The following is a 57671-nucleotide window of genomic DNA, read 5'->3' on the forward strand; positions in this document are numbered from 1 at the left end:
GGGGGGACCATCCTCCAAGGCTAAATACTACTGACCGACCGATAGTGAACCAGTACCGTGAGGGAAAGGCGAAAAGAACCCCGGAGGGGAGTGAAATAGAACCTGAAACCGTGTGCGTACAAGCAGTAGGAGCTCCGCAAGGAGTGACTGCGTACCTTTTGTATAATGGGTCAGCGACTTACTGTTCGTGGCAAGCTTAACCGTATAGGGGAGGCGAAGGGAAACCGAGTCTGATAAGGGCGCATAGTCGCGGGCAGTAGACCCGAAACCGGGTGATCTAGTCATGCCCAGGGTGAAGGTGCGGTAACACGCACTGGAGGCCCGAACCCACTCCCGTTGCAAAGGTAGGGGATGAGGTGTGATTAGGAGTGAAAAGCTAATCGAACCCGGAGATAGCTGGTTCTCCTCGAAAGCTATTTAGGTAGCGCCTCATATGTATCCTCTCGGGGGTAGAGCACTGTTATGGCTAGGGGGTCATCGCGACTTACCAAACCATTGCAAACTCCGAATACCGAGACGGACTGTATGGGAGACACACGGCGGGTGCTAACGTCCGTCGTGAAAAGGGAAACAACCCAGACCCACAGCTAAGGTCCCAAATTTTGTGCTAAGTGGAAAACCATGTGGAAAGGCACAGACAGCCAGGAGGTTGGCTTAGAAGCAGCCACCCTTTAAAGAAAGCGTAATAGCTCACTGGTCGAGTCGGTCTGCGGGGAAGATTAAACGGGGCTAAGCACAGAACCGAAGCTTGGGGTGCATACTTCGTATGCGCGGTAGAGGAGCGTTCCGTAAGCCGTTGAAGGTGGATTGAGAAGTCTGCTGGAGGTATCGGAAGTGCGAATGCTGACATGAGTAACGATAATGCGGGTGAAAAACCCGCACGCCGAAAGCCCAAGGTTTCCTTGCGCAACGTTAATCGGCGCAGGGTGAGTCGGCCCCTAAGGCGAGGACGAAAGTCGTAGTCGATGGGAAGCAGGTTAATATTCCTGCACCTCGCGTAAGTGCGATGGAGGGACGGAGAAGGTTAGGTGTACCAGGCGTTGGTTGTCCTGGGGAAAGGCGGTAGGTTTGGATCTTTGGCAAATCCGGGATCCTCTAAGACCGAGCACCGAGACGAGCCTTTATGGCAAAGTCACTGATACCACGCTTCCAGGAAAAGCTCCTAAGCTTCAGCTTACGCAGACCGTACCGTAAACCGACACAGGTGGGTAGGATGAGAATTCTCAGGCGCTTGAGGAACTCGGGTGAAGGAACTAGGCAACATGGCACCGTAACTTCGGGAGAAGGTGCACCTTTTTGGTGGCTCGTGCGAGCTATAGCTGAAGAGGGTCGCAGTAACCAGGCCGCTGCGACTGTTTATCAAAAACACAGCACTCTGCAAACACGAAAGTGGACGTATAGGGTGTGACGCCTGCCCGGTGCTGGAAGGTTAATTGATGGGGTCAGCCGCAAGGCGAAGCTCTTGATCGAAGCCCCAGTAAACGGCGGCCGTAACTATAACGGTCCTAAGGTAGCGAAATTCCTTGTCGGGTAAGTTCCGACCTGCACGAATGGCGTAACGACAGCGGCGCTGTCTCCACCCGAGACTCAGTGAAATTGAAATCGCTGTGAAGATGCAGCGTTCCCGTGGCAAGACGGAAAGACCCCGTGAACCTTTACTATAGCTTTACACTGAACGTTGAGTTCGTCTGTGTAGGATAGGTGGGAGGCTATGAAACCATGGCGCTAGCTGTGGCGGAGCCATCCTTGAAATACCACCCTGTCGTGCTTGACGTTCTAACCTGGAAATTTCATTATCTGGGTCGGGGACCGTGTATGGTGGGTAGTTTGACTGGGGCGGTCTCCTCCTAAAGAGTAACGGAGGAGCTCGAAGGTACGCTCAGCGCGGTCGGACATCGCGCACTGTGTGCAAAGGCATAAGCGTGCTTGACTGCAAGATCGACGGATCAAGCAGGTAGGAAACTAGGACTTAGTGATCCGGTGGTTCTGTATGGAAGGGCCATCGCTCAACGGATAAAAGGTACTCCGGGGATAACAGGCTGATACCGCCCAAGAGTTCATATCGACGGCGGTGTTTGGCACCTCGATGTCGGCTCATCACATCCTGGGGCTGTAGTCGGTCCCAAGGGTATGGCTGTTCGCCATTTAAAGTGGTACGCGAGCTGGGTTCAGAACGTCGTGAGACAGTTCGGTCCCTATCTGCCATGGGCGTTGGAGATTTGAGAGGGGCTGCTCCTAGTACGAGAGGACCGGAGTGGACGAACCTCTGGTGTTCCGGTTGTCACGCCAGTGGCATTGCCGGGTAGCTATGTTCGGAAGCGATAACCGCTGAAAGCATCTAAGCGGGAAGCGCGCCTCAAGATGAGATCTCCCGCAAGACAAGCCCCTGAAGGAACCATGTAGACTACGTGGTTGATAGGTCAGGTGTGTAAGTACAGCAATGTATTGAGCTAACTGATACTAATGATCCGTGCGGCTTGACCATATAACCTCAAGTTGCCTTGGCTTTACGACAGCGTCGTAAGAGCATCCAAGTGCACGCTACGTCACAAGAACTATGCGAGGCTGGCGCCTTGTCCCACAGGGACGAGTGCGACGCTCCAAAAGCCTCCCTGGTGAAATTAGCGCTGTGGAACCACCCGATCCCATCCCGAACTCGGAAGTGAAACGCAGCTGCGCCGATGGTAGTGTGGCTCAAGCCATGCGAGAGTAGGTCATCGCCAGGGTTTATACCCAAAACCCCGCTGCTGACGCAGCGGGGTTTTTCTTATTAAGTGAAGGCATTGCTTTTCTGGATACCTTCCGCCCATGGGCAAGATCGCGAAGCTGGCGCTGCAAGCGCTGCTGCAACCGTCTCCCTGGTGAAATTAGCGCTGTGGAACCACCCGATCCCATCCCGAACTCGGAAGTGAAACGCAGCTGCGCCGATGGTAGTGTGGCTCAAGCCATGCGAGAGTAGGTCATCGCCAGGGTTTACACCCAAAACCCCGCTGCTGACGCAGCGGGGTTTTTCTTTGGGCGCAGGAAACGTGGGTAGTGCCGGCCGCTGGCCGGCAACCCGATGGCGTTACATCGCCCGCTAGATCCACGCCCTGCGTGGATGCCGTCCACGAGGAAGCATGGCGCCAACCAAGGTTGGCCGCTACCAATCGATTGCCGGCCAGCGGCCGGCACTACCGGCAGATCCACACCAGCCGTGGATCTGCCGCCGACGGTACGCAAAAGAAAAGCGGCGCCCCGGGGGGCGCCGCTCTGCTCTCAACAGTCCTCAGTCGAGCATGACCCGACTTTACTTGGCCGAAGCCTTGTCCTTCATCATCGCGTCGCGGGCCGCCTTGAACGGGTTGCCTGCATACCAGTTCGGCCAACGATCACCACCGGCCAGTTCCTTGCCCACGCCGTACATCAGCTGCAGGTCTTCGACGGTGCCATCCAGCTTCCAGGTGGCGGCGTCGAACTCGTCCTTCGGGCCATGGTAGCGGTTGGCGCCGTAGTCCGCCGCGGCCTTGCGGCCCGCTTCCACGCCACCCTCGCGCAGGTCCTCGCCGCCATCGGCGTACAGGGCTGGCACACCGGCCTTGGCGAAGTTGAAGTGATCCGAGCGGAAGTAGAAGCCGCTTTGCACCGAGGTCTCACCGTGCAGCGTACGGTCCTGGGCGGCGGCCAACGGCTTGAGGATGTCCTCCAGCTCCGAGCTGCCGAACCCGGTGACGGTCACGTCCTTGGCACGGCCAGCCACCGACATGGCATCGATGTTGATCACGCCGGCGATCTTGTCCAGCGGGAAGGTCGGGTGGGCGACGTAGTACTTCGAACCCAGCAGGCCGGATTCTTCCAGGGTCACGGCCAGGAACACCACCGAACGCTCCGGCTTCGGGTCCTGGTGGGCCATGGCTTCGGCCACTTCGAGAATACCGGCGACGCCGGTCGCATTATCGACGGCGCCGTTGTAGATGTTGTCGCCGGTCTCGCCCTCATGCTTGCCCAGGTGATCCCAGTGCGCCATGTACAGCACCGCCTCGTCAGCGCGCTTGCTACCCGGCAGCACACCCACCACGTTGCGCGACTGCTTCTGTGCGATCTGGCTCTTCAGGTCGACCGCAGCGGTGGCCTTCAGCGGCACCGGCTTGAAACCGCGCTTGCTGGCGTCCTTGTAGGCCTGCGCCAGGTCCAGGCCGGCACCGGCGAACAGTGCCTTGGCCGCGTCGGCGCTCAGCCAGCCCTGCACCGGAATGCGCGCTTCCGGGTCATCCTTGGCCGGCAGGTCGTACTGCGGCCGCCCAGGAGTTCTTCACCACGTCCCAGCCGTAGGAGGCGCCGGCGGTGTCGTGCACGATCAGTGCAGCAGCGGCGCCCTTGCGCGCGGCTTCCTCGAACTTGTAGGTCCAGCGGCCGTAGTAGGTCATGCGCTTGCCGTCGAACAGCTTCTCGTCCTCGACGTGGAAGCCCGGGTCGTTGACGAACATGACGACCGTCTTGCCTTTCCAGTCCTGGCCGGCGTAATCGTTCCACTTCTGCTCCGGCGCATCGACGCCATAGCCGACGAACACCAGGTCGCTGGCATCGACCTTTACCTCGGCCTGGCCGGTGCGGGTACCCACCACCATGTCGGTGCCGAACTTCAGCTCGGTGGTCTTGCCGCCCTGGGTGATCTTCAGCACGGTCGATTCGTCGGCCGTGGTCTCGGTCATCGGCACATCCTGGAACCAGCTGTCGCCGTTGCCGGGCTGCAGGCCGATGCGCTGCATCTGGTCGCGGATGTAGTTGACCGTCAGCTCTTCGCCCTTGCTGCCCGGCGCGCGGCCTTCGAACTCATCCGAGGCCAGCGTCTTGACCATCTCGGCGAAGTCGCCGGCATTGATCTCCGGGGAGAACGAATGGGCGGCCGGCTTCGCCGCAGCGGTGTCGGTGGCCGGCGCGGCGGCGGGCGTGTTTTCGCCTTTGCAGGCACTGAGCGCGGCCGCGGCGGCCAGGCACAGGAGGAGTTTGCGGGGCATCGTCGATTCCTGGAGAACAAAGGGCGGCCGCACCTGATGCGCGACCGGTAACAGTGAGTATTACCGAACCGGCAGGTCCGGCGGGTTCAGTCCGCCGGGGCGGTATCGGTGTCGAACGGGATTGGCTCGGCACCGGTCACCGGGCCGATGCGAGCGGAGCGATGCACGTACAGCACCACTTCGCGTTCGAACTGCAGGGGGCCGGTGACCACCGCATTCGGGCCGATGATCACGCGCGGCTTGCGGCTGGCGGTCAGCGAGACACTGAAGTTCGGCTTGCGCACATGCACACCGCCGCTGACCTGCGAACCGATACCGACGGTGATGTCACCATTGACGGTCTCCACGTCCTTGCCGACGCGGCTCTCGACCAGGCCGATGCCGCCGTTGACGGTCTCGACGCCGCCTTCGATCTGGCTGCCGCGATCGGTGAAGATGCTGCCGTTGACGGTGCTGACGCCGCCACTGGCGATCACTTCACGACCCAGGCGCACACCACCGTTGACCGTTTCGATCTTGCCGGTGCGCGCGCGGTCGGCGACCTTCACCCCGCCGTTGACGGTGTCGATGCTGCCGGTCTCGACGCCCTCGCCGACGCGGATGCCGCCGTTGACGGTGTCCAGCTTGCCGTAGCGTTGCCCGGGTTCGGCGCTGATGCTGCCGTTGACCTTGCTGATGTTCTCCTGCGCACAGACCGGCCCGGTGGCCAGCAGTACGCCCAACAGCAGCGGAATGGAAAGAGTTTTCATGGCGACCTCGATGGATGTGCGGCTGGCAGGCCGCGTGCGGAGATGTCACCATTCCCCGGTAGCCCCCGCAACTGCCTGAAGTCACTGGAAAGCCCTTGCGCGACAACGCTCCCATCACGCCGACATCACATCGCCGCTGCCCGCGGCGGTCGCTGCCTGCTGCTGGGGCTGGCGTTGGCGCTGGCCCTGCCGCTGCCCAGCGGTGCGCAGACCACCCGCGAGACCGAGCGCAAGCTGCAGAAACTGCGTACCGAACTGAAGGGCGTGGCGCAGGAGCGACGGCAGATCGAGGGCCAGCGCGGGCAGGCGTCGCGGCAGCTGCGCGAGGCCGACGAGAAGGTAGCCCGCACCGGTCGTGCACTTGCGCAGACGGAAGCCGCGCTGCGCGAGCAGGGCCGCGCCCTCGCCGAAGCCGAGCAGCGCCGCAGCACGCTGCAGGGCAACCTGGCCCAGCAGCACCGCGAACTGGCCGGGCTGTTGCGCGCGGCGTATCAGCTGGGCAACCACGCACCGCTGAAGCTGCTGCTGTCGCAGGACACGGTGGCCGATGCCAACCGCGCCCTGGCCTACCATCGCTACCTGCAGCGCGAGCGTGCGCAGCGGATCACCACGCTGACCGCCGACCTGAAGGAACTGGAAGCGCTGCAGGCGCAGATCGCCGAGCGCAAGCAGAAGCTGCAGGGGACGCAGCAGGACCAGAAACAGCAGGCAGCCGCCCTGGAAGCGGACCGCCGCGATCGCGCAAAGACCGTTGCCTCGCTGGAAGAGCGCTTCAAGGACCAGCGCGAGAAGGAACAGGCATTGGGCCAGGACGCCAAAGCACTGGAAACGCTGCTGGCCAACCTGCGTGCCGCTGCCGCGCGGGCCGAAGCCGAGCGGCGCGCCGCTGCACGCCGGGCCGCCGCCGAGAAAGCCGCTGCCGAGCGCGCCGCACGCCAGGCCGCCGCGCAGGGCCGTCCACCGCCGCCCACCAAGGTTCCACCTGCGGTGGCGTCGGCACCGGCCGAAGGTCGGCGGCCTGGGTTGGCCGTTGTCCGGCAACCTGCTGGCCCGCTATGGCGGCAAGCTGCCCGATGGGCGCACCAGCAGCGGTGTGCTGATCGGCGCGCCAGCAGCACGGTCACGGCCGTGGCCGATGGCACCGTGGTGTTCTCCGACTGGATGACCGGCTACGGCATGATCCTGATCGTCGACCACGGCAACGGCTACATGAGCCTTTACGCGCATAACGACACCCTGCTGAAGGATGCTGGCGCGCGGGTCAGCCGCGGCGATGCCGTGGCCAAGGTCGGCAATTCCGGCGGCCAGGGCGTCACCGCGCTGTACTTCGAGCTGCGCCGTGGCGGGCAGCCGGTCAACCCGGACAGCTGGCTGCAGCGGCGCTGAATCCTGGCCCGCCGGATGCGGTCCGGATTCAACGGGAATTTAGCTGTGCTTCGCGCATAATCGGTGCATGTGCCTTGGGCACCATGCCACCGTCGACAGGAGTGATCCATGCGCGCAGCCCGTACCGCCACCCTCTTGCTGGCCCTGTTGCCAGCGCTGTCCTGGGCGCAGCAGACCGCGCCCGCCCCAAGCCAGGAAACCAGCGGGCAGGCAGCGAACAGCGAGGAGGCGGTGACCTCGAAGGTGCCGCTGGAGGAAATCCGCCGTTTCGTGGCCGTGTACAACGCGGTGCGCGCCGCCTATGTCGACCCGGTCGATGACAAGAAGCTGATGCAGTCAGCCGTGCGTGGCCTGCTGCTCGACCTTGATCCGCACAGCACCTACTTCAACAAGGAAGACGCGCAGGCCTTCGACGAGCAGGCCAACGGTGCCTACGAGGGCATCGGCGTGGAGCTGCAGCAGCAGCCGGACAACGCCAGCATGAAGGTGATCGCGCCGATCGACGACACGCCGGCAGCCAAGGCCGGCATCCTTGCCGGCGATTTGATCATCGCCATCGACGGCAAGCCGATCAGCGCGATCGATGCGAGTGAACCGCTGCGCGGCCCGGCCGGCAGCAAGGTGGTGCTGACCATCGTGCGTGACGGCAAGCCGAAGCCGTTCGATGTCAGCTTGACCCGCCAGACCATCCGCGTGACCAGCGTGCGCAGCCGCCTGCTCGAGCCGGGCTATGGCTATATCCGCCTGAGCACCTTCCAGGCCGATACTGGCTCGGACTTCCAGAAGCACGTGCAGCAGCTGCAGAAGCAGTCCGGTGGCAGCTCAAGGGCCTGGTGCTGGATCTGCGCAGCAACCCGGGTGGCCTGCTGACGGCCGCCGTGCAGGTCGCCGACGATCTGCTCGACAAGGGCAACATCGTCAGCACCCGTGGCCGCATCAGCATCAGCGATGCCCGGTTCGACGCGACCCCGGGCGACCTGCTGAAGGGCGCACCGGTGGTGGTACTGGCCGATGCCGGTTCGGCCAGCGCCTCGGAAGTGCTGGCTGGCGCGCTGCGCGACAACAAGCGCGCACGCGTGGTGGGCAGCCGCACCTTCGGCAAGGGCTCGGTGCAGACCGTGCTGCCGCTGGACAACGGCGATTCGGTGAAGCTGACCACCGCGCGCTACTACACGCCCAGCGGCAAGTCGATCCAGGCCACCGGCATCGTGCCGGATGTTGAGTTGAAGCCCGCCGCCACTCCGGCGGAGGATGCCCTGCCGGCCAGCCTGAGCGATTACAGCGAAGCGACACTGCCGGGCCATCTGCGCGGCGATGACGAAGGCACCGAGGGCTACCACGCCGGTGCGGTGCTGCCGGGCGACGGCCCGATCAACGACGCGCTGGCCGAGCTGAAGAACCCCGGTTCGGTGGCCGCACGGTTGAAGGCCGAGGCCGCGAAGGCGGATGCCGCCAAGGCCGCGAAGGCCGCTGCGGTGAAGCCCGAAGCCAAGCCGGAGGCGAAGGTCGAACCGAAGGCAGACAGCACGCCGGAAGCCAAGCCCGCTCCTGTGCCGGCCAAGCCTTGATTCCTGGTCTACGAACGAGCGGGTGAGCGTGGAGCCGGCCAGCGGCCGGCTCTACCTGGATCAGAAGCCGTGCCGCTTGCGCAGGCGGCGCGCGATCGCGGCGCGTACATAGACCCCGTACACGACGCCGAACACGAAGCCGCCGATGTGCGCCCACCAGGCCACCATGCCGAAGCTTGGGCCGATGTGGGCGAACACCACTTGCAGCGCGCCCAGACGCCGATCAGCAGGTACGCCGGGGCGCGCACGAACTCCAGGAACAGGCCGAGCGGGATCACCACGCCCAGCCGCGCGCCCGGGAACAGGGCCAGATAGGCGCCGATCAGGGCCGACACCGCGCCGCTGGCGCCGATGATGATCTGGTCCGGGCTGCCCATGGTGTAGATCGCGACCAGGTTCGACACTGCGCCGCCGACCAGGAACAGCAGCAGCAGCCGCCACGGCCCCAGCACCCGCTCGGCGGGCAGGCCGAAGATCAGCAGGAACACCAGGTTGCCCAGCAGATGTGACCAGTCGGCGTGCAGGAACAGGGCGGTGAACAGGCGCAGCACGCTGCCGTCCTGCAGGGTCGCCCACCAGTCCAGCGGGTGGGTCAGACCGGTGGACAGGGCGCCCCAGTCCAGCCAGAGGCTGCCGCGGGCATCGTCCGGACGCGAGATCGACCACAGGAATGCCAGCCACAATGACGCGAACAGCACGGGCGTGCGGCCCAGCGCAGGGCCGCCTTCTTGCGGGACGGGAGCGAGACGAACATGCCAATAGCCTAGCGTGCGGCCACTTTCGGTGGGGATGGTCCTGTTCAGCTTTTGAGACGAAAAAACCGCCTGCGCTGTTATTGTTTCATTAACAGGTCTGGGTAATACTCGCATACGGCGTCGTATGTCGGGAGGGGAATCCGGCGCGCTCCGATGGGTCCCAGGACCCGGCGGGCGCAGGCGCACTCAGAGCACCATCACCGCTTACCGGAGAGAGAGAACTACGATGCAAACCGCTTCCACCATTGCCCGACTGACCCTGCTGGCCGTCGGCGTTGCCGGTGCGCTGGCCGCCGCCGATGCCAATGCTGCCGCCTTCCAGCTGAAGGAAAACAGCGCCAAGGGCCTGGGCCGCGCGTTCGCCGGCTCCACCTCGACCGAAGGTGACGCCTCGGTCATCGCCACCAACCCGGCCTCCATGCGCCTGCTCGACGGCACCCTGGTCCAGGGCGACGTCAGCGCCATCAGCTTCGGCGCCAAGTTCCGCGGCCAGGGCCAGTACGGCAACGGCGCGCCGATTTCCGGTGGCAACGGCGGCGACGCCGGCATGATCGCCCCGGTTCCGGCCGCGTACTTCCACGTGCCGTTCGGCGAGAACGACAACATGCACTTCGGTGCTTCGCTGACCGTGCCGTTCGGTTTCAAGACCGAATACGACCGCGACTGGGTCGGCCGCTACAACGGCGTCAAGACCGAGCTGCAGGCCATCGACCTGGGCGTGGCGTTCTCCTATGACGTCAACCCGTACCTGTCGTTCGGTGCTTCGGTGTTCGCCGAGCGCCTGAACGTCGACCTGACCAGCGCTGTCGATACCGGCACCGCGATCAACGCCACGGCCCAGCGCACCGCTGCGGCGCGTGTGCTGGCTGCAGGCGGCACCGCAGCCCAGGCTGCGGCGGCGTCGCAGGCCGCTGCACGCCAGGCCGCCCAGCTCGGCTTCTCGCCGGGCACCGCCGATGGCTACCTGCGCATCAAGGGCGACGAAGTGTCGGTCGGCTACACCCTGGGCATGACGGTCACCCCGGTGGAAGGCACCAACATCGCCTTCAGCTACCGCTCGAAGGTCGAGCACAAGATCACCGACGGCAAGGCCGACTTCACCATCCCGCAGAACGCTGCCGCCTTCCTGGCCACTGCCGCCCCGGGTACCTTCATCGACAGCAACGGCCGCGCCACCATCACCCTGCCGGCCAGCGCCACCGTGGGCTTCACCCACCGCGTGAACGACCAGTGGCAGATCATGGCCGAGGTCACGCGCACGGCGTGGAGCAAGTTCGACCAGGTCACCGTCGACTATGACTCCAACCAGCCGGACAGCGTGCTGCCGTTCCACTACCGCGACACCACCTTCGCGTCGATCGGTACCGATTTCCGCGTGAACGACAAGCTGACCCTGCGTGGCGGCCTGGCGTACGACCAGACCCCGACCACCGACGCCCACCGTGACGTGCGCGTGCCGGACACCACCCGCAAGTGGCTGTCGCTGGGCCTGACCTACGCCGCTTCGGACAAGATGGAATACAGCGTGGGTTACACCCACCTGTTCACCAAGGATCCGAACATCACCTCGACCTCGGCCACTGCCAACACCGTGACCGGCAAGTACAAGGTGAGCGGCGACGTGCTGGCGGCGTCGATGCAGTACAAGTTCTGATTCGGGCGATTGCCTGAAGCAGTACGAGGAGAGCCCCGCGCAAGCGGGCTTTTTTTGCGGAGGGTATCCACGCATGGCATGGATCTACGGGTCCGACGACGCAGGACGTGGATCTACGCGACAATGGTGCGATGAACCTGTCCGACCCGAACTTCCAGCTGGAGCTGGCCGCCAATATCGCCGTCGCCGGCTCGATCCTGCTGGCTGGTCGCAACAACGTGCACACCTGGTGGCTGGGCATCGTCGGCTGCGCATTGTTTGCGGCCGTGTTCGAGCGCTCGCACCTGTATGCGGACATGGTGCTGCAGTTCTTCTTCATCGCCATCAGCGTGCTGGGCTGGTGGCAGTGGCTGCGCGGCGACCATGGCGCGCCGCTGCCGATCACTGCGCTGCGGCCGCGTGCGTGGGCCTGGCTGGCGCCGCTGGCGATGGTGGCCACGTTCGGCTACGGCTGGATGCTGACCCGACTGACCAACGCCTATGCGCCTTACATCGATTCGGCGGTGCTGGTGCTGAGCGTGATCGCGCAGATCCTGATGATGCGGCGCAAGCTGGAATCGTGGTGGGTGTGGCTGCTGGTGAACACCGTGGCAGTGCCGCTGTACTACAGCCGTGGCCTGCATCTGACCTCGATCCTCTACATCGGTTTCTGGATAAACGCGCTGGTCGCCCTGCGCCATTGGCCATCTGATGCGGACCGAGGCCAAGGCAGCCGATGCCGCCGCCTGAGCGCGTCGCGCGGGGGTTGGTGGTGGGCAAGTTCTGCCCGCTGCACCTCGGCCACGAACGCCTGATCGACTTCGCCGCCACGCGCTGCCGGCAGTTGCTGGTGATCGGCTGGTCGCAGCCGGGTTTTGCCGGTTACAGCGCTGCTCGCCGCGAACGCTGGTTGCGTGCGCGCTTCCCCCGGGCAACGGTGGCGGTGCTGGATGATGCGCGGTTGGCAGCGCTGTGTGCCGAACATGGCGTGCCGCCACGCGTGTTGCCGCACGACAGCGACAGCGAGCACGTGCAGCGCGAGTTCACCGCCTGGCTGTGCCAGCACCTGTTTGGTGGCCCGGTGCAGGCGGTATTCACCGGCGAGGACTACGGTGACGGCTTCGCGCAGGCGCTGGCCACGCACTTCGGTGCGCCGGTACGCCATGAGCGGCTCGAACGCGCATTGGACGTCGGGCAGGCGTGTGGCACCCAGCTGCGCGCCGATCCGCATGCGCACCGCCATGGTCTCGCACCGGAGGTGTACGCCGGATACGTGCAGCGCGTGGCCTTCATTGGTGGCGAGTCCAGTGGCAAGACCACGCTGGCGCGGGTGATGGCCGAGCGCCTGCAGACCGCCTGGGTGCCGGAGTATGGCCGCACGCTCTGGGAGCAGCAGGGCGGCGACCTGATGCCGGATGATCTGCTTCGCATCGCAATGACCCAGCCGCAGCATGAAGACGAGGGCGCGCGGCGGGCGCATCGCTGGCTGTTCTGCGATACCACGCCGCTGGTGACGCTGGGCTACAGCGGCTGGATGTCTGGTACGGCGCCGGAGGCACTGCGGCAGGCTGCATTGCGGCCATATGACCTGCTGTTCGTGTGCGCGCCGGATATTCCGTTCGATCAGGACGGCACACGGGTGGGCGAAGCATTCCGGGCGCAGCAGCATGCGTGGTACGTGCGCGAGCTGCAGGCGCGGGGCGTCGAATACGTGCTGCTGGAAGGCGATCTGGAGACGCGCATCGCGCGCGTACAGCGTGAGCTGGCGAAGCGGGCGGACAACCGGTTCAGTGTGACCCTGCCTCTGTAGCGCCGAGCCCACGCTCGGCTGTGCCGGAAAAGCCGAGCGTGGGCTCGGCTCTACAGGAAGCAAAGCACAAAAAACCCCGCATTCGCGGGGTTTCTTGTTTGCCGCACCAAGCAGGCGATCAGTCGCCCAGGGTCAGCAGCGAGGCGTTGCCGCCGGCGGCGGTGGTGTTCACCGTCACCGTCTTTTCGGTGGCAAAGCGCAGCAGGTAGTGCGGGCCGCCGGCCTTCGGGCCGGTGCCGGACAGGCCCTGGCCGCCGAACGGCTGCACGCCGACCACCGCGCCGATCTGGTTGCGGTTGACGTACACGTTGCCGACATGGACGCCGTTGCTGATGCGGTCAACGGTCTCGTCGATGCGCGAATGCACGCCCAGGGTCAGGCCGTAGCCGGTGGCGTTGATCTGGTCGATCACCGCGTCGAGCTGGTCGCCCTTCCAGCGGAACACGTGCAGAACCGGACCGAAGACTTCCTTCTGCAGCTGGCCCAGGTCCTTCAGTTCATACGCGCGCGGTGCGAAGAAGGTGCCATTGGCGGCTTCGGCGGACAGCTCGGCGGCGGCGATCAGGCGCGCTTCGCGGTCCATGCGCTCGGCGTGGTCCTGCAGGATCTTCAGCGCGTCGGCATCGATCACCGGGCCGACGTCGGTAGACAGCAGGCCCGGGTTGCCAACCTTCAGCTCCTTCATCGCGCCGGCCAGCATGGTCATCACCTTGTCGGCGATGTCGTCCTGCACGAACAGCACGCGCGCGGCCGAGCAACGCTGGCCGGCGGAGGTGAAGGCCGAACCGATCGCGTCCTTGACCAGCTGTTCCGGCAGCGCCGAGGAGTCGGCGATGAAGGCGTTCTGGCCACCGGTCTCGGCGATCAGCACGCCGATGGCGGCGTCACGCGCGGCCATCGCACGGTTGATCGCACGGGCGGTCTCGGTGGAGCCGGTGAAGGCCACGCCGGCCACGCGCGGGTCGGCGGTCAGCGCCGCACCCACGGTGGCGCCGTCGCCCGGCAGGAACTGCACCACCTCGGCCGGTACGCCGGCATCGTGCAGCAGCTTCACCGCGTAGTAGCCGATCAGGTTTGTCTGCTCGGCCGGCTTGGCGATGACGCTGTTGCCGGCGGCCAGAGCAGCGGCGACCTGGCCCAGGAAGATCGCCAGCGGGAAGTTCCACGGGCTGATGCAGACGAACACGCCGCGGCCGTGCAGCTGCAGCTCGTTGGATTCACCGGTCGGGCTGGGCAGCTTCTCGGCGTGGCTGAACTGCTCGCGCGCCTGCTTGGCGTAGTAGCGCAGGAAATCCACGGCTTCGCGCACTTCGGCGATGCTGTCGGGCAGGCTCTTGCCGGCTTCCTTCACGCACAGCGCCATGAACTCCGGCATGCGCGCTTCCAGCTGGTCGGCAGCGTGCTCGAGGATGGCGGCGCGGCTGGCGGCCGGGGTGCGGTTCCAGGCCGGCTGCGCAGCCACGGCGTTGGCCAGGGCCTTCTGCACGGTGGCGGCATCGGCGGCCAGCCACTGGCCGACCACCTCGCGGGTGTCGGCCGGGTTGGTCACCGGCAGCGCGGCGCCGGCCGGGTTGGCACCCGGTACCAGCGGCGAGGCCTGCCACGGCTTCACGGCGGCGTTGAGCTGCTCGGCCAGGGCGCGCAGTTCGTTGTCGTTGGCGAGGTTGGCGCCCATGGAGTTCTTCCTGTCGTGGTTCTGGCTGCGCAGCAGGTCAACCGGCAGCGGGATCTTGGGATGCGGAATCGATTCGAACGAGGCGACCATCTCGACCGGATCGCGGATCAGGTCGGCGATCGGCACGCGCTCGTCGGTGATGCGGTTGACGAAGCTGGAGTTGGCGCCGTTTTCCAGCAGGCGGCGCACCAGGTACGGCAGCAGGTCTTCGTGCGAACCGACCGGGGCGTACACGCGGCAGGGCAGGTTCAAGCGGTCGGCCGGCACCACTTCGGCGTACAGGTCGTCGCCCATGCCGTGCAGCTTCTGGTGCTCGTACACGCCGCCGTTGGCGATGCTGCGCACGGCCGCGATCGTGTGCGCGTTGTGCGTGGCGAACATCGGGTAGATCGCGTCCGCATGGGTGAACAGCCGCTTGGCGCAGGCCAGGTAGGACACGTCGGTGTTCTGCTTGCGGGTGAACACCGGGTAGCCCGGGTAGCCTTCGATCTGCGCACGCTTGATCTCGGCATCCCAGTAGGCGCCCTTGACCAGGCGCACCTGAAGGCGGCGACCGGCACGGCGTGCCATGTCGGCCAGGTGGTCGATCGTGTACGGCGTGCGCTTCTGGTAGGCCTGTACGACCACACCGAAGCCATCCCAGCCAGCCAGCGAGGCGTCGGAGAACACCTGCTCGATGATGTCCAGCGACAGTTCCAGGCGGTCGGACTCTTCGGCGTCGACGGTGCAGCCGATGCCGTAGCTCTTGGCCAGCTGTGCCAGTTCCAGCACGCCCGGCACCAGGTCCTTCAGCACGCGCTCGCGCTTGGCGTGCTCGTAGCGGGGGTACAGCGCCGACAGCTTGATCGAGATGCCCGGAGCGTTGTTGACGTCGCCGTCCGGACGGCCACCGCGGGCCTTGTGATCGCCGCCGATGGCGTGGATCGCACGACGGTAGTCTTCCAGATAGCGCAGCGCGTCCTTCATGGTCAGCGCGCCTTCGCCGAGCATGTCGAACGAGTAGCGGTAGCTGGCGTTGTCGCCCTTGTGCGAGCGCGCCAGCGCTTCGCTGATGGTGCGGCCCATGACGAACTGGTGGCCCATGATCTTCATCGCCTGGCGCACGGCCAGGCGCACCACCGGCTCACCGACGCGGCCGACCAGGCGCTTGAATGCGCTGGGCGCATCGGCGCGCGTGGCGTCGTTCATCTGCACCAGCTTGCCGGTCAGCATCAGGCCCCAGGTGGAGGCATTGACCAGCACCGAGTCGCTGCCACCCAGGTGCTTTTCCCAGTCGGCATCGGCCAGCTTGTCGCGGATCAGCTTGTCGGCAGTGTCCTGGTCCGGAATGCGCAGCAGGGCCTCGGCCACGCACATCAGCAGCACGCCTTCTTCGCTGCCCAGGTCGTACTGGCGCATGAAGGCTTCGATCGCGCCCTGGTCCTTGGCACGCACGCGCACGCGGCCGACCAGGTCGGCGGCCAGCGCCTGCACCCTGGCCTGTTCCTCGGCGGGCAGGCGCGCCTGCGCCAGCAGCTCGCGGACGTGGTTGGCCTCGTCCTTCAACCAGGCATCGGTGATGGCCTGGCGGAACGGGTTGGGGCGCCGGCAGTTCCGGCGACAGCAGCGCGCCCGGACGCGGGGCGTCGTGGGCGGCAGGGAGGGAGGAAGGTGCGTTCATGCCGGTCCGGCCAGTGGAAAACTTGGCGATTTTAATCATTTTTGCGGGTTCCGGAAGCGCCCGCAGACACCTTCATGAAGGGCTGATAGCTATTAACCGTGGTGGATTCGGCGTGTTCAGCAAACCCGGAAAAATTTGTGCTGAATTCGTCATTCGTGCCGCCGACCTCATGCTGTGTTGCAGCATCGGAAAATGTGTGAATGCACCCTTGCTACCTGCGAGAGGGCGGGGCTACCATCGAGACGTTTCCCGCGGCAGGAACGCGGTTGCGACATGATCGAGGTGCTTCCAGCTCCGGATGGGTCAGGTACGCAGCTGCGGCTGCGTCCCCCACGGGCGCTCGATGCCCGGCAGTTCGTCCTGTTGTTCACCGTGTTGTCGGGTGCGATGTGGCTGGTGTCCGCCCTCGGGTGGTGGGCCGGCAATGCATTCGCCCCCCTGTTCGCGCTGCTGTACAGCCTGGTGCTGGCAGCGGCGCTGCGTGCCTTGTGGCGCAGCGGTGAACGGCAGGAGGAGATCCGGGTAGTGACGGCGTACGTGGAGGTCATCCCCGTACCCGGTGGATCGCCGGTGTTCGGGCCACCCGCACTGGGTGCGCCTGCTCACCGACGATGAGAGGGTCCGGCTGGCATCCAGCGGCCGGCAGGTGGAGGTGGGGAGTTTCCTCGCGCCGGCCGAACGCCAGACGCTCGCAGAGACACTTGAAAGCTTGCTCGCCGCCAGCGATGGCGGCAACCGACGACGCTAAGGGTCTAGGCAATGAAGCAAAGCAGCAGGTGGGGCGACGAAGTGCGTGAACGCGGTCGCCGCGATGCTGGCGACCGGGGGACTGATTCCGGCGTCGGCCTGGGCCCAGGCGGCCGATCCCAAGCCGTGGCAGCTGAACATGGGCAAGGGGGTGACCCAGACCTCGCGCCTGGCTTGGGAATCGAACAACCTGTCGTTGATCATCTGCACGGTGATCGGCGTCATCGTGTTCGGGGCGATGGCCTACGCCATCTTCAAGTTCCGCAAATCCAAGGGCGCAGTCGCCGCCACCTTCAGCCATAACACCAAGGCCGAGATCATCTGGACGGTGATCCCGGTGATCATCCTGATCGTGATGGCGTGGCCGGCCACGGCCAACCTGATCAAGATGTACGACACCCGCGATGCCGAGATGACGGTCAAGGTCACCGGCTACCAGTGGATGTGGAAGTACGAATACCTCGGCGAGAACGTCACCTTCACCAGCCGCCTGGACCGCGAGTCCGACCGCGTGCGGCAAAGTGGCATCGTGCCGACCCGCGAAAGCCATCCGCACTACCTGCTGGACGTCGACAACCGGCTGGTGTTGCCGGTCGATACCAAGGTGCGTTTCGTCATCACCTCCGACGACGTGATCCACGCCTGGTGGGTACCGGCGCTGGGCTGGAAGCAGGACGCCATCCCCGGCTTCATCAACGAAGCCTGGACCAGCATCGAGCAGCCCGGGGTGTATCGCGGGCAGTGCGCCGAGCTGTGCGGCAAGGACCACGGCTTCATGCCGATCGTGGTCGAGGCGGTGTCCAAGGAGGACTTCAAACAGTGGCTGGCGCAGCGCAAGCCGGCGGCTGCCGAACCCGCCCCCTGCGGCACCTGCAGAACCGGCTGCCCCTGCGGGCGAAGCACCGGCGGCACCTGCTGCTGCCGAAGCCGGCCGCGCACCTGCGGTTGCGGCCAGCGGCGCGTGATGTAAAGCCCGCGGCCGCTCGCGGCCGCGGTGACAACCGATTCTGAGAGGTGTTTTGCAATGGCGCACTCGGCAGTTGGGCGACGACGATCACCATCACCACCAGAGCTTCTTCGAGCGTTGGTTCTTCTCGACCAACCACAAGGACATCGGCACGCTGTACCTGGGTTTCAGCTTCATCATGTTCATCGTCGGTGCGGCGATGAGCGTGGTGATCCGCGCCGAGCTGGCGCAGCCGGCCTGCAGTTCGTCGTCAAGCCCGAGTTCTTCAACCAGATGACCACCGTGCATGCGCTGGTGATGATCTTCGGCGGCGTGATGCCGGCGTTCGTCGGCCTGGCCAACTGGATGATCCCGCTGCAGATCGGTGCGCCGGACATGGCGCTGCCGCGCATGAACAACTGGTCGTTCTGGCTGCTGCCGCCGGTGGCCTTCAGCCTGCTGCTGCTGACGCTGTTCCTGCCGGGTGGTGCACCGGCCGGTGGCTGGACGCTGTATCCGCCGCTGTCGCTGCAGGGCGGCTACAACGTGGCCTTCAGCGTGTTCGCCATCCACGTGGCCGGCATCAGCTCGATCATGGGTGCGATCAACATCATCGCCACCGTGCTGAACATGCGCGCGCCGGGCATCGACCTGCTGAAGATGCCGATCTTCTGCTGGGCCTGGCTGATCACCGCCTTCCTGCTGATCGCGGTGATGCCGGTGCTGGCCGGTGCGGTGACCATGCTGCTGACCGACAAGTTCTTCGGCACCAGTTTCTTCAACGCCGCCGGTGGCGGTGACCCGGTGATGTACCAGCACATCTTCTGGTTCTTCGGCCATCCCGAGGTCTACATCATGATCCTGCCCGCCTTCGGCGTGGTCAGCGAGATCATCCCGACCTTCAGCCGCAAGCCGCTGTTCGGCTACCAGGCGATGGTGTACGCCACCGCCGCGATCGCGTTCCTGTCGTTCATCGTCTGGGCCCACCACATGTTCACCGTGGGCATGCCGCTGGGCGGCGAGATCTACTTCATGTTCGCCACCATGCTGATCTCGATCCCGACCGGCGTGAAGGTGTTCAACTGGGTCAGCACCATGTGGCGGGGCTCGCTGACGTTCGAGGCGCCGATGCTGTGGTCGGTGGCCTTCGTCATCCTGTTCACCATCGGTGGCTTCTCCGGCCTGATGCTGGCGATCGTGGCGGCCGACTTCCAGTACCACGACACCTACTTCGTGGTTGCGCATTTCCACTACGTGCTGGTGACCGGCGCGGTGTTCGCGCTGATCGCGGCGGTGTATTACTGGTGGCCGAAGTGGACCGGGCGCATGTACAGCGAGAAGTGGGCCAAGGTGCACTTCTGGTGGTCGATCGTGTTCGTCAACCTGCTGTTCTTCCCGCAGCACTTCCTCGGCCTGGCCGGCATGCCGCGTCGCATTCCGGACTACAGCGTAGCGTTTGCCGACTGGAACCTGATCAGCTCGATCGGTGCGTTCGGCATGTTCGTCACGCCGTTCATGATGGCCGCGATCCTGCTGTCCTCGCTGCGCAATGGTGAGAAGGCCGAAGCACGCAGCTGGGAAGGCGCGCGCGGGCTGGAGTGGACGCTGCCATCGCCGGCACCGGCGCACACCTTCACCACGCCGCCGACCATCCGCCCGGGCGATCTGGCGCATGACGACATCACGCATTGAGGTGGGGCATGCATAACGAGAGCCCACTGCAGACCTGCAGAGCCGAGCCATGCCCGGCTGACGAAAAGCAGCCGAGCATGGCTCGGCTCTACAACTACGAAGAGCAGCCGACCAGCGGTCGGCCCTACCAGGGCGGAAGCATCGAACAGCAGCGCCAGCGTGCCCGGCGCACGGCGATGTGGGTCGGCGCCATCGCGGTGGTGGTCTACGTCGGCTTCATCCTCAGCGGGGTGATCGGCCGATGAGCGAGGCACCGGCCAGCACGCGGTCACCCAGTGCCGGGCTGCCGCGCCTGATCGGCGTGGCAGTGGCGGTGTTCCTGCTGACCTTCTCGCTGGTGCCGCTGTACCGCATTGCCTGCGAGAAGGTATTCGGCGTGCGCCTGGAACGCGGCCCGGGTGGTGAAGCCAGTACGGGTGCCGCAGCTGGCAAGCGCACCGTGCGGGTGGAGTTCGATGGCGGCGTCAATTCGCGCCTGCCGTGGTCGTTCCATCCCGAGCAGCTGACCATGGATGTGGTGCCCGGCAAACTCAACGAGGCGCTTTACTTCGCCCGCAACGACAGCCAGCAGGCAGTCGTTGGCAGCGCGGTGCCTTCGGTGGCGCCGGCGCGCGCGTCGGGCTTCTTCAGCAAGACCGAGTGCTTCTGTTTCACCGCGCAGACGCTGCAGGCCGGCGAGAAGCGCGACATGCCGGTGCGCTTCATCGTCGATCCGGACCTTCCGCCGGAAATCAAGACGATCACCTTGTCCTACACCTTCTACCGCAACGACGCGTTGTCCGATCGGCTGGCCCCGGCCGCCACCTCGGACGGCGCGCACGCCGCACCCTGACCCGGATACCGACATGGCCCAGACACCGACCGACGCCAACGTGTACTTCGTCCCGGCCCAGAGCAAATGGCCCTTCGTGGGCTCCATCGCGATGATGGTGACCATGGTGGGTGTGGCCAGCTGGCTCAACGACGCCAGCTGGGGGCGCTGGACGTTCTACATCGGCATCGCGATGCTGGTGTTGACCCTGTTCTGGTGGTTCAGCGACGTGGTGCGCGAATCGCAGGCCGGCAACTACAACCACCAGGTCGATGGCTCGTTCCGGATGGGGATGATCTGGTTCATCTTCTCCGAGGTGATGTTTTTCGGCGCGTTCTTCGGCGCGCTGTTCTACACCCGCAACCTGGGCCTGTCGTGGCTGAGCGGCGAAGGCCGCGGGGTGATGACCAACGAGCTGCTCTGGCAGGGCTACTCCGCCGGATGGCCGACCAATGGCCCGGCGGCGATCGGTGGTGCCTTCCAGACCATCCCGGCGTGGGGCCTGCCGCTGATCAATACGCTGATCCTGCTCACCTCCGGCGTGACCCTGACCATCGCCCACCACGCGTTGAAGGCCGGCAACCGCCGCCAGCTGCTGATCTGGCTGGGCCTGACTGTGGTGCTCGGCCTCGGTTTCCTGACCCTGCAGGCGGAGGAGTACATCCACGCCTACAAGGAACTGAACCTGACGCTCGGTTCGGGTATCTACGGTTCGACATTCTTCATGCTGACCGGCTTCCACGGCGCGCACGTGCTGCTGGGCACGATCATGCTGATCGTGATGTGGCTGCGTTCGGCCAAGGGACACTTCACCCGCGACAACCATTTCGGTTTCGAAGCGGCCGCGTGGTACTGGCACTTCGTCGACGTGGTGTGGCTGATGCTGTTCCTGTTCGTCTACGTGCTTTGACCACGCACGCATCGGTGGCCTCAGCCGCCGACGCCGTGCGGCTTGATCCAGCCCATGTAGATGCTCACGATCACCAGTACGATCAACGCCACCGACACCGCGATGCGACGTGTCAGTGCGTTGACCGTGCGCTTGGTCTGGCCGCGGTCGACCAGCAGGTAATACAGGCCGGCGCCCAGGTTCCAGACGATGACGATCAGAAACGCGATTACCAGCAGGGTCTTCAGCGAATCACTCATGCGCGGCTCGAGGGCAGGGTGGGTGCGCCTATCTGACCGCGTTTGCGCGGACTTGTCATGATGCGCCAGCACACACGCGTGATCGGATGGTTGCTGGCCGTGCTGGCGATGGCCGGTTTCACTGCATTGGGGCTGTGGCAGCTGCAGCGCATGCATGCCAAACAGTCAATGTTGGATGCGCAGGGGCCAGCGGTGGCTCAGGCGCTGCCGCTGGCGCAGGCCCTGGCAGCCCCCGGCGCGTTGCACGGTGTGGCCGATCACGGCCGCTTCCTGCCTGGCGTGGTGCTGCTGGACAACCAGACCCGGCATGGCCGTGCCGGCGTAAAGATCTATCGCCCGTTCCGCAGTGACGAAGGCAGCGTGCTGCTGGTCGATCTTGGCTGGCGCGCGCTGCCGCCGGATCGCACGCTGCCGGACATACCGGCGCCGCCTTCGCCGGTGGCGGTGCGCGGGTTGCTGGCGCCACCGCCTTCGGCGGGGCTGGTACTGGGCCCGGCGTTCTCCGCCACCGGTGAGGCCGGGCGCTGGCTGGCCAGCCGCTTGCCGGCCGAGGGCCTCGCCGCAGCGCTGGGCCTGCCAACGCTGCCCGAGCGGGTCCTGCGACTGGACCCGGCGCTGCCCTTCGGCGACGAGCGCGATCTGGACCTGCTGCCGAACACGCTGCCGCCTCAGCGACACCTGGGCTACGCCGTGCAGTGGTTCGGCCTGGCCCTGACCGTGCTGGTGGTGGCGCTGGTGCTGGAGCGGCGCAGGAGACGGCCCATCGCCCGGTAGTGCCGGCCGCTGGCCGGCAATCCCCGGATTCCCGGATTCCTGGATGCCGGGCAGCGGCCGGCACTACCGGCATCGTTTACCCAACCATGAGAAAATGCCCCGCATGAACACTGCTACGTCCCCGCAGGCGCGCGGCTCCGGCCGCCGGACCCTGGTGCTGCTGTTTGCCGTGTTCTTCGGGGCGATGGCGCTGGCCGCGGTATTGCGCTTCTCCGGCTGGCAGCCCACCGGCCACCGCAATGCGGGACAGCTGCTGAAGCCGCCGGTCGATCTGCGCCAGCAGGCGCCGACCCTGGCCAGTGGCCAGCCCTATCCTTGGAACCCCGAGGCCCGCACCTGGCGCCTGCTGGTGGCACCGGCCGGTGCCTGCGACGCGCAGTGCGTCACTTTGTCGCAGGGGCTGGGCAAGGTGTGGCAGCTGTTCGGCCATAACGCCGATAATGTCGAGATCCTGTGGCTGGGTACGCCACCGGCGTCGATCGCCTCGCTGCCCGCGCTGCGGCCGCTGGCTCCGTCGCCAGCCCTGCGCGCGGCGTTGCCGGGCGTCGATGATCCGGCGGGACTGCCGGTCTACGTGATCGATCCGAACGGCTTCGTGATCATGCGCCATGCCCCCGGCAGTGACCTGGGTGGCCTGCGCAAGGACATGGCCACGTTGCTGAAACTGAAGTGAGTCCCGTTTGATGAGCCTTTCCGCGCGTCCGGCGCTGCACCGCAATTTCCACCGCCTGGCGTGGTTCGCCATGATCATGACCGCGAGCACGATCATGTTCGGCGCGTTCGTACGCCTGTCCGATGCCGGCCTGAGCTGCCCGGACTGGCCGACCTGCTATGGCCAGGCCACCTGGCCGCAGCACGTGGAAGAGACCATCGGCCACCCGGCGGCGGAGATCCGCCCGCTGGAGACCCACAAGGCCTGGCGTGAGCAGGTGCACCGCTTCCTGGCCGGCGCGCTGGGCATCGAGATCCTGACCCTGGCCCTGCTGGCCACGCGCAAGCGCCGCTTTGGGACCACGGCAGTGGTGACCGCCTGCGTACTGGTGGCCGCTGGCATACCGCTGTACATGATGGGCTGGCATGGCACCGCCAGCGCATTGGCTCTGGTCGGCGAGGCGATCCTGCTGATCGCCGCGCTGCGCTGGAGCAACATCGACCTGGCACGCGCTGCACTGCTGACCCTGGCGGTGGTGATCTTCCAGGCCCTGCTGGGCATGTGGACGGTGACCCTGCTGCTCAAACCCATCGTGGTGATGGGCCATCTGCTGGGCGGCATGCTGATGTTCGCGCTGCTGGCCTGGATGGCTTGGCGTGCGACGCACATGCCGATCACCCTGGCCGAGGCACCGAAGCTGAAGTGGCTGCTGCGCATCGGCCTGGCGGTGCTGGTCACCCAGATCGCACTGGGCGGCTGGGTCAGTGCCAACTACGCGGCGCTGGCCTGCGGCGGCGGCAGTGCATCGCTGGACAACTTCCCGCGCTGTGCCAACCAGTGGTGGCCGCAGCACAACTTCGTTGAAGGCTTCACCCTGTGGCGTGGCATCGGCGTGGACTACGAAGGCGGCGTGCTGGATGGCGCCTCGCGTATCGCCATCCAGATGGCGCACCGCCTGTTCGCGGCGGTGGTGGCCATCTACCTGCTGTGGCTGGGCGTGCGCCTGTTCCGGTTGCCGAGCATGCGCGGCTGGGCCAGCGCGCTGATCGCGCTGCTGGTGCTGCAGGTCACCCTCGGCATCCTCAATGTGAAGCTGGCGCTGCCACTGGAAGTGGCCGTGGCCCACAACGGCGTGGCCGTTGCCCTGTTGTTCGTGCTGGTCAGCCTGCTGGCCCGCCTGCGCGCCCCGGACTGATTCCATGTTTTCCAACTACCGCCAGTACTGGGACCTGACCAAGCCCAAGGTCGTCGCCCTCATTGTCTTCACTGCCCTGGTCGGCATGGTCCTGGCTATTCCGGGCGTGCCCAGCTGGGAGCAGGTGCGCGCCGGCCTGCTCGGCTTCCTCGGCATCTGGCTGGCCGCTTCGGCGGCCGCCGCGATCAACCAGTTGCTGGATGCGCACATCGATGCGCAGATGGCACGCACGTCGTGGCGCCCGCTGGTGGTCGGCAAGGTCAAGCCATGGCAGGTGCTGGTGTTCGCCGGCGTGCTGATCGTGCTGTCGATGGCCATCCTGGTGCTGTGGGTGAACCTGATCACTGCAGTGCTGACCTTCGCCTCGCTGATCGGCTACGCGGTGATCTACACCGTGTACCTGAAGCGTGCGACCTCGCAGAACATCGTCATCGGTGGCCTGGCCGGCGCGATGCCGCCGATGCTGGGCTGGGCTGCGGTGACCGGCATGCAGGGCTCGTCGGACTGGGCATACTCGTCGCTGCTGGTGCTGATCATCTTCATCTGGACGCCACCGCATTTCTGGGCGCTGGCGATCTTCCGCCGCGAGGACTATGCCAAGGCGGAGATCCCGATGCTGCCGGTGACCCACGGCGTGGCGCACACCCGCAAGCAGATCATGGTGTATTCGGTGGTGCTGGCGCTGGTCTGCCTGTTGCCCTACCTGGTGGGCATGAGCGGTGCGTTCTACCTGGGCGGCGCGATCGTGCTCAATGCCGTGTTCCTCTGGTACGCCTGGCGCATGCTCGACCCACCGGATGAGCTGTTCTCGATGAAGATGTTCTATTACTCCATCGTGTACCTGATGGCGCTGTTCGCCTTCCTGCTGGTCGACCACTGGATCCTGCCCTGGTTGTGAAGCACCACCTGTAGAGCCGAGCCCATGCTCGGCTGAGGGGGGATTGGAAGAGCAGCCGAGCGTGGGCTCGGCTCTGCACTTGATCTCTTCCAGCGGCGTCGCCATTGCTGTTCCTGACCCCAAGGAAAGGAGCGAGCAGGGATGCATACGATCTTCCGTTGGACCACCGCGCTGATTCTGGCGCTGGGCATGGCCGTGACCGCGCATGCCGACGACACCGCCGCGCAGATCCGCCAGCACGCCGGTGATCACCGCCTGCTGGTGCTGGGCGAATTCCATGGAACCCGCGAGACGCCGCTGCTGGTGCGGCAGCTGGTGGATGACTACAGCCGCACCGGGCCGGTCCTGCTGGCGCTGGAACTGCCACGCGGGGAAACCTCCACGCTGCGCGATTACCTGGCTTCCGATGGCGGGGAGAAGGCACGCCAGCATCTGCGCGGGCGTGCGTTCTGGACCGTGCGCGATGACCAGCATGATGGCCGTCGCAGCCGCGACATGCTGGCAATGATCGAAAGCCTGCGCGTGCTGAAGTCGCAGGGACGTGTGATCGACGTCGTTGGCTATGACGTCAACGCCAGCAAAGGCGGCAACCAGGTACGCGATGACCTCATGGCAGCCGAGTTGCGGCGGCTCAATCGAGGCCTACCGGTCAGTGCGCGCATGCTGGTGCTGACTGGTAACGTGCACGCGATGCTGCAGAGGCCGCAAGGTATGCCGCCAGAAATGCAGATGCATCCGATGGCGTCGCAGCTGCGGGACCTGGATATCTACAGCGTACGGTTGGGCGCGCAACGTGGTCAGACGTGGGGATGCGCGGGCGGTTGCATGGCGCGGCCACTTCGAGAGCAGGTTGCCACGGGGCCGCGGGTCGCTGCCGGTGCGGAACGGCCGTACGACCTATGGGTATGGATGCCGGAACTGAGCGTCGGGACGCTGGTGGATCCGTAGCGTCAGGCAAACCATCCACGCATGGCGTGGATCTACTCCGGATCACAGGTGTCAGCCGAGCGCGGGCTCGGCTCTACAACAGATCCACGCCATGCGTGGATGTCCTCCCGTCGGGTCAGGGCGCGCGCTTCGCGTACCGCTGCGCGATCACGCCGCAGACGATGAGCTGGATCTGGTGGTAGATCATCACCGGCAGCACGATGGCGCCGAGGCTGCCGCCGGCGAACAGCACCTTGGCAATCGGCACGCCGGTGGCCAGGCTCTTCTTCGAGCCGCAGAACACGATGGCGATCTCGTCCTCGCGGTTGAAACGCAGGCGGCGGGCGATGAAGGTGATCAGCGGCATGGCGATGCCGAGCAGCACGGCGGCCACGACCGCCACGGCCAGCAACGAGAGCAGCGGCGTCTTGCTCCACAGTCCTTCGGTCACCGCCTCGCCGAACGCCGAATAGACCACCAGCAGGATCGTGCCCTGGTCGGTGTAACGCAGCAGCGCGCGCTGCTTTTCCACCCAGCCGGCAATCCACGGCCGCAGCAGGTGGCCGGCCACGAACGGCACCAGCAGCTGCAGCATGATGCCGCCGATCGCATGCAGTGGGTCGTGCACGCCGCCGGAGGTGCCGGCCAGCGCGGTCAGCAGCAGCGGGGTCAGGAACACGCCGAGGATGCTCGACAGCGAGGCACTGCACACCGCTGCCGGTACGTTGCCATGCGCCATCGAGGTGAACGCGATGGACGACTGCACGGTGGAGGGCAGGGTGCACAGGAACAGCACGCCCAGGTACAGCTCCGGGGTCAGCAGCCAGCCCGATAGCGGCTTGAACATCAGCCCGAGCAGCGGGAACAGGAGGAAGGTGCAGGCGAGGATGGTCAGGTGCAGCCGCCAGTGCAGCATGCCGCCAATGATCGACTCACGTGGCAGGCGCGCGCCATGCAGGAAGAACAGTGCAGCGATGGCGACGGTGGTGACATCGTCCAGGACGATGGCGGCGGCGCCCTTCATCGGCAGCAGCGAGGCCAGGCCGACGGTGCACAGCAGGGCGAGAGTGAAGTTGTCCGGTCGCAGGCGCGACCACCAGCGGGTCATGGTGGGCAGAGTCCTTGGTGCGGAGGGTTCAGGGTGAGGTGACCGGCGTGGCCAGGCGTTGGCGGGTGGCGGCTTCCAGCGAGGTCAGGCCAGCACGCTGGCCCAGCTGAAGGGCCTGTTCGGGGCTGGCATGTTCGTAGCGTGCGTTGACCAGGCCGAGCACGGCGCCGGCGCGGTTGCCGGACGCACAGTGCAGCAGCACCGGCCCTTGGCTCTGCCGCAGGGCCTGGTGCACGGCGCGCACGTTGGCGGCATCGAGCCCCTCGGCACCGGCCACCGGAATGCGCACGTAGCGCAGGCCCAATGATTCGGCAACGCGCGTTTCGTCGAAACCCCGGTCCTCGCCGGGCTGGCGCAGGTCGATCACGGTGCGCACGCCCTGCGCGGCAAGTTCGCCCAGTTGTGCGGCGGAGGGCTGGCCGCCGGCATACAGGCCCGGGCGGACTTCATTGAGCGGGCCATCTGCGGCCAGGGCCGCCAGTGGCAGGCAGAGCGACAACAACAGCAGGCAGGTCAGGCGCAGCAGCATGGTCCTCTCCGTGAAAACGTTCTGCCGCTACAGGCGCAGCCCGGCGCGGGCCTTCAGCAGCTCGCGCAGTTCGTATTTGTCAGTATCATCCAGGCCCTGCTGGCGCTGCTTTGCCAGCAACTCCTCCAGACGTTGCACCAGCAGCTGTTTCTCCAACTGGGCCACGGCATCGTGCAGTTCCTGGGTCCAGCTGGCCTCGGTGCCGGGCAGCGTCTGAGCGGCCAGCGTATGCAGCGACGCCTGTTCCTCGCGGCCGTCGAAGTGTTCCAGCAGGGCGCCGGTGCTGATGTCCGGGCGCTGTTCGACCAGCCCCAGCAGTTCCAGCAGCAGCTCCACGCCCGGCAGTCGCAGGCCCTGGAAGTGATGCTTTCCGCCCAGGGTCAGCGCCAGCGACGGCTGCTGCAGCAGCACGGCGATCGCGCCTCGCACCAGGCTGCGCTTGGCCACCGGCTGGATCGTCCGATGTGGCTGGCGTTGCGGCATCGGCGCGCGCGTGGCCTGGGCAGTGCCACCGAGGCCGGTCAGCTGCGCCAGCTGCTGCTTCATCAGGTCGCCGAAGGCACCGTCGGGAATCTGCGCCAGCATCGGCTTTGCGCGTTCGGCCAGGCGCGCCTTGCCGTCCAGCGTGCCCAGGTTGATCTCACTGGTCAGTTCATCGAAGAAGAACTGCGACAGCGGCGTGGCCTGCTTCAGGCGCTCGTTGAAGGCCTCGGCGCCTTCCTTGCGCACGATGGTGTCCGGGTCCTCGCCATCGGGCAGGAACAGGAAGAAGGCCTGGCGGCCATCCTTCATGCGCGGCAGCACCGACTCCAGCGCCTTCCAGCCGGCGCGGCGGCCTGCGGCGTCGCCGTCGAAGCAGAAGAACACGTCCGGTGCGTTGCGGAACAGCAGCTCGGCATGGTCCGGCGTGGTCGCCGTGCCCAGCGTCGCCACCGCCTGGGTGACCCCGAACTGGAACAGCGAGACCACGTCCATGTAGCCTTCGACCACGATCAACCGCTCGATCTTCTGGTTGGCCTGGCGCACCTGCCACAGGCCGTACAGTTCGCGGCCCTTGTGGAACAGCGCGGTTTCGGGCGAGTTGAGATACTTGGGGCCGTCGTCCTTCTCGAACACGCGCCCACCGAAGGCGATCACCCGGCCACGACGGTCGAAGATCGGGAACATCACCCGGTCGCGGAACTTGTCGTAGACGTGGCCGCGATCGTTCTTGGAGAACAGGCCGGCGCGGTCGAGCAGCTTCATGCGGCGCTCGTCCTTGCCCAGCGCATCGCGCAGGCCGCTGTAGCCATCCGGTGCGTAGCCGATCTGGAAGCGCGCGCGGTTCGCTTCGTCCACGCCACGGCTTTCCAGATACGCGCGTGCCTTCTCGCTGCCTTCCAGATTCTTCTGGAAGAACCGGGTGGCGGCGTCCAGCGCCGAGTACAGCTCGCGGCTGTCGTCCTGCTGCTGGGGGCTGCGCGGGTTTTCGTTGCGCGGCACGTCCATGCCGGCACGCTTGGCCAGCTCATCCACCGCGTCGAGGAACTCGAGGCGGTCGTAGTTCATCAGGAAGCTGATCGCGGTGCCGTGCGCGCCGCAGCCGAAGCAGTGATAGAACTGCTTGGTGGGCGAAACCGTGAACGAGGCCGAGCGCTCGTCATGGAACGGGCAGCGTGCGGCGTATTCCTTGCCCTGGCGCTTCAACGGCACGCGGCTGCCCACCACCTCGACGATGTCGGTGCGGGCCAGCAGGTCGTCGATGAAAGCGTCGGGGATACGGGCCATGGGCAACAGGGCAGGGCGCGGTACAGGACCACGCGACGGAACCGGGGGCGGTCGGCCTAGTTTACCCCCTGTCGGGCACCTGGCTGGCGGTGGCCGGATCGATGCCGGCGGCGGCCAGGTGATGGCGCGCGCGCAGGCGCTCATCGATCACCGCAGTCATCAGCGCGCCAACGAAGAAGACCACGGTCGCGTAATAGATCCAGACCAGCGAGATCACCAGCGCGCCCATCGAGCCGTAGGCACTGCCGGGGGCCACGGTGGCGATGTAGACGCCGATGCCGTAGCGGCCCAGTGCGAACAGTGCCGAGGTGATGACGCCGCCGATGAAGGCCTGGCGCCACGCCACGCGGCGGTCGGGCAGGTAGTGGTACATGAAGGCGAACCCCACCGCGTACAGCAGCAGGCTGGTGACGTACCCCAGCGCGGGGAGGATCGAGGGCAATTGCGCGAAGGCGACCTGCAGTACCGTGGTGGCAGTCATCGACAGGATCAGCAGGAAGCCCAGGGCCAGCACCACGCCGAACGAGAACACACGCTTGCGCAGCCAGGCCTTGAGGCCCTCCAGGCGCTCGCCACTGGTGCGGAAGATAAGGTTGAGCGCGTTCTGCAGCTGCGCGAACACGGCCGTGGCGCCGACGAACAGCAGCAGCGTGCTCCACAGCCCCGCCAACGAGCCGACGTCGGGCTGGTTGTCGGCGTTCTTCAGGACGGTTTCGGCCACCGTAGCGGCGCTGCTGCCAGCCACCGAGCTGATCTGGTCGATCAGCGCCTGCTGTGCCGGTGGGTACAGCGAAGCGGTCAACCACAGCAGCAGCACCAGCAGCGGGGCCATCGACAGCAGGGCGTAGAAGGAAACGGAGGCGGCCTGGGTCAGCACGTCGACGTCGATGAAGCGCTTGGCCACCGCCATCGGAAAGCTGTCCTGCAGGCGCTTGAGGTACTTGTGCAGGGACACGGGAACGTTGGGCTCGGGTTCAACCATGGGTGTGGTTGTAGCAGGCGACCGACGAAGGTGCGGTGAAGCGGGTGCATCAATGGGGTCAGAGCCCTTTCGCGTTGCGAAAGGGATCCGACTCCGTGTACCGGATTACGCCAGCTGCTGCTTGACCAGCTTGGACACCAGGCCCATGTCGGCCTGGCCAGCGAGCTTGGGCTTCAGTGCGCCCATCAGCTTGCCCATGTCGGCCGGGCCGGAGGCGCCGGTCTCGGCGATGGCGGCCTGGATGGCGGCCACGATCTCGGCTTCGCCCATCTTGGCCGGCAGGTAGGCTTCGATGACCACGATCTCGGCGCGCTCGATCTCGGCCAGGTCTTCGCGGTTGGCCGCTTCGTACTGGCTGACCGAGTCCTTGCGCTGCTTGACCATCTTGTCGAGCACGGCGATCACGGCGGTGTCATCCAGCTCGATGCGCTCGTCCACTTCGCGCTGCTTGATGGCGGCATTGATCAGGCGGATCACGCCCAGCTTGTGCTTCTCGCCCGCCTTCATGGCGGCCTTCATGTCTTCGGTGAGCTGCTGCTTCATGCTCATGAGGAACCTCGTGGTGGTAGGTGGGGCGGGGCGGATGCCCGAACCCGGAAACGCAAAAAGCCGGCGACGCTCGCGCGTGCCGGCTTCGGCTCCATCGCGACGGGCAGGCCCGCCGCAATGAAGATGCGTCCGATCAGTACAGGCGCTGACGCTTGGTGACGTCGCGCGACGAGCGGCGCAGCTGACGCTTCACAGCAGCGGCGGCCTTGCGCTTGCGCTCCTGGGTCGGCTTTTCGTAGAACTCGCGCTTGCGGGTTTCGGCCAGCACACCGGCCTTTTCGCAAGTGCGCTTGAAGCGGCGAAGAGCAAACTCGAAGGGCTCGTTCTCGCGGACTTTGACGCTGGGCATGGAATCTCCGGGACACAGTAGAACCGGGTCACGCCCGGCGAGCCGCACATTATAGCGGCGAATCGACAAACTGCAAGTGGCCAACCCTGAATACGGGCCGGCGGTTCGAAAGCAGTGAGACCTGCACGTCCCCCGAGGGGACGGCAGGGGCGTCATAATAGCAGGCATGCGAGTCCTTGGCATCGAATCTTCCTGTGATGAGACCGGCGTGGCGGTGTATGACACCGACCTGGCCGGCAGCGCGGCCCTGCGCGCCCATGCGGTCTACAGCCAGATCGCCCTGCACGCCGAATACGGTGGCGTGGTGCCCGAGCTGGCCAGCCGCGACCACGTCCGCAAGCTGCTGCCGCTGGTGCGCCAGACCCTGGCCGACGCTGGTCTGGGTGTAGGCGACATCGATGGGGTGGCCTACACGGCCGGTCCTGGCCTGGTTGGCGCGCTGCTGGTCGGCGCCGGCGTGGCCCGATCGCTGGCCTGGGCGCTGGAGGTACCGGCCGTCGGCGTACACCATATGGAAGGCCACCTGCTGGCTCCGCTGATGGAAGACGACCCGCCGGAAGCGCCGTTCGTGGCGCTGCTGGTGTCCGGTGGCCATACCCAGCTGGTGGCGGTGGATGCGATCGGCCAGTACCGCCTGCTGGGCGAAACCCTGGACGATGCGGCCGGCGAGGCCTTCGACAAGACTGCCAAGCTGATGGGCCTGCCGTACCCCGGCGGCCCGCAGCTGGCCAGGCTGGCCGAGCAGGGCACGCCGGGCGTGTACCGCTTCGCGCGGCCGATGACCGACCGCCCGGGGCTGGATTTCAGCTTCTCCGGCCTGAAGACCCAGGTCCTGATGGCCTGGCGCGACAGCGACCAGAGCGAGCAGACCCGCGCCGACATTGCCCGGGGCTTTGAGGACGCGGTGGTCGAGACCCTGTCGATCAAGTGCGAGCGCGCGCTGGAAGCGGCCGGGACCAACGTGATCGTGGTGGCCGGCGGTGTAGGTGCCAACAAGCGCCTGCGCGCGCGCCTGCAGCAGATGGCCGAGCGCCTCGGCGGCCGCGCCTGCTTCCCGCGGCCTGCACTGTGCACCGACAACGGCGCGATGATCGCCTTCGCTGGCGCGCTGCGGCTGCAGGCTGGCCAGCACAGCCCGCCGAAGGTGGATGTGACCCCGCGCTGGGACATGGCGACCCTGCCGGCGGTGTGAACCGGTAGCGTCGGGCCACGGCCGGCGGACGCATTACCGATGCACTGCCAACGGCGACGCCGCCAGCACGGTTGTCGCCCGCTCATGGCGCTGCAGCCAGCCCAGCGTGTGTGGGCAGCGGGCATGGATCAGCCGCCCGATCGCGGCCAGGTCGGCGCCGATGTCGCGCTCGAGGATCGGTTCGTGGTGGGCGATGCGGTTGCGCAGGTGGCGGATGCGTCCGATATCCGCATGGATGGCTTTCCTGACGGCACTGGGATGAGCAGAGGGAGCATGCTGCAGAACCCTGCTGAGTGCGGGTATCCAAAGCGTGGAGTCGAAGCGACAGGTGAAGAGCTGCTGCCAGAACACCATCGGCAGGTTGGCGACGATCCCAGGTGTATCGGTTACGCGGCTGGCAAGTTGTTCCAGTGCCGTGCGCGGAGAAGTACTGGATGAGGTTGGCAGCCTCCGTCGGAAGGCACCATTCCAGGGCCAACGCGGGCCATGCTGCCTGGCGAGCACCGCTGCAGCGGCGTTGCGGGTGACCACTTCGCACAGATGGACCGGCATCATCAGAGCACTGCACATCCGCATGTTCCACAGGTACAGGGATTCGGCTGTGACGTCGGGGCTGCAGGTCGATGCGATTCTCTCGTAAGTAGACAGACGCTCCGCTGACAACGCGCGCCGCAGTACATCGTATGGAGCCATCGTCATGTGCGGTGGTGAAGGAGGGATCGATGTTCGCGAGAGTGGGCCGCGGCGACCATCAGGGAACGTCGTTGTCCGCGCGGCTGAATTTCTGTGTTTTGCCTCGGACGAATACCTGACCTGCCCTGTCGGAATTGGCCTTGACCGGCGATCTGGTCCTTGCCTAATCTGCGTGCCTGCGCCACCGGGACTCGCGGCTGGATTTCAGCTCCCCCCGGGGACAAACGGTAGTACCAAAGGGCCCCGCTAGCAGGGCCCTTTGTCTTTTCTGGAGCCGCGTCCCTGCCGGCCGCCCACCGCCCGTTCCGGGCAGGCTCACCGCCGTGCCGTTACCATGGCTTCCTGTATTCGTGCCGGTAAGCGCAATGGACAAGGTTTTCATCGAAGGGCTGACGATCGACGCCCTGATCGGTATCTACGATTGGGAACGACGGATCCGCCAGGACCTGGTGTTCGACCTGGAAATGGGCTTCGACAACCGTCGCCCCGCGGCCACCGATGACATCGCCCACACCCTGAACTACAAGGCGGTGAGCAAGCGCCTGGAGCAGTTCGTGCGCGAGTCGGAGTTCGGCCTGGTCGAGACGCTGGCCGAGCGCTGCGCGCAGATCGTGCTGGACGAATTCGACGTGAAGTGGCTGCGCCTGAAGCTGAGCAAGCCCGGCGCGGTGCGCGGCGCGCGCGCGGTGGGCGTGATCATCGAACGCTCGCGGGACTGACCCGGTAAATCCGGCCGCTGGCCGGCAACCTTGGCAACAACGAAACAGACAGGAGACAACTGATGGTGGATGCGGTGGTGGCGGTACAGTGGCTGGAACGGCTGCAGAACACGCTGGAACCCTATCCCGGCGCCTACCTGGCGTTGATGATCTCGGCGCTGCTGATCGCCGCCGGCCTGGCCAACTGGGTGACCAAGCGCATTCTGCTGCGTGGCCTGCGGCGCCTGTTGCAGCGCCTGCCAGGGGCCGAGTCCGGCCGTGGCAGCCATTTGATGCGGGTGATTTCGCGCCTGTCCAACGTGGTACCCAGCCAGGTGATCGCCTCGGGCATCACCCTCATCCCCGACCTGCCGCCCAGCCTGGTCAACGTCATCATCAAGCTGTGCATCGTGTGGGCCGTACTGACGGTGTCGATGGCGTTCTCGCATGCGCTGGACGCGGCCAACAGCCTGTACGAGCGCAAGCCCGATGCGCGCAACAAGCCGATCAAGGGCTACCTGCAGGTGGTCAAGATCGTGGTGTTCGTGGCCGCCGGCCTGTCCATCGTCGCCACCCTGCTTGGGGTGAAGCTGGGCCCGCTGGTGACTGGCCTGGGCGCGGCCACGGCGGTGCTGATGCTGATCTTCCAGGACACCATCCTGTCACTGGTGGCCAGCGTGCAGATCAGTGGCGATGGCCGCGTGCGCATCGGCGACTGGATCGAGATGCCCAGCCAGAACGCCGACGGTGACGTCATCGACATCGCCCTGCACACCATCACCGTGCAGAACTTCGACAAGACCATCACCACCATCCCGACCAAGAAGCTGGTGACCGAGTCGTTCAAGAACTGGCGCGGCATGCAGGAGGCCGGTGGCCGCCGGATCAAGCGCGCGCTGTACCTGGACCAGCACAGCGTCGGTTTCCTCGACGACGGCGACCTGGCCTTCCTCGGCGAATTCGCGCTGCTGCGTGACTACCTGCGTGAAAAGGAGCAGGAACTGGGGCAGTGGAACGGGCGCCTGCGCGAGCAGGGCGTGGCCGAGGTCAACAGCCGCCGGGTGACCAACCTGGGTACCTTCCGTGCCTATGTGGAGCGTTACCTGCGCAGCCATCCGGGCATCCATACCGACATGACCCTGCTGGTGCGGCAGCTGCAGCCCACCACCGAAGGCCTGCCGCTGGAGCTGTACTGCTTCACCCGCAGCACCGCCTGGAGCGAGTACGAGGCCGTGCAGTCGGACATCTTCGACCACCTGCTGGCGATTCTGCCGGCGTTTGGCTTGCGGGTGTTCCAGGCCTCCAGCGACGCCATGTTGATGGCCGGGCAGCGCCAGTTGGCCGGCTCGGAGTAAGCTGCGGTGCCCCCGGCGGGGCCATACGGACCCCGCTGGTGGCTGAAACTGAACGAAGAAACCTCTCGCCAAATGGCTCGGGATCGCTAGAATGCCGGGCTTGTAAACGTTTTCATCAAGGACTGCCGGTGGCCTCCGATCGCATCGAATCCCTCATTGCCCAGATGACCGTCGAGGAAAAGGTCGGCCAGCTGGGTGTCTTCGCGGACATGGTCCGCCCGTTCGCCCCGGACGTGAACCCGGAAGCCAACGTGCGCAATGCCGACCAGGTGCTGCAGCAGGTGCGCGAGGGCAAGGTCGGCTCGCTGTTCAATGGTGTGGGCGCCGAGTTGGGCCGCCGCATCCAGCAGGTCGCAACCGAGGAGAGCCGCCTGGGCATCCCGGTGATCCTGGCCGCCGACGTCATCCACGGCATGCGTACCGTGTTCCCGATCCCGCTGGGCGAGGCCGCCAGCTTCGAGCCGGACCTGGCCGAGCGCACCGCGCGCGCCACCGCCATCGAAGCCACCGCTGCCGGCCTGCACTGGACCTATGCCCCGGCCGTGGACATCGCCCGCGACCAGCGCTGGGGCCGTGGCGCCGAAGGCGCCGGTGAGGACGTGGTGCTGGGTTGTGCGTTCGCTGCCGCCCGCGTGCGTGGCTTCCAGGGCAGCGACCTGCGCGCCGCCGATTCGCTGCTGGCCACGCCGAAGCACTTCGCCGCCTACGGCGCGGTGATGGCCGGCATGGAATACAACATGGTGGACATCTCGCCGCAGACCCTGCGCGATGTGCACCTGCCGCCGTTCAAGGCGGCCTTCGAGGCCGGCGCGATCACCGTGATGTCCTCGTTCAACGACATCAACGGCGTGCCGGCCAGCGCCAATGCCGAACTGCTGACCGACATCCTGCGCGGCGAATGGAAGTTCCCGGGCGTGGTGATCTCCGATTACACCGCCGACATGGAGCTGGTCGCGCACGGCTACGCCGCCGACGACCGCGATGCCACCGCCAAGGCGTTCACCGCCGGCCTGGACCTGAGCATGCAGAGCGGCTTCTACGCCGAGCACCTGCCGGGCCTGGTCGAGAGCGGCGAAGTGCCGATGGCGGTGCTGGATGAAGGCGTGCGCCGCATCCTGTGGCTGAAGGAGACCATCGGCCTGTTCGACGACCCGTACCGTTCGCTGGACCCGGCGCGCGAAGCGGATACCTCGCATATCGCCGCGCATGATGAACTGTCGCGCGATGCCGCGCGGCGTTCGATCGTGCTGCTGAACAACCGTGACAACGTGCTGCCGTTGCAGAAGACCGGGCAGAAGATCGCGCTGATCGGCCCGTTCGTGCAGGACCGCGAGAACATCGAAGGCTGCTGGACGCTGTTCGGCGACAAGCAGCGTTACGTCGACCTGGAAACCGGCGTGCGTGCCGCCATCGGCGACGAAGCGCTGCTGGAAATCGTGCCGGGCTGCGAACTGGAAGCGGCCATTCCGGGCGGTACCGAAGCGGCGGTGGCTGCCGCGCTGCGCGCCGATGTGGTGGTGCTGGCGCTGGGCGAACCGCAGCGTTACAGCGGTGAAGCACAGTCGCGCGTGGAGATCACCCTGCCGCCGGCACAGCAGGCACTGGCCGAGGCCGTGGCGATGACCGGCAAGCCGCTGGTGGTGCTGCTGCGCAATGGCCGCGCGCTGGCGCTGCAGGGCGCGGTGCGCAATGCGCAGGCCGTGGCGGTGACCTGGTACCTGGGTACGCAGACCGGCCATGCCGTGGCCGATGTGCTGTTCGGTGACTACAGCCCGTCCGGCCGCCTGCCGGTCAGCTTCCCGCAGGTGTCCGGCCAGCAGCCGTACTTCTACAACCACCCGCGCACCGGCCGTCCGGAGCTGCCGACCATGTCGGAGTTCAAGGCCCGCTGGCGCGAGATTCCGAACGAGCCGCTGTACCCGTTCGGCCACGGCATCGGCTACACCACCTTCGCCTACGGCGTGCCGCAGCTGAGTGCTGTGCAGCTCGGCTGGGACGACACCCTGACCATCACCACCACGCTGACCAACAGCGGTGATGTGGCCGGGGAGGAAGTGGTGCAGCTGTACATCCACGACCGCGTGGCCAGCCGCGTGCGTCCGGTGCGCGAACTGAAGGACTTCCGCAAGGTGGCACTGCAGCCGGGCGAGTCGACCGACGTGGTGTTCACCCTGACCCGCGAGCAGTTGGCGTTCACCGGCCGCGATGGCGTGCTGCGTGCCGAGCCGGGCCAGTTCGACCTGTGGGTCTGCGCCTCGTCGGCCGCCGGCGAAGCCGTGCAGTTCGAACTGCTGAAGGCCTGATCAGAAAAAGGGGACGGAGGGGATCAAGTCGTTAGTGGCACAAACGACTTGATCCCCTCCGTCCCCTTTTTGTTGCCGTCACTGCGGCGGCGCTACCATCGGGCTTCCTGTTTCGATGGAGTGCGCGTATGCGCCGGATGGCCTACCTGATTCCCGCTCTGCTGCTGGCGGCCTGTTCGCAGCCTGAGCCCCCGGCGCAGCCTGCGGCGGATGCGCCGCCGCCGATGGAAGCGAACGCGGCAGCGACGCCTGCCGCTGAGCCGGCGGCGCCGGCCGCCGAACCTGCCGCCGCCGCACCGGCGGCACCGACCGCGGAGGCGCCCGCCGAGGACGCGCGTGCGCGCATCGAATCGCTGCTCGGCGATGCCGCGCAGTTCGAGAAGGTCTTCAACGCGTTCAAGACCGCCGTGGTCGGCGGTGATCGTGCTGCGGTGGTCGAGCAAGTGCGCTTCCCGTTGAACATCAGCGGCGGAAAGAAGATCTCCGGCCCCGGTGAGTTCCAGCGCAACTACGAGAAGATCATCACCCCGGCGGTGGTCAAGGCGGTGTCCGGGCAGGACTTCGGCAAGGTGTTCGTCAACCAGCAGGGCGTGATGATTGGCGATGGACAGGTGTGGTTGAACGGAAAGTGCCTGGACAAGGCCTGCACGCAGACCGAGGTGAAGGTCATCACCATCCAGTGAACGCAGACGGCCCCGCACGCGGGGCCGTCGCGGAAAAACGTGCCGGCCAGCGGCCGGCGGCACCTCATGCCTTCGGCGTCAGCTTCAACAGGCGCGCCTTGCTGCCGTCTTCCAGCAGCCACAGGGCGCCATCCGGGCCCTGTTCCACTTCGCGGATGCGCTCGCCCATGTTGAAGCGTTCGGCTTCGCGCGCGCTGTCGCCATCAAAGGCCACGCGCACCAGCGAGGTCGACGACAGGCCGCCGATGAAGCCGCTGCCCTTCCACTGCGGGAACAGGCTGCCGCTGTAGATCATGAAGCCGGCCGGCGAGATCACCGGCGTCCAGGTCACCTTCGGGGCGGCGAATTCCGGGCGGGTGTCGTGGTCGGGAATCGGACGACCGTCGTAGTGGTCACCGTTGGAAACGATCGGGTAGCCGTAGTTGGCGCCGCGCACGATCAGGTTCAGTTCGTCGCCGCCGGCCGGGCCCATCTCGTGCGCCCACAGCTTGCCGTTGGCATCGAACGCCATGCCCAGGATGTTGCGGTGGCCCAGCGACCACACCTGTGCGGCAACCCCGCCCTGCGAGGCGAACGGGTTGTCGGCGGGCAGGCTGCCATCGTCGTTGAGGCGGATGATCTTGCCGAGGTTGCCGCCCATGTCCTGGGCCGGATCGAACTTCTGGCGCTCGCTGGAACTGATCCACAGCTTGCCGTCCGGGCCGAACGCGAGGCGATGCCCGTAGTGGCCCTCGCCGCTGACCTTGGGGCTCTGCCGCCAGATCACTTTCAGGTTCTTCAGCTGGCCACCCCCGTCGGCATCCAGTGCCAGCGTGGCCCGGGCCACCGCGGCACCGCGGGTGTCGAGCGTGCCTTCCTCGGCATAGCTGACGTAAACAACATGATTCCGGGCGAAGTCCGGGTGCAGGATGATGTCGCCGAAGCCACCCTGGCCACCATAGGCGACCTTGGGAACGCCGGTGATTTCGTGCTTCTGCCCGTTGGCCGGGTCCAGGTGCTGCAGCGTGCCGCGCTTTTCGGTGACCAGCAGGCTGCCGTCGGGCAGGAAGGTCATCGCCCAGGGCTGGTCGAAGCGGCTGACTTCGGTGGCGGTGAACGGCCGCTGGTCGGTGGCGGTGGCTGCAGGCGCTGTGGCCTGGGCGGTACCCGAAGCCGGATCGGCGGCGTTGCAGGCGGAGGTGGCGAGGATCGGCACGAGGCCGAGGGCGAGCAGCAGGGGCGTACGGGTCATGGGTATCTCCAGGGCGGGGATGCGGATGGCCGGGCTGCCCCTTGTATACCACCGCAGCCGTTACCGTCGTGGCCCGAAGGTCCTGCGCCCCCCTGTGCGGCAGCGGCGGGATCGTCTAGGGTGGGCACGCCCGGGCAAAGCATGCCCGTCTGCCTGCCAAGGACCTGCAATGAATACTGCCATGCCTCACAAGCCCTCCACCGCCTTCATCGCCGCCTCGTGGGTGGCCCTGCTGCTGGGTGCGGCGGCGTACCTGATCGGCCTGTTCAATGCCACGATGGCGCTCAACGAGAAGGGCTACTACCTGACCCTGCTGCTGTTCGGCCTGTTCGCGGCGGTGTCGCTGCAGAAGAGCGTGCGCGACCGCGTCGAAGGCATTCCGGTCAGCGGCCTGTATTACGCGCTGTGCTGGTTCGCGTTGTTGTCGGCGCTGATGCTGCTGCTGGTCGGCCTGTGGAACGCCACGCTGGCACCCAGCGAGAAGGGCTTCTACGGCATGGCGTATGCGTTGTCGTTGTTCGGTGCGGTGGCTGTGCAGAAGAACACCCGCGACCTGATCGCCGCCGGTGGTGGCGAGCGCAAGCGCAGCGCGATCGTGCCGCCGCTGCCGGAACAGGAGTGATCGAGCCGGTGTAGAGCCGAGCCATGCTCGGCTCAGTCGAGCATGGCTCGACGTTACAGACGTGGTGCGGGAGCCGAGCGTAGGCTCGGCTCTACAGCAGCCTGGCGCTATCGCTTCAAGCGCGGATCTGCCAGCTGCGCTTCGTCCCAGCCGCGGCGCACGGCGTTACGTGCCTGCGCCCAGTCCAGGCGACTGCGGCCACGTTCGTTGGCCCAGCGCGATTCCAGTTCGGCTTCGACCTGCTCGTACGCGCGGATCATGTCCTGCGCACGCGCGGCATGGCCGATGCGGTAGGCCGGTTCATAGTCCTCGAAGAACAGCTGGTCGTCGTAGTACGGTTCGGCGGTGTAGCGTTCGCGCCAGTAGTTGCTGACCGCGTCGCGCGGCGTGCTGTCGTCCGGTACGCGGCCGGGAATCTGATACTCGGTCATGGAAGGCTCCGTTGTGGACGAAGCCTGATCGTGCCTGCGTGGCGGTTAACGGCCCGGTCCGGCAGCGTGATCGCCAGATCAATCCGCCGGGCATGGCCCGGCGCTACCGGTCATCCGGCGTCGGCGTCCTTGCGCGGCAGCTTGTAGATCACCGCGCCAATGACGAACGCGACCAGTGCAGCGGCGATGTTCTGCCAGCTGGCACTGGCGAACAGGGCCAGGCACAACAGCAGCGCCAGCACCGGAATCAGCGGGCCACCGGGCAGCTTCAACGCGCCTGGGCGATCCGCGTAGCGCTTGGCCAGCACCAGGACGGCGGCAGCGGTGCCGATGTAGGCGAACAGGCGCGTGGTCATCGACAGCAGGGCGAGCTGCACGAACGAACCGGACAGCGCCAGTCCGAGCGCGATCAGGCCCTGGCACATGATCGATGCGGCCGGCGTATGGAAGCGCGGATGCACCTGCGCCAGGATCTTCGGGCCGTAACCATCGCGGGCCAGTGCGAACAGGAATCGCGGGCCCATCATCATCGTGTTGCTGTTGGTACCCAGGATGGAGATGGTCGCGCCGATGGTGAGGATCAGCGCCAGGGCCTCGCCGCCGAAACCGGCTGCGGCGTCGGCCAGCGGCGTGGCCGAGCTGGCCAGGCCGGCCAGCGTACCCTGCGCCACCACCTGCACCGCGCCATAGATGACGGTGACAGTGATGATCATGGTGATCAGCGCGAACGGAATATCGCGGCGTGGATTGCGGTACTCGCCGGCCGCGGCCGGGATGTTCTCGAAGCCGGCGTAGGCGTACAGCAGCAGCAGGGCGGCCTCGCCCATCCGTTGCAGGTCATGCGGGTCCGGGCGCTGGCCGGAGAAGGCCAGCTGTGGATCGATATAGAACGCGCCGATGGCCACGAACAGCAGCAGCGGCAGCATCTTGCCGATCACCAGCACCACGCCGGTGCGCGCGGCCGAGCGCACGCCGATGATGTTGACGCCGGTCAGGAAGCCCAGCGACACCACGATCACCGCGATGCGACCCATGCCGGCGCCGGCCCACGGCCAGAAGCGCGCGACCGCATCGGCCAGCGCGTTGCTCAATGCGGCCGCCGAGCTGATGCGGGTCAGCCAGATCATCCAGCCGATCTCGAACCCTGCGAAGCGGCCGAAGGCCTCGCGTGCGTAGAGGTAGCTGCCACCGGGTTCATCGAAGTAGCTGGCGGCCTGCGCGTAGCACAGCACCAGCAGCGCGACGACGATGCCAGCGGCGACCACGCCCCACAGGCTGAAGGGGCCGAGCAGGGCAACGGTGGCGGCCGGCAGCAGGTAGATACCGCTACCGATCACATCGTTGATCGACAGGCCGACGATCTGCCAGCGGCTGACCGCGCGCTGCAGCTGTGGTTCGTCCGGCGCGCTCAACGGGCGTCTCCGCTCAGCGCGGGCAGCTGCCACTGCACCTGCAGTCGCTGGTACTCGGTGCGCGGCAGCAGCACGAAGCGCGGCGTATCCTGCGGCCGCAGCCAGTCCAGCAGCGCCTGCATGCGCGCTTGTGGCATGGCGGTACAGCCGGCGGTGGCCTCCCCGGGCGTGCGCCACAGATGGGCGAAGATGCAGCTGCCCTTGCCGGGCTGGTTGTCCGGGTTGTGGGCGATGACGAAGCCCTCCCGGTAGCGCACGTCGCCCTTGTTGTGCAGATCCAGCCGCATCGGCTCGGTGGAGCCCTTGATCGCTGCACTGCCGACTTTCTTCTCATCGACGATGCGGTTGTAGAACGGCGAACCGGGCACGTCCATGCAGTAGCTGCTGTCCAGCATCGGCTGGTAAGGCATTGCGGTGCCGGGGCGTGTGACGGCATAGCCGAACGCACTGCCGAGCGCGAATATGCCGGCCGGGCTGCGACCGTCTCCTTCCTGCTTCTGCGGGCCATCGGCCTGTGCCGGATGCAGGCCCAGTCCCCAGGCGCTGCCGGTACGGCCGAGCGCCACCGGGAACGCCTGTCCGTGCGTGTGCCAGCCCTTGCCATCGCGCACATAGGCCTGCAGCTGCCCTTGGGTACTGTCCCAGCCATCGCTGGTGACCACGATCAGCTGGCGCGCGCCATCCAGCGGCGCCGCGTGAACGGACACCGTCGCAGCAAGCAGCAGCGCAGCGGTAGCGAGGCGAACCAGCGATTTCATCAACAGGTGCTCCGGTCAGGAATCCAGCAGGTGGTCGATCCGCTCCAGGTTCACCGCCAGCTGCTGCTGGCGGTCCGGATTGGTGTGGCAGAGCAGCACGAACAGGAAATCGAGCAGGGCGTGCATGGCGCTACGGTACAGCAGCTGCGCGACCTGCGGCGTGCGGTCGTGCGCGCAGACCACCAGTGCCGCATCAGCATGCGCGCGCAGCGGGTTGGCAGTGTGGCGGGTAATGGAAATCACCTTGCCACCCATGTCCTGGAACTGCCGCGACAGCTGCGAAAGCTGTGGCAGGTTGCCGAATTCGGAGAACACCAGCAGCGCATCGCCGGGGCGTGCGGCCGACAGGTTGGCCAGCATCAGGATCGGGTCGGTGTGCGGCACCACCAGCAGCCCGAGCAGCGACAGCCGCATGGCGAACTCGCGGGCATACAGGCCGTCGTCACCCAGACCATGGACGAACAGCTTCGGTGCGCCGTCGAGCAGCTGTACGATGCGCTCGATCTCCTCGCGTGGGTTGGCCTGGCGGGTTTCCTCTTCGGCCTGCGCCTTGCTGCGGCGCAGGGCGTCGCCCAGGCGCAGGTAGTCATCGCCGCTGTCGGGTTCGCTGGGGGCCTGTTGTGGATCGGCACCGACGCGAGCCACGTCCTGGCCGATCGAGTACTTCAGGTCCGGGTAGCCCTTGAAGCCGAGCTTCTGGCTGAACTTCACCACGCTGGATTGGCTGATGCCCAGCGCACTGGCCAGCTGCTGCGACGAGTAGTCGCGCAGCAGGTGGGCGTTGTCGAGGATGAAGTCGGCGATGCGGCGCTCGATGGCCGACATCTGCCCGCGCTCGGAACGGATCTTCAGCAGGGGCGGCATGAGGGGTGTCCGAGGGGTGTGCGTTGGAGCATAGGGGAACGCGTTGCGGTTGGCCGCGGAGAGCCGGTCATGGGGTGGGTCAGGCGAGTGGGGATTGCGGGGGACGCCGCAAGTACGTCCGTGTAGGCTTGGCCGCGCTTGCGCGTTTGCGCTGTCCTGCGCAAACGGCAAGACCGGGGTTGGGCGTCCTGCCCAACCCGCCCGAGGCATGCCTCGGGCCCATGTGGCGGACACCCCCGCAATCCCCACCCGCCGGACCCCGGACAGATCGCGCGCGTGCCAGCCGCGAAGAGAATACGAGGTAGAGCAGAAGCAGGAGCATCCACGCATGGCGTGGATCTACCCGGAGCTGCCGTTGAGTCCGCCTTCAAGCGAGCCGAGCACCGCAGGTCCGGCGAGGGCGAAGAGGCGCGGGTGTCTGAGCGTAGCGAGTTCCCGCGCCGTCCCTCGACGGGCCGAGGAGCGCAGGGAACCGGTGCGTAGCACCGGCTCGCGGCCGGCGGAGCGTTTCTTTTGGTTACTTTTCTTTTCGCGAAAAGAAAAGTAACGCGCGACCCAACGTCAGTGGCACGCAACGTCAGCCGCAAGGCAGAAATCAACCCAGCATCTCCAGCCCACGCACTTCAGTAATACCCAGCCCCGGCACGTCGCTGATGCTGATCTCCGATTCGTTGAAATGCACACCACCGCTGACCGGGTCGAACTGGCCCAGCGAGGGGCCGTCCAGATCAACCTTGGTGATCACATCGCTCTTGGCCACGGCCAGGTGCACGGCCGCAGCCACGCTGATGCTCGATTCGATCATGCAGCCGATCATGCACGGCACGCCGTAGATGCCGGCGATGTCGGCGATGCGGATCGCATTGGACAGGCCGCCGGTCTTCATCAGCTTGATGTTGATGATGTCGGCCGCGCGCTGCTGGATCAGGTCCATCACCTGGCTCGGGCTGAACACGCTCTCGTCGGCCATGACCGGCGTGTTGACGCGGTCGGTGACGTACTTCAGGCCGCTGATGTCGGCGGCCTTCACCGGCTGCTCCAGCAGCTCCAGTACCACGCCGGCTTCCTCCAGCGTGCGCATCGCATGCACCGCCTGCTTGGCGGTCCAGCCCTGGTTGGCGTCCAGGCGCAGCAGGGCGCGGCCCTCCACGGCGGCGTGGATGGCCTTGACCCGTTCGATGTCCAGTCCGATGTCCTTGCCGACCTTGATCTTCAACGACTCGAAGCCGCGTTCGATCGCCGACAACGAATCGGCCACCATCTTGTCGATGTAGTCCACGCTGATGGTGATGTCAGTGGTGATCACCGGGTCGCCGCCACCGAGCATCTGGTACAGCGGGGCACCGTGCAGCTGCGCCCACAGGTCGTACAGCGCGATCTCCACCGCGGCCTTGGCGCTGGTGTTGCGCTCCATCGCGGTCTGCACCAGCGTGCACAGGTGGTTGAGGTTGACCACGTCCTGGCCGATCAGGCGCGGGGCGATGAAGTGGCGGATCGCTTCGATGATCGAGCCGTGCGTATCGCCGGTGATCACTGCGGTGGCCGGGGCTTCACCATAGCCGGTGTTGCCGCTGTCGGTGCGGATCAGCACCACCACGTCTTCCACGGTCTCCACCGTGCGCAGCGCGGTCTTGAACGGTGTCTTCAACGGCACGCGCAGCATGCCCAGTTCGATGGCGGTGATCTTCATTCAGGAGTCTTGGCCCGCAGGCGCTGGATGTTGGTGATGCGGTCGATGTAGCGGACGGTGTCGCTGGCCATCATCGGCTCCAGCGGCGTGACCGAAACACCATTGAGATGGGCCTGCACGCGTTTGCCGTCGGTACCGAACCAGCTGCCGCCCGCCGTATCGTGGATGACCCAGGTGCGGCCGTCGACGTGGCCGATGGCCATCATCACATGACCGGGAATGTAGACCAGGTCGCCCACCTGCAGGCTGGCTACGGCACGGTCGCGCACCGCCTTGCCGTCCTTGCCGGTGAACGGCAGGCGGTCCAGCGCCGGACTGACCGCCTGCGCGCTGGTATTGCGCGGCAGCAGCACGCCAAAGCTGCGGTAGATCTCGGAGACGAAACCGCTGCAGTCGCGGGTGTCGTAGTCGTGGCCCCAGCCGTAGCGTTCGCCGAGGAACTTGAAGCCCTGCTGCAGCAACAGGCGCGGGGTCAGCGGCAGGTAATCGGCGGCGGTGTCCTGCGAGCGCGGCAGCAGCGCCGGCACCAGCTTCAATCGGCCATCGGCCTCGCGTACCGGCAACTGCACCACCCACGAGGCGTGGGCCTGCTGGCCGTTCACCGGCTCTGACGCGGGCCAGTCGGCCAGCACCGGCAGGCGCACGCCCATGTCCAGCTGCAGGCGCGAGACGCGCGGCTCCTCCGGGGTATGGGCGGTCTGCGCGGTGGCGCCGGTGACGATCCGGTACGGTCCCTTCGCGCCGTAGCCGAGCACCGTGGCCTTGTCGCCGCTGGCGATGGCGTCGGCTTCGATCCACGCGCTGTAGCGCTCGCTGTGCACGAACAGCCAACGGCCATCGGTACTGCGATGGACCACGGCCACCTTGTCGCCGGGGAACAGTGCCGATTCCTGGAAGCGGTCGATGTCGGTGTCACCGACGGTGCTGAAGACGCGCTCGCGGGTGGGGAAGGTGCGCAGCGCGGCACGCTTCACCACCAGCCCATACTGCGGTGCCACCTGTGTGGGAATCGCATCGAGGCCGAGGTTGGCTTCGATAGTGCTGCGCAGCGCGGGTGCGATCGCCTGGCCCTTGTCGTTGTAGAGGGCGCGGGTGGGCCAGCTCGACAGCGCGGTGATGCTGGCGCGAACCGTAGCCGCATCAAGCTGGGCGGGCAGTGTGGCGATGTCCTGGATGTGGCTGTCCTGCGCCCGCATCCGCGCGTTCTGTGCTTCGATCTGCGCGCGATCCAGAATCGGCGCGTCGGCGTTGTCCAGGCGCGCGGCCCAGTACTGCGGGGTCAGATAGGCCTCGTGCAGGCCGATCACATAGGGCAGCGGCGCACCCGGGTCGGGCGATGGGGCCGCCTGTGCAAAGGCCGGAGCGGCCAGCAGGCACAGGGCCAAGGTCAAGCGGCGCGGCCAATGCCGGTGCCGTTCGCGGAAAGCCAGGCTCATGCGGTGCACACCCTCCTCGAATGCCTGTTGGAATATTTATTCCTTTTGGCCCCGAAAGCAAGAATAAATTATTGACCAACATCCCGGCCCGTGTTACACAGCCGTTACCACCCGCGCTGGGGAAGTGTCGCTGTGGATCCTGCCGTTCGCAAACCGCGTCTGACTGCCGCCGCCGGCCTGGGTGCCGTGTTGCTGCTGTGGGTGTCGGCCACGCACGCAGCAGGCGAGCGCAGCAGCCAGCAGCGCGCGCGGGGAGTGCAGGTGATCGACCTGGTCGACAGCGGCCGTTTCCGCGACGCCGATGCGCAGCTGGCCACTACACCCGCCGCCACAGACGAGGCGTTCCAGCGCGAGCGCATGCGCCGCATCCGCCTGGATTTCGCCCTCGACGAAAACGCCGCCAAGGACGCCGTACGGCGCGGCATTCCCGATCTGACCGACGAGGAATTTGTGCGCTGGGACCAACTCGGCCTGATCGAGCATTTCGATATCGATGGCGAGCGTTGGTACTTCAAGCGCGCACCCTCCAACCTGTTCCTGCTCAGCGACGAAGCACGCGCGCGCCGCCGCACGGATGCACCGGTGCCGCCTCCGGGCCCCAACGAAGTGCTCAACGCCCACCATGCAGGCGTGGTTGCCGCGGCCGAACAGAGTGGCCAGGCGTCGGTATTGCCGCAGCGCTATGAATTCACCCAGTCGCTTACGGTGAAAACCGATGTGGTGCCCGCCGGTGAAACGATCCGCGCGTGGATTCCGTACCCCCGCGAGATCCCCGGCCAGCAGGAGCAGGTGCAGTGGCTGGGCAGCACCCCGGGCAAGGCGCGCGTGGCTCCGGCCCATACCCAGCAGCGCACCGCCTACCTCGAAGCCAAAGCGGTTGCCGGGCGGCCAACCCGCTTCGAGATCCGCTACGCGGTCACGATCTTCGCCCGGCATACCGCGATCAACCCGGCCGTAGTGCAACCGACCCCGGCCGACCCGGCCCTGAAGCCCTACCTGGCCGAGCAGCTGCCGCATGTGCGCTTCACTCCCGCGCTGAAGCTGTTCTCCGACCAGGTGCTGCAGGGTGAAGCGCGCCCGTATGAAGTGGTGCGCAGGCTGTTTGCTGCGGTCGACCGCATTCCCTGGGCCGGTGCGCGCGAGTACTCCACGATCAGCAACATCAGCGATTACGCGCTGCGGGCCGGCCATGCCGACTGCGGGCAGCAGACCCTGCTGCTGATCGCGCTGCTGCGCCTGAACGGTATTCCTGCACGCTGGCAGTCGGGCATGGTGTTCTCCGGCGACGGCAGCGGCTACAACAACCTGCATGATTGGGGGCAGGTCTACCTGGCGCCGTATGGCTGGCTGCCGATGGACGTGACCACCGGCGCACTGGCCAGTGATGTGCCGGCCCTCCGTGACTTCTATCTGGGTGGCCTCGATGGCTACCGCATCGCCTTCAACGACGATTTCGGCCAGCCCTTCGTGCCGGCCAAGCAGCACTTCCGCTCGGAAACGGTCGACTCGCAGCGCGGCGAGGCCGAGTGGGCAGGCGGCAACCTGTACTTCGACCAATGGAGCTACGACTTCCAGTGGCGGGTACTGCCAGCCAGGCAACGCTAGCGCGACACATCGCATTCCACACCATTCAATTCTTGCAGGAGAGAGCAGGGGATGAAGGCTTACAGCATCAAGCGGGCGGCATTGTGCGTCGCCCTTGGGGCGTGTCTGGGCATGATCGCGCCCAGCGCATTCGCACAGGATGGTTCAGTGGTTGGCCGGCTGGTCAGCGATGCCGGCCAGGTACCGGCCGGTGCCACGGTGACCGTACGCAATCCGGCAACGGGCTTCGTGCGCTCCGTGCAGGCCGAAGCCAACGGCAGCTACCGCATTCCGTTGCTGCCGGTCGGCACCTATGAGATGGAGGTGAGCCTGCCCGGCGGAGGGGCCAGCCGCGTCGGCCAGGTGACGGTCAGTCTGGGCAGCGCGACCACGGTGAACGTGCCGCTCGGCGCGGTCAGCACGCTGGGCACGGTTGAAGTACGGGCACCGCAGGTAGTGTCGATGGTGGATGTGAAGTCCACCGAGTCGGCCACCAACATCACCCGCGAAGAGCTCTCGCGGCTGCCGGTGGACCGTGACATCACCGCGGTGGCGCTGCTGGCGCCGGGTGCGGTGAAGGGCAAGGGCTCGCTGGGTGGCCAAGGCATTTCCTTCGGGGGTTCGTCGGTGGCCGAGAACACCGTCTACATCAATGGCCTGAACGTCACCGACTTCTACAACCGGGTCGGCTTCTCGTCGGTACCGTTTTCGTTCTACCAGGAATTCCAGGTCAAGACTGGCGGCTACTCGGTGGAGTTCGGGCGCAGCACCGGCGGTGTCATCAACGCGGTGACCCGCTCGGGCAGCAATGATTTCAAGGCCGGCGCCGAGCTGGTGTTCGAGCCGCGCGCGTGGCAGTCGCAGGCCCGCGACCGCTACGACGGCAACGGCAGCCGCTACATCACCGCCAGCCGCGACGACTACAGCCGCAGCGCGCTGAATGTGTTCGCTTCCGGTGCGCTGGTGCAGGATCGACTGTTCTTCTTCGGAATGTACGAGGCGCGCGACTACCGCCCGACCTCGACCAACGACGCCGGTACGCGCCTGAGCCAGGGCAAGGCCGATGATCCGTTCTGGGGCGGCAAGATCGACTGGCAGATCACCGACAACCAGATGCTGTCGCTGTTCGGTTTCTCGGACAAGAGCAAGACGCTCACCGATGTCTACGCCTACGACTACGCCACGGGGCAGACCGTGGGCGAGCGCAGCAACCAGATCTACAACACGGTGGGCGGCAAGAACTGGTCCGGCACCTACAGCTGGCAGGTGAACAACGACCTGACCATGAAACTGATGTATGGCGAGAACAAGCGCAACCGTGTGCAGAGCTCGTTGATGGACCAGAACTGCAACCGCGTGTTCGACAACCGAACCGCCAGCCAGGGCGTGCCGCCCTCGCTGCAGGGTGACCGCAGCTGCACCAGCAGTTCGCAGCTCGAATCCGCATTGGACACCCGCAAGGCCGCGCGCGCCGATTTCGAATGGACGCTGGGCAACCACCTGCTGCGGTTCGGCCTGGATCGGGAGGAGAACACGTCCGACTACAGTCGCGCCTATCCCGGTCCGGGCGGCCTGCGCTACGACATCTACGCTCGCACGCCCGGCAGTTCGCTCAACGGCGGCGTCGTGCCGGCCAGTGGCCTGGTGGCGCGCACCCGTCGCTATGAAGTGGAAGGCGCCTTCGAGACGATCAACTCGGCCTACTACCTGGAAGACAACTGGCAGGTGACGCCGAACCTCCTGCTGAACATGGGTCTGCGCCTGGAAGCCTTCGACAACAAGGGTGGCGACGGCAGCAGCTACATCAAGATCGACGACATGCTGGCCCCGCGCCTGGGCTTCTCCTGGGACGTGCGCGGCGATGGCACGACCAAGGTCTTCGGCAACCTGGGCCGCTACTTCCTGCCGGTGGCCAACGTCATCAACATCAAGCAGGCCGGTGGCTTCCTCGACGAGCGGACCTGGTATGAGTTCCTCGGCTACAGCGGCGCAGCCAACAACATCCCGAACCTGGGCGCGCAGATCGGCCCGGTGGACAACTCGCAGGGCGACGGCAGCGTGCCGGACCTGCGTGCCGAAGTTAACCGGGACATGGACCCGGTGTACCAGGACGAGGCGATCCTCGGCTTCCAGCAGATGATCAACGAAGCCTGGTCGGTCGGTGCCAGCGTGACCTATCGCCGGCTGCACAACGCCATCGATGACATGAACATTACCGCCACCGGGCAATGCGGTGCCATCGACGGCGTATGGATCATGGGCAATCCGGGCCGCACCAACACCGTGTGGGGAGACACCAACTGTGACGGCAGCAACGATGGCTGGATCAGCATCGATACGTCGAAGGAAGGCTGGGCGCTGTACGACGACAACGGCAACTACGTCGGCCAGCGCGGCTGGGTGAAGCCCAAGCGTGACTACAAGGCACTGGAGCTGCAAGTCGACCGGGCCTGGGACGGCAAGTGGGGCTTCAACGCGTCCTACACCCTCGCATACGGCCGCGGCAATGCAGAAGGCCCGGTCAACTCCGATACCGACTTCGCCGATGCCGGGCGTACCGAGAACTTTGACAATCCGTGGGTGAACTACCGCGGCTACGGCTATCTGGCCAACGACCGCCGACACCAGTTCAAGTTCCGTGGTAGTTATGCGTTGACCGAGAACCTGAGCGTAGCCGCTACGCTGGGCGTGCAGTCGGGCAGCCCGATCACGCGTTTCGGCGCCGGTAATCCATTCGACGCCACTGATTTCCACAGCTACTACGTGTGCGTGTCCAACTGCCAGGCCACGGTGCCCTCCGAACGCGTGTTCGTGCATTCCCCGCGCGGTGGCGATGGCCGCACGCCGTGGACCTACGACCTGGACGTGAGCGTGTCGTACAAGGTGCCGATCCCCACCGACCTGCGCCTCAAGCTGGCGGTGTACAACGTGCTCAACCAGCAGCGCGTGGTGACCGTGGATCAGGACTACGAACCGCAGGACAGCATCGGTACGCCGAATCCGCTGTACCGCTACGGTACCGGGTTCCAGTCGCCGCGTTATGCGCAGCTGACCGTCACATGGGCGTACTGAGACCCGCCCAGCACGCTCGACGCTGCATCTGCGTGGCCGTGTTGGCGGTGTTTCCGGTTGCGGCGGCGCAGACCAGCGCGACCGCATCGATCGAGGCCGACGTCGCCGCCGTGGTCCAGCACGAGCACCTGCCCGGGCTGGCCATCGCGGTGGTCGACAACGGGCAGGTGGTCTATCGCCACGCCGAAGGCGCGCGTGGCGACGGCGGCCGCATCGACCAGGACACGCTGTTCAAGATCGCCTCCAACAGCAAGGCGATGACCGCCGCGCTGCTGGCGCGGCTGGTGCAGCAGGGCAAGCTGCGCTGGGAGGATCCGGTGCAGCAACATCTGCCGGGCTTCCGCATGCACGATGCGTGGGTGGGCGAGCAGATGCAGGTGCGCGACCTGCTGATCCACAACAGCGGCCTGGGCCTGGGCGCCGGTGACCTGATGCTGTGGCCGGAGCCGAACGCGTTCACCCGCGCCGACATCATCGCCGGGCTGGCGCACCTGAAGCCGGTCAGCAGTTTCCGCAGCCGCTATGCGTACGACAACCTGATGTACGTGGTGGCCGGCGAACTGGCCGCTGCGGCGGGTGGCAAGCCGTATGACCAGCTGATGCGCGAGCAGGTGTTCGAGCCGCTGGGCATGACCCGCTGCCAGGTGGGGGCGTGGTCGGTGAAGCGGGTGGGCAACGTGGCGCAGCCACACGCTTGGCATGGCGACCACAATGCGGTGGTGAACGCCGATGGTGCGATCAGCCCGGATCTACCGTCGATGGCCGCCGGCGGCATCCGCTGTTCGCTGCGCGACATGACGCGCTGGATGCAGGTGCTGCTCGATCCTGCCCTGGCACCTGGCTGGTTGGATGCTGAGCAGCGCCGTACGCTGTGGACCCTGCACATGCCGATGGCGCTGGGTGAACGCCAGCGGCGCTGGGACAACGCGCATTTCTATGGCTACGGCTATGGCTGGCGGGTGTCGGACATGGACGGGCAGTGGAAGGTGGCGCACACCGGCACCCTGTCGGGCATGTACTCGTCGCTGGCGCTGCTGCCTGACCGCAAGGTGGGCGTGGTGATGCTGATCAACGGTGAAGGCGAGGATGCGCGCACCGCATTGATGCAGGCCGCGCTGAAGCGCTTCACCGCCCCCGATGAGGCGCGTCCGGCACTGGCGTACCTGGCCGAACTGAAGGCAGACCAGGCTAGGGCAAGCGGCCATCAGCGGCCGGCGACGTCGGAGGCACGGCCGGCATCGGACGCCGATCTGCCGCGCTGGCACGGCCGCTACACCGATCCGTGGCTGGGGCCGGCCTCGCTGTGCCCGGGCAAGGACGGCCTGCGCTTCAGCGTGGACAAGTCGCCCCGGCTGCAGGGGGCTGTGCTGCAGCTGCAGGGGCGCTGGCTGCTGCGCTGGGATACGCTGGGCGAAGACGCGCAGGCGTGGCTGCAGCCGGGTGAGGGCCTGGCACCGACACTGGACCTGCGCGCCATCGATCCGGACATCGACTTCAGCTATGACTTCCAGGACCTGCATTTCACTCGTACTGGCGATTGCCCTGGCAGCGACCACCAGCGCCGCTGAGCCACCGCGCGTTTCACCGGCCACCGACGCGGCCAGCGCCGGGCTGGTGGAGATCCGTACGTTGTCGCCGCGCATCGACCTGGACATCCGCTATGCGGGTGCCAACAACTTCACCGGCGCGCGCGTGCCCGGCTACGAGGCGCCTTCGTGCTACCTGCTGGCGCCGGTGGCGAAGGCGCTGGCCCAGGTGGAGCAGGACCTGCGCGCCGATGGCTTCGGCCTGCGCCTCTACGACTGCTACCGGCCGGTGCGTTCGGTGCAGGCCTTCATGGCCTGGGTGAACGATCCGCGCGAGCTCTCGCGCAAGGCACAGCAGTATCCGGGCCTGGACAAGCCGCGCCTGCTGGCCGACGGCTACATCGCCGAGCGCTCCGGCCACAGCCGCGGTGCCACGGTGGATCTGGGCCTGCTGGATTGCCGCAGCGGTGCATGCACGCCGTTGGACATGGGCACTGACTTCGACTTCTTCGGGCCGCGTGCGCATACGCAGACGAGCGGGCTGAGTGAGACGCAGCAGGCGAACCGGCGGCAACTGGTGCAGGCAATGGCACGGCGTGGTTTCGTGAACTATCCGCAGGAGTGGTGGCACTACACGTTCCAGCCGGAACCGGATCCCGGTACCGCGTACGACGTTCCGGTACGGTAGGGGTAACGGCAGGGCACCGCCCAGCCTCTGACAGTTTCCCGCGCGGTCCGTTGTAGGGCCGAGCCCATGCTCGGCTGCTCTTTGTTCAATCGTCGAATTATTCGATCTCGATGGAGACTCATCCACGCATGGCGTGGATCTACTGTGGCTGCCGATTGGGTCCGAAGCAGATCCCTTACACTGGCCGCCTCTTCATCCCTGCCCACCCGATGAACCTTCCCCTGCACTTCGGCCTGCTCGGCACCCTGGAAGCGGGCGCCATTGCCCTGCTGGTCGGCCTGCTCGTGTACCTCCTGTGGTCGCAGCTGTGCCGCCTGCTGCGGTGGTCGATGGGGCACGCGATCGGCTGGTCCTGCGTCATCGCCGTGATCATCGCCGCCGGCATCGATGCGTGGAAGCTGTTCTACATGGGCATCGTGCGGCTGGAATCGCCGCTGTACGCGCGCATCTTCCTGGCCACCATCCACGATCCGAACGAACTTGGCAGCCGTGTGGTGCTGGAAATCGCCGGTGCGCTCGCCGGTGTTGCTCTTGCATGGGTGTTGTTCAGTTCGCGGTCATCGGAAAAAACCGTCGACTGACGCAGGTTTTTCGTTGCCTGCCGGTTAAATGCAGAGGCGCTGAATGCGCATCTTATGAGCCACTCACTTCACCCTAACCACCGCGCTAAAGCATGCGTGGAGGCCAGTGGTTAATCGCGCGTGTGGGCGCCGCTCGCGACGCAAAATCGATTCAGAAACGCGGTGGCAGGGTAGGTGCCGTGCGGAATCAACACGCCGCGCAACACCACCCAATCGGTAGGAGACACCCCTGATGACTATTCGCAACCGCAAGCCCCTGATCGCCCTGTTCGTCGCCGCCGGCAGCGTGCTGGCCATCCCGGCGATGGCCCAGTCGGCCAAGCAGCAGGCCGCGCAGGCGCAGAACGAAGCCGCTCAGGCCCAGCAGGCGGCTGCACAGGCCGGCCAGGCCGCCGACCAGGCGACCAATGCGGCCGCAGCGGCATCGGCGCAGGCCAATGGCGGTGGCCAGACCTGGGCCAGCATCGATACCGATGGCAACGGCACCATCAGCAAGACCGAGGCGCAGGTGAACGCCGGCCTGGCCCAGGTGTTCGACCAGGCTGATACCAACAAGGACGGCGAACTGAGCGCCGATGAGTACAAGGCCTACGTGGCCGCCCAGCAGGCTGGTGCGGGTGGCGCAGCGCAGGGTGCGCAGGGCAGGTAAGTCCTGCATCGGGGCGTATGGGAACCCGGGCGGCTTCGGCCGCCCGGGTTTTTTTCGTCACCATGGCCCCTGTATCCTTGGGCGATGAACACCCCCACGCCTGCGCCGTCGCGCGCCATCGGCCTGGTCGGTTTTGACGGTGACGATACGCTGTGGAAGAGCGAGGACTACTACCGCAAGGCCGAGCAGGATTACCTTGACCTGCTGTCGCGCTATGTCGACGTGCATGACACCCAGACCGCCCGCCACCTGCTGGAAGTGCAGCAGCGCCACCTGGGCACCTTCGGCTACGGCGTCAAGAGCATGACCCTGTCGATGATCGAAGCGGCCATCGACATCACCGGCCAGCGCATCGACGCGAAGGACATCCAGCGCATTCTGGAGATCGGCCACGACACCCTGCGCCACCCGGTCGAGCTGATCGACGGCGTGCGTGAAGCGGTGGCGGCCATCGCCGAGCACTACCCGGTGGTGCTGATCACCAAGGGCGACCTGTTCCACCAGGAAGCCAAGATCAAGGTCGCCAACCTGGCCGAGCTGTTCCCGCGCATCGAGATCGTCTCGGAGAAGGATCCGGAAACCTACGCCCGCGTGCTGGCCGAATTCGACCTGCCGATGCAGCGCTTCGTGATGGTCGGCAACTCGCTGCGCTCGGACATCGAGCCGGTGGTGACGCTGGGTGGCTGGGGCGTGCATACCCCGTACGCAGTGACCTGGGCCCACGAGACCCAGCATGGCGTGGCCGACGACGAACCGCGCATGGTCACTGCCGATACCGCCCACGACTGGCCGGCCGCACTGGCGGCGATCGAGGCCAAGGCTGCTGCGGCCTGACAGGGCCGGTCGGCTGCGGCAGAATCGGGGCATGAACCACCGACTGCGCGCGCTGATGTTGTTCCTGCTGCTGGCGCCGGCCACCGTGCTGGCCCAGCAGACCGCCGAGCGTTCGGCCACCTATGAAGTGGACACCGGCGACAGCTGGGTCGACGCCCAGCTGCAGGACATCAACCACTACGCCGAACGCTACCCCGACGCCTTCCTCGACGAAGTGTCGCGCTATGCCGACGTGCCGCGCGGCTACATCAGCGCGCTGTTCACCACCCATGGCTGGCAGGCAGGAGACATTTATTTCGCCTGCTTCTGGGCCAAGGCCAGTGGCCAGACCTGCCGCGACAGCGTGCGTGCCTTCAGCCAGGACCCGGAGGGCGGCTGGGAGGCGGTGGTCAAGCGCATGCCCACCAAGCCGGACAATCTGCACTACCGGGCTGTGCGCCATGCCATCGTGGCCAGCTACCAGCACTGGGACCGGCCGATCACCCTGGATGCCACGCTGAAGCGCCAGTTGAAGCGGTAGTGCCGGCCGCTGGCCGGCAATAGCATCCTTTCCAGGCATCCGGGGTTGCCGGCCAGCGGCCGGCACTACCCGGTCATGTTGCTCTGCGTATCGCCGCCGCCACGCGCTCCGGCGACAATACGGGTCCGAGCTGTTCCCCGTTCCCGTAATCGAGTGACTGATGAGCGCCTCTTTCGTTTCGCCTGATGTGATCCGCCGCCTGTTCGCGCAGGCCATGTCCCGCATGTACCGCACCGAAGTGCCGCTGTACGGCACGCTGGTGGAACTGGTGGAGCGGATCAACGCGCAGGTGCTTGCCCAGGACCCGGCGCTGGCCGCGCAGCTGCAGCGCAACGACGAGCGTGCGCGCCTGGATGAAGAGCGTCATGGCGCGATCCGCGTCGGTACCGTGCAGGAACTAGCGACACTGCGCCGCCTGTTCGCGGTGATGGGCATGTACCCGGTCGGCTACTACGACCTGTCGGTGGCCGGCGTGCCGGTGCACTCCACCGCGTTCCGCCCGCTGACCGGCGCGGCGCTGGCGCAGAATCCGTTCCGTGTGTTCACCTCGCTGCTGCGCCTGGAGCTGATCGAAGACGAAGCCCTGCGTGCCGAGTCGGCGAAGATCCTCGCACGCCGCCGCATCTTCACCGACGGCGCGCTGGCGCTGATCGACCAGGCCGAGCGCGACGGTGGCCTGTTGCAGGCCGATGCCGAGCGCTTCGTCCAGGAGGCGCTGGAAACCTTCCGCTGGCACGGCGATGCCACGGTCGACCTGCCGACCTACCACGCCCTGCACAACGCGCACCGCCTGGTGGCTGACGTGGTCAGTTTCCGCGGCCCACACATCAACCACCTGACCCCGCGCACGCTGGACATCGACGCTGCACAGGCGGCAATGATCGAGCACGGCATGGCGGCCAAGGCGGTGATTGAAGGCCCGCCGCGTCGTGCCTGCCCGATCCTGCTGCGCCAGACCAGCTTCAAGGCGCTGGAAGAGGCCGTGCACTTCCCGGATGCCGAAGGGGGTGATGCCGGCACCCATACCGCGCGCTTCGGCGAGATCGAACAACGCGGCCTGGCGCTGACCCCGAAGGGCCGCGCGCTGTACGACCAGCTGCTGTCGCAGGCCCGCGACGCCGGTGGTGAAGGCAGCACCGGCGGCGACTACGGCCAGCGCCTGCAGGCGGTGTTCGCCAGCTTCCCGGATGACCATGACACCCTGCGCCAGGAAGGCCTGGGGTATTACCGCTACCAGCTGACCGACGCTGGCCGCGCCGCGCCGGAGCGCGTGGCCGATCTGCCCGCTGAAGTGCTGGTGGCCGCCGGCCTGGCCACGGCCGACCCGATCGTCTACGAGGATTTCCTGCCGGTCAGCGCCGCGGGCATCTTCCAGTCGAACCTGGGCGGCGAAGAACAGCGCGCCTATGCCGCGCATGCCAACCGTGAGGCCTTCGAGCAGGCCTTGGGCGTGGCGGTGAACGACGAGTTCGAGATCTACGAGCGGCTGCAGGCCGAATCGCTGGCGGCGCTGCGCGGGTAAACCGCTTGCCGTGGAGCCG

Annotated in this window: 41 protein-coding genes, 3 rRNA genes and 9 pseudogenes (1 of these 53 only partly in view); 34 read left to right on the forward strand and 19 right to left on the reverse strand. The window is 66.2% G+C overall.

Translation table 11 applies throughout. The annotated features are described in order from the left end of the window. The 3 genes from ROV93_RS09870 to rrf (ROV93_RS09880) form a co-directional block, all read left to right on the forward strand. Window positions 1–2485: ribosomal RNA gene (locus ROV93_RS09870) — 23S ribosomal RNA — on the forward strand; it begins 390 nt to the left of the window's first position. A 126-nt stretch (window positions 2486–2611) separates the two neighbouring features. Continuing rightward, a 5S ribosomal RNA gene (rrf, locus tag ROV93_RS09875) occupies window positions 2612–2726 on the forward strand. 131 nt (window positions 2727–2857) lie between these two features. After that, window positions 2858–2972, forward strand: a 5S ribosomal RNA gene (rrf, locus tag ROV93_RS09880). 317 nt (window positions 2973–3289) lie between these two features. On the opposite strand, the pseudogene ROV93_RS09885 reads toward rrf (ROV93_RS09880), so the two are convergent. Continuing rightward, window positions 3290–4997, reverse strand: a pseudogene (locus ROV93_RS09885) (M28 family metallopeptidase). 86 nt (window positions 4998–5083) lie between these two features. Next, complete coding sequence (locus ROV93_RS09890; RefSeq protein ID WP_072169012.1) at window positions 5084–5746, reverse strand: hypothetical protein; 663 nt, start codon at window positions 5744–5746, stop codon at window positions 5084–5086. A gap of 162 nt (window positions 5747–5908) precedes the next feature. On the opposite strand from ROV93_RS09890, the pseudogene ROV93_RS09895 reads away from it, so the two are divergent. Together ROV93_RS09895 and ROV93_RS09900 are read left to right on the forward strand one after the other, a co-directional pair. Further along, window positions 5909–7132: pseudogene (locus ROV93_RS09895) on the forward strand (peptidoglycan DD-metalloendopeptidase family protein). Between the two features lie 108 nt (window positions 7133–7240). Next, window positions 7241–8700: pseudogene (locus tag ROV93_RS09900) on the forward strand (S41 family peptidase). A gap of 60 nt (window positions 8701–8760) precedes the next feature. On the opposite strand, the pseudogene ROV93_RS09905 reads toward ROV93_RS09900, so the two are convergent. Next, window positions 8761–9454 (reverse strand): annotated as a pseudogene (locus tag ROV93_RS09905) (rhomboid family intramembrane serine protease). A gap of 227 nt (window positions 9455–9681) precedes the next feature. Here ROV93_RS09905 and ROV93_RS09910 point away from each other — a divergent pair. From ROV93_RS09910 to ROV93_RS09920, 3 genes and pseudogenes are all read left to right on the forward strand, one after another. Next, window positions 9682–11109 carry an outer membrane protein transport protein gene (locus tag ROV93_RS09910; RefSeq protein ID WP_005414995.1) on the forward strand — a complete coding sequence of 476 codons (1428 nt, stop codon included), beginning with the start codon at window positions 9682–9684 and terminating at the stop codon, window positions 11107–11109. Between the two features lie 131 nt (window positions 11110–11240). Then, window positions 11241–11838 (forward strand): annotated as a pseudogene (gene pnuC, locus ROV93_RS09915) (nicotinamide riboside transporter PnuC). Next, the gene (locus ROV93_RS09920; RefSeq protein ID WP_072169015.1) at window positions 11825–12898 is read left to right on the forward strand and encodes an AAA family ATPase; all 1074 of its coding nucleotides are present in this window, start codon (window positions 11825–11827) and stop codon (window positions 12896–12898) included. The pseudogene pnuC and the gene ROV93_RS09920 overlap by 14 nt, the downstream one beginning before the upstream one ends. 118 nt (window positions 12899–13016) lie before the next feature. On the opposite strand, the pseudogene putA reads toward ROV93_RS09920, so the two are convergent. Continuing rightward, window positions 13017–16233, reverse strand: a pseudogene (gene putA / locus ROV93_RS09925) (bifunctional proline dehydrogenase/L-glutamate gamma-semialdehyde dehydrogenase PutA). 273 nt (window positions 16234–16506) lie between these two features. Here putA and ROV93_RS09930 point away from each other — a divergent pair. From ROV93_RS09930 to ROV93_RS09955, 6 genes and pseudogenes are all read left to right on the forward strand, one after another. Beyond that, window positions 16507–16981: pseudogene (locus ROV93_RS09930) on the forward strand (DUF2244 domain-containing protein). 11 nt (window positions 16982–16992) lie between these two features. Next, a pseudogene (coxB, locus tag ROV93_RS09935) lies at window positions 16993–17945 on the forward strand (cytochrome c oxidase subunit II). A gap of 59 nt (window positions 17946–18004) precedes the next feature. Further along, window positions 18005–19618: pseudogene (gene ctaD, locus ROV93_RS09940) on the forward strand (cytochrome c oxidase subunit I). An 8-nt stretch (window positions 19619–19626) separates the two neighbouring features. Next, on the forward strand, window positions 19627–19863 hold the full coding sequence (locus ROV93_RS09945) for a hypothetical protein (RefSeq protein ID WP_072169020.1): 237 nt from the start codon (window positions 19627–19629) through the stop codon (window positions 19861–19863). Further along, the gene (locus tag ROV93_RS09950) at window positions 19860–20450 is read left to right on the forward strand and encodes a cytochrome c oxidase assembly protein (protein WP_072169021.1); all 591 of its coding nucleotides are present in this window, start codon (window positions 19860–19862) and stop codon (window positions 20448–20450) included. Before ROV93_RS09945 ends, ROV93_RS09950 begins: the two co-directional genes overlap by 4 nt. Before the next feature lie 13 nt (window positions 20451–20463). Then, a complete protein-coding gene (locus ROV93_RS09955) occupies window positions 20464–21339 on the forward strand; it encodes a cytochrome c oxidase subunit 3 (protein WP_005407793.1) in 876 nt (291 codons plus the stop codon). A 20-nt stretch (window positions 21340–21359) separates the two neighbouring features. Here ROV93_RS09955 and ROV93_RS09960 read toward each other — a convergent pair whose 3' ends face one another. After that, window positions 21360–21578: a twin transmembrane helix small protein gene (locus ROV93_RS09960; RefSeq protein WP_049416782.1), complete on the reverse strand. Its 219-nt coding sequence runs from the start codon at window positions 21576–21578 to the stop codon at window positions 21360–21362. Between the two features lie 57 nt (window positions 21579–21635). Here ROV93_RS09960 and ROV93_RS09965 point away from each other — a divergent pair, with 57 nt between their 5' ends. From ROV93_RS09965 to ROV93_RS09985, 5 genes are all read left to right on the forward strand, one after another. Next, complete coding sequence (locus tag ROV93_RS09965) at window positions 21636–22352, forward strand: SURF1 family protein (protein WP_072169022.1); 717 nt, start codon at window positions 21636–21638, stop codon at window positions 22350–22352. Window positions 22353–22455: 103 nt separating this feature from the next. After that, on the forward strand, window positions 22456–23025 hold the full coding sequence (locus ROV93_RS09970; protein ID WP_069140018.1) for a hypothetical protein: 570 nt from the start codon (window positions 22456–22458) through the stop codon (window positions 23023–23025). A 10-nt stretch (window positions 23026–23035) separates the two neighbouring features. Continuing rightward, window positions 23036–24199 carry a COX15/CtaA family protein gene (locus ROV93_RS09975; protein ID WP_065179434.1) on the forward strand — a complete coding sequence of 388 codons (1164 nt, stop codon included), beginning with the start codon at window positions 23036–23038 and terminating at the stop codon, window positions 24197–24199. 4 nt (window positions 24200–24203) lie between these two features. After that, complete coding sequence (gene cyoE, locus ROV93_RS09980; protein ID WP_072169023.1) at window positions 24204–25097, forward strand: heme o synthase; 894 nt, start codon at window positions 24204–24206, stop codon at window positions 25095–25097. Window positions 25098–25238: 141 nt separating this feature from the next. Continuing rightward, entirely contained in the window at window positions 25239–26045 is an 807-nt protein-coding gene (locus ROV93_RS09985; RefSeq protein ID WP_072169024.1) for a calcium-binding protein, read from the forward strand. 115 nt (window positions 26046–26160) lie between these two features. Here ROV93_RS09985 and ROV93_RS09990 read toward each other — a convergent pair whose 3' ends face one another. The 6 genes from ROV93_RS09990 to rpsU all read right to left on the reverse strand — a co-directional run bounded on the left by ROV93_RS09990 (window position 26161) and on the right by rpsU (window position 31308). Then, window positions 26161–27132 (reverse strand): bile acid:sodium symporter family protein, encoded by a 972-nt coding sequence (locus ROV93_RS09990; RefSeq protein ID WP_065179432.1) that lies wholly within the window; start codon window positions 27130–27132, stop codon window positions 26161–26163. Between the two features lie 28 nt (window positions 27133–27160). Then, complete coding sequence (locus ROV93_RS09995) at window positions 27161–27661, reverse strand: protein tyrosine phosphatase family protein (RefSeq protein ID WP_072169025.1); 501 nt, start codon at window positions 27659–27661, stop codon at window positions 27161–27163. Between the two features lie 27 nt (window positions 27662–27688). After that, window positions 27689–29428, reverse strand: a complete 1740-nt coding sequence (gene dnaG, locus ROV93_RS10000) for a DNA primase (RefSeq protein ID WP_312539578.1) — start codon at window positions 29426–29428, stop codon at window positions 27689–27691. Between the two features lie 61 nt (window positions 29429–29489). Further along, window positions 29490–30410, reverse strand: a complete 921-nt coding sequence (locus tag ROV93_RS10005; RefSeq protein WP_072169027.1) for a YihY/virulence factor BrkB family protein — start codon at window positions 30408–30410, stop codon at window positions 29490–29492. 105 nt (window positions 30411–30515) lie between these two features. Next, on the reverse strand, window positions 30516–30959 hold the full coding sequence (locus ROV93_RS10010; protein ID WP_005415013.1) for a GatB/YqeY domain-containing protein: 444 nt from the start codon (window positions 30957–30959) through the stop codon (window positions 30516–30518). Window positions 30960–31092: 133 nt separating this feature from the next. After that, window positions 31093–31308: a 30S ribosomal protein S21 gene (rpsU, locus tag ROV93_RS10015; protein WP_002808376.1), complete on the reverse strand. Its 216-nt coding sequence runs from the start codon at window positions 31306–31308 to the stop codon at window positions 31093–31095. Window positions 31309–31474: 166 nt separating this feature from the next. On the opposite strand from rpsU, the gene tsaD reads away from it, so the two are divergent. After that, entirely contained in the window at window positions 31475–32500 is a 1026-nt protein-coding gene (gene tsaD, locus ROV93_RS10020; RefSeq protein WP_072169028.1) for a tRNA (adenosine(37)-N6)-threonylcarbamoyltransferase complex transferase subunit TsaD, read from the forward strand. A gap of 33 nt (window positions 32501–32533) precedes the next feature. Here tsaD and ROV93_RS10025 read toward each other — a convergent pair whose 3' ends face one another. Next, a complete protein-coding gene (locus tag ROV93_RS10025; RefSeq protein ID WP_069140015.1) occupies window positions 32534–33199 on the reverse strand; it encodes a hypothetical protein in 666 nt (221 codons plus the stop codon). Window positions 33200–33558: 359 nt separating this feature from the next. Here ROV93_RS10025 and folB point away from each other — a divergent pair, with 359 nt between their 5' ends. The 4 genes from folB to ROV93_RS10045 all read left to right on the forward strand — a co-directional run bounded on the left by folB (window position 33559) and on the right by ROV93_RS10045 (window position 38232). Next, the gene (folB, locus tag ROV93_RS10030; protein ID WP_005415016.1) at window positions 33559–33912 is read left to right on the forward strand and encodes a dihydroneopterin aldolase; all 354 of its coding nucleotides are present in this window, start codon (window positions 33559–33561) and stop codon (window positions 33910–33912) included. 62 nt (window positions 33913–33974) lie between these two features. Next, on the forward strand, window positions 33975–35246 hold the full coding sequence (locus ROV93_RS10035; RefSeq protein ID WP_072169029.1) for a mechanosensitive ion channel domain-containing protein: 1272 nt from the start codon (window positions 33975–33977) through the stop codon (window positions 35244–35246). A 128-nt stretch (window positions 35247–35374) separates the two neighbouring features. Further along, window positions 35375–37549 (forward strand): glycoside hydrolase family 3 N-terminal domain-containing protein, encoded by a 2175-nt coding sequence (locus ROV93_RS10040; RefSeq protein ID WP_053498698.1) that lies wholly within the window; start codon window positions 35375–35377, stop codon window positions 37547–37549. A 128-nt stretch (window positions 37550–37677) separates the two neighbouring features. Then, entirely contained in the window at window positions 37678–38232 is a 555-nt protein-coding gene (locus tag ROV93_RS10045) for a hypothetical protein (protein WP_180890711.1), read from the forward strand. A 64-nt stretch (window positions 38233–38296) separates the two neighbouring features. On the opposite strand, the gene ROV93_RS10050 is transcribed toward ROV93_RS10045, so the two are convergent. Next, the gene (locus ROV93_RS10050; RefSeq protein WP_072169030.1) at window positions 38297–39463 is read right to left on the reverse strand and encodes a PQQ-dependent sugar dehydrogenase; all 1167 of its coding nucleotides are present in this window, start codon (window positions 39461–39463) and stop codon (window positions 38297–38299) included. 169 nt (window positions 39464–39632) lie between these two features. Between ROV93_RS10050 and yiaA the strand changes: the two genes are divergently transcribed. Beyond that, complete coding sequence (gene yiaA, locus ROV93_RS10055; RefSeq protein WP_072169032.1) at window positions 39633–40085, forward strand: inner membrane protein YiaA; 453 nt, start codon at window positions 39633–39635, stop codon at window positions 40083–40085. Window positions 40086–40192: 107 nt separating this feature from the next. Here the strand turns inward: yiaA and ROV93_RS10060 are convergent, their stop codons facing one another. The 6 genes from ROV93_RS10060 to ROV93_RS10085 form a co-directional block, all read right to left on the reverse strand. Further along, window positions 40193–40516 (reverse strand): hypothetical protein, encoded by a 324-nt coding sequence (locus ROV93_RS10060; protein ID WP_061478554.1) that lies wholly within the window; start codon window positions 40514–40516, stop codon window positions 40193–40195. 110 nt (window positions 40517–40626) lie between these two features. Next, window positions 40627–41928, reverse strand: coding sequence for an amino acid permease (locus tag ROV93_RS10065; protein ID WP_072169034.1), 1302 nt, complete (start codon window positions 41926–41928; stop codon window positions 40627–40629). Beyond that, window positions 41925–42686: a L,D-transpeptidase family protein gene (locus ROV93_RS10070; protein ID WP_005415025.1), complete on the reverse strand. Its 762-nt coding sequence runs from the start codon at window positions 42684–42686 to the stop codon at window positions 41925–41927. Before ROV93_RS10070 ends, ROV93_RS10065 begins: the two co-directional genes overlap by 4 nt. Before the next feature lie 15 nt (window positions 42687–42701). Continuing rightward, the gene (locus ROV93_RS10075) at window positions 42702–43550 is read right to left on the reverse strand and encodes a MurR/RpiR family transcriptional regulator (protein WP_072169036.1); all 849 of its coding nucleotides are present in this window, start codon (window positions 43548–43550) and stop codon (window positions 42702–42704) included. A 595-nt stretch (window positions 43551–44145) separates the two neighbouring features. Next, on the reverse strand, window positions 44146–45240 hold the full coding sequence (locus ROV93_RS10080; protein ID WP_005415027.1) for a dipeptide epimerase: 1095 nt from the start codon (window positions 45238–45240) through the stop codon (window positions 44146–44148). Then, the gene (locus ROV93_RS10085; RefSeq protein ID WP_180890709.1) at window positions 45237–46676 is read right to left on the reverse strand and encodes an SH3 domain-containing protein; all 1440 of its coding nucleotides are present in this window, start codon (window positions 46674–46676) and stop codon (window positions 45237–45239) included. Before ROV93_RS10085 ends, ROV93_RS10080 begins: the two co-directional genes overlap by 4 nt. A gap of 132 nt (window positions 46677–46808) precedes the next feature. On the opposite strand from ROV93_RS10085, the gene ROV93_RS10090 reads away from it, so the two are divergent. The 9 genes from ROV93_RS10090 to ROV93_RS10130 all read left to right on the forward strand — a co-directional run bounded on the left by ROV93_RS10090 (window position 46809) and on the right by ROV93_RS10130 (window position 57652). Then, window positions 46809–48281 (forward strand): transglutaminase-like domain-containing protein, encoded by a 1473-nt coding sequence (locus ROV93_RS10090; RefSeq protein ID WP_072169039.1) that lies wholly within the window; start codon window positions 46809–46811, stop codon window positions 48279–48281. Between the two features lie 51 nt (window positions 48282–48332). Beyond that, complete coding sequence (locus tag ROV93_RS10095; protein WP_072169041.1) at window positions 48333–51332, forward strand: TonB-dependent receptor; 3000 nt, start codon at window positions 48333–48335, stop codon at window positions 51330–51332. Beyond that, complete coding sequence (locus tag ROV93_RS10100) at window positions 51320–52900, forward strand: serine hydrolase domain-containing protein (RefSeq protein WP_255299217.1); 1581 nt, start codon at window positions 51320–51322, stop codon at window positions 52898–52900. Before ROV93_RS10095 ends, ROV93_RS10100 begins: the two co-directional genes overlap by 13 nt. After that, the gene (locus tag ROV93_RS10105) at window positions 52833–53546 is read left to right on the forward strand and encodes a M15 family metallopeptidase (protein ID WP_219629286.1); all 714 of its coding nucleotides are present in this window, start codon (window positions 52833–52835) and stop codon (window positions 53544–53546) included. The genes ROV93_RS10100 and ROV93_RS10105 overlap by 68 nt, the downstream gene beginning before the upstream one ends. 209 nt (window positions 53547–53755) lie before the next feature. Then, window positions 53756–54127 (forward strand): hypothetical protein, encoded by a 372-nt coding sequence (locus ROV93_RS10110; RefSeq protein WP_049413267.1) that lies wholly within the window; start codon window positions 53756–53758, stop codon window positions 54125–54127. Window positions 54128–54359: 232 nt separating this feature from the next. Beyond that, window positions 54360–54776 (forward strand): EF-hand domain-containing protein, encoded by a 417-nt coding sequence (locus ROV93_RS10115; protein WP_072169043.1) that lies wholly within the window; start codon window positions 54360–54362, stop codon window positions 54774–54776. Window positions 54777–54860: 84 nt separating this feature from the next. Next, a complete protein-coding gene (locus tag ROV93_RS10120; protein ID WP_072169044.1) occupies window positions 54861–55610 on the forward strand; it encodes an HAD family hydrolase in 750 nt (249 codons plus the stop codon). Between the two features lie 31 nt (window positions 55611–55641). Beyond that, on the forward strand, window positions 55642–56130 hold the full coding sequence (locus ROV93_RS10125) for a hypothetical protein (RefSeq protein ID WP_072169045.1): 489 nt from the start codon (window positions 55642–55644) through the stop codon (window positions 56128–56130). Between the two features lie 160 nt (window positions 56131–56290). After that, window positions 56291–57652 carry a VOC family protein gene (locus tag ROV93_RS10130; RefSeq protein ID WP_072169046.1) on the forward strand — a complete coding sequence of 454 codons (1362 nt, stop codon included), beginning with the start codon at window positions 56291–56293 and terminating at the stop codon, window positions 57650–57652. Window positions 57653–57671 lie beyond the last annotated feature (19 nt).

This window comes from Stenotrophomonas maltophilia group sp. msm4, assembly GCF_032025605.1.
GTDB lineage: Bacteria > Pseudomonadota > Gammaproteobacteria > Xanthomonadales > Xanthomonadaceae > Stenotrophomonas > Stenotrophomonas sepilia.

Bases quoted from the DNA above. Each gene is read 5' to 3' on its own strand.
- ROV93_RS09890 (WP_072169012.1), bottom strand. From the start codon at position 5,746: ATGAAAACTCTTTCCATTCCGCTGCTGTTGGGCGTACTGCTGGCCACC.
- ROV93_RS09910 (WP_005414995.1), top strand. From the start codon at position 9,682: ATGCAAACCGCTTCCACCATTGCCCGACTGACCCTGCTGGCCGTCGGC.
- ROV93_RS09920 (WP_072169015.1), top strand. From the start codon at position 11,825: ATGCCGCCGCCTGAGCGCGTCGCGCGGGGGTTGGTGGTGGGCAAGTTC.
- ROV93_RS09945 (WP_072169020.1), top strand. From the start codon at position 19,627: ATGCATAACGAGAGCCCACTGCAGACCTGCAGAGCCGAGCCATGCCCG.
- ROV93_RS09950 (WP_072169021.1), top strand. From the start codon at position 19,860: ATGAGCGAGGCACCGGCCAGCACGCGGTCACCCAGTGCCGGGCTGCCG.
- ROV93_RS09955 (WP_005407793.1), top strand. From the start codon at position 20,464: ATGGCCCAGACACCGACCGACGCCAACGTGTACTTCGTCCCGGCCCAG.
- ROV93_RS09960 (WP_049416782.1), bottom strand. From the start codon at position 21,578: ATGAGTGATTCGCTGAAGACCCTGCTGGTAATCGCGTTTCTGATCGTC.
- ROV93_RS09965 (WP_072169022.1), top strand. From the start codon at position 21,636: ATGATGCGCCAGCACACACGCGTGATCGGATGGTTGCTGGCCGTGCTG.
- ROV93_RS09970 (WP_069140018.1), top strand. From the start codon at position 22,456: ATGAACACTGCTACGTCCCCGCAGGCGCGCGGCTCCGGCCGCCGGACC.
- ROV93_RS09975 (WP_065179434.1), top strand. From the start codon at position 23,036: ATGAGCCTTTCCGCGCGTCCGGCGCTGCACCGCAATTTCCACCGCCTG.
- cyoE (WP_072169023.1), top strand. From the start codon at position 24,204: ATGTTTTCCAACTACCGCCAGTACTGGGACCTGACCAAGCCCAAGGTC.
- ROV93_RS09985 (WP_072169024.1), top strand. From the start codon at position 25,239: ATGCATACGATCTTCCGTTGGACCACCGCGCTGATTCTGGCGCTGGGC.
- ROV93_RS09990 (WP_065179432.1), bottom strand. From the start codon at position 27,132: ATGACCCGCTGGTGGTCGCGCCTGCGACCGGACAACTTCACTCTCGCC.
- ROV93_RS09995 (WP_072169025.1), bottom strand. From the start codon at position 27,661: ATGCTGCTGCGCCTGACCTGCCTGCTGTTGTTGTCGCTCTGCCTGCCA.
- dnaG (WP_312539578.1), bottom strand. From the start codon at position 29,428: ATGGCCCGTATCCCCGACGCTTTCATCGACGACCTGCTGGCCCGCACC.
- ROV93_RS10005 (WP_072169027.1), bottom strand. From the start codon at position 30,410: ATGGTTGAACCCGAGCCCAACGTTCCCGTGTCCCTGCACAAGTACCTC.
- ROV93_RS10010 (WP_005415013.1), bottom strand. From the start codon at position 30,959: ATGAGCATGAAGCAGCAGCTCACCGAAGACATGAAGGCCGCCATGAAG.
- rpsU (WP_002808376.1), bottom strand. From the start codon at position 31,308: ATGCCCAGCGTCAAAGTCCGCGAGAACGAGCCCTTCGAGTTTGCTCTT.
- tsaD (WP_072169028.1), top strand. From the start codon at position 31,475: ATGCGAGTCCTTGGCATCGAATCTTCCTGTGATGAGACCGGCGTGGCG.
- ROV93_RS10025 (WP_069140015.1), bottom strand. From the start codon at position 33,199: ATGACGATGGCTCCATACGATGTACTGCGGCGCGCGTTGTCAGCGGAG.
- folB (WP_005415016.1), top strand. From the start codon at position 33,559: ATGGACAAGGTTTTCATCGAAGGGCTGACGATCGACGCCCTGATCGGT.
- ROV93_RS10035 (WP_072169029.1), top strand. From the start codon at position 33,975: ATGGTGGATGCGGTGGTGGCGGTACAGTGGCTGGAACGGCTGCAGAAC.
- ROV93_RS10045 (WP_180890711.1), top strand. From the start codon at position 37,678: ATGCGCCGGATGGCCTACCTGATTCCCGCTCTGCTGCTGGCGGCCTGT.
- ROV93_RS10050 (WP_072169030.1), bottom strand. From the start codon at position 39,463: ATGACCCGTACGCCCCTGCTGCTCGCCCTCGGCCTCGTGCCGATCCTC.
- yiaA (WP_072169032.1), top strand. From the start codon at position 39,633: ATGAATACTGCCATGCCTCACAAGCCCTCCACCGCCTTCATCGCCGCC.
- ROV93_RS10060 (WP_061478554.1), bottom strand. From the start codon at position 40,516: ATGACCGAGTATCAGATTCCCGGCCGCGTACCGGACGACAGCACGCCG.
- ROV93_RS10070 (WP_005415025.1), bottom strand. From the start codon at position 42,686: ATGAAATCGCTGGTTCGCCTCGCTACCGCTGCGCTGCTGCTTGCTGCG.
- ROV93_RS10075 (WP_072169036.1), bottom strand. From the start codon at position 43,550: ATGCCGCCCCTGCTGAAGATCCGTTCCGAGCGCGGGCAGATGTCGGCC.
- ROV93_RS10080 (WP_005415027.1), bottom strand. From the start codon at position 45,240: ATGAAGATCACCGCCATCGAACTGGGCATGCTGCGCGTGCCGTTGAAG.
- ROV93_RS10085 (WP_180890709.1), bottom strand. From the start codon at position 46,676: ATGAGCCTGGCTTTCCGCGAACGGCACCGGCATTGGCCGCGCCGCTTG.
- ROV93_RS10095 (WP_072169041.1), top strand. From the start codon at position 48,333: ATGAAGGCTTACAGCATCAAGCGGGCGGCATTGTGCGTCGCCCTTGGG.
- ROV93_RS10100 (WP_255299217.1), top strand. From the start codon at position 51,320: ATGGGCGTACTGAGACCCGCCCAGCACGCTCGACGCTGCATCTGCGTG.
- ROV93_RS10105 (WP_219629286.1), top strand. From the start codon at position 52,833: ATGACTTCCAGGACCTGCATTTCACTCGTACTGGCGATTGCCCTGGCA.
- ROV93_RS10110 (WP_049413267.1), top strand. From the start codon at position 53,756: ATGAACCTTCCCCTGCACTTCGGCCTGCTCGGCACCCTGGAAGCGGGC.
- ROV93_RS10115 (WP_072169043.1), top strand. From the start codon at position 54,360: ATGACTATTCGCAACCGCAAGCCCCTGATCGCCCTGTTCGTCGCCGCC.
- ROV93_RS10120 (WP_072169044.1), top strand. From the start codon at position 54,861: ATGAACACCCCCACGCCTGCGCCGTCGCGCGCCATCGGCCTGGTCGGT.
- ROV93_RS10125 (WP_072169045.1), top strand. From the start codon at position 55,642: ATGAACCACCGACTGCGCGCGCTGATGTTGTTCCTGCTGCTGGCGCCG.
- ROV93_RS10130 (WP_072169046.1), top strand. From the start codon at position 56,291: ATGAGCGCCTCTTTCGTTTCGCCTGATGTGATCCGCCGCCTGTTCGCG.